This is a genomic window from Bradyrhizobium iriomotense (assembly GCF_018130765.1).
GTDB classification, from domain to species: Bacteria; Pseudomonadota; Alphaproteobacteria; order Rhizobiales; family Xanthobacteraceae; genus Bradyrhizobium; species Bradyrhizobium iriomotense_A.
The window spans coordinates 1-50,475 of the sequence record NZ_JAFCJZ010000037.1 but is presented as its reverse complement, the minus strand read 5'-3'; the positions used below and the strand labels follow the sequence as shown (position 1 = coordinate 50,475).

42 protein-coding genes are annotated in these 50,475 nt (G+C 65.1%); 18 read left to right on the top strand and 24 right to left on the bottom strand.

Features of this window, described 5'->3' with window-relative positions; translation table 11 throughout:
• Nucleotides 1-137: 137 nt before the first annotated feature.
• Complete coding sequence (locus tag JQ635_RS37415; protein WP_211414772.1) at nt 138-1,517, bottom strand: LLM class flavin-dependent oxidoreductase; 1,380 nt, start codon at nt 1,515-1,517, stop codon at nt 138-140.
• Nucleotides 1,518-1,771: 254 nt separating this feature from the next.
• Here JQ635_RS37415 and JQ635_RS37410 point away from each other — a divergent pair, with 254 nt between their 5' ends.
• The 6 genes from JQ635_RS37410 (at nt 1,772) to JQ635_RS37385 (ending at nt 7,555) form a co-directional block, all read left to right on the top strand.
• Complete coding sequence (locus JQ635_RS37410; RefSeq protein ID WP_211414771.1) at nt 1,772-3,157, top strand: M20 family metallopeptidase; 1,386 nt, start codon at nt 1,772-1,774, stop codon at nt 3,155-3,157.
• A gap of 100 nt (nt 3,158-3,257) precedes the next feature.
• Complete coding sequence (locus tag JQ635_RS37405; protein WP_211414770.1) at nt 3,258-4,169, top strand: amino acid ABC transporter substrate-binding protein; 912 nt, start codon at nt 3,258-3,260, stop codon at nt 4,167-4,169.
• A 161-nt stretch (nt 4,170-4,330) separates the two neighbouring features.
• On the top strand, nt 4,331-5,062 hold the full coding sequence (locus JQ635_RS37400; RefSeq protein ID WP_211414769.1) for an amino acid ABC transporter permease: 732 nt from the start codon (nt 4,331-4,333) through the stop codon (nt 5,060-5,062).
• 4 nt (nt 5,063-5,066) lie between these two features.
• On the top strand, nt 5,067-5,759 hold the full coding sequence (locus tag JQ635_RS37395; protein ID WP_211414768.1) for an amino acid ABC transporter permease: 693 nt from the start codon (nt 5,067-5,069) through the stop codon (nt 5,757-5,759).
• Nucleotides 5,760-5,771: 12 nt separating this feature from the next.
• The gene (locus JQ635_RS37390; RefSeq protein WP_018648485.1) at nt 5,772-6,503 is read left to right on the top strand and encodes an amino acid ABC transporter ATP-binding protein; all 732 of its coding nucleotides are present in this window, start codon (nt 5,772-5,774) and stop codon (nt 6,501-6,503) included.
• A gap of 191 nt (nt 6,504-6,694) precedes the next feature.
• Complete coding sequence (locus JQ635_RS37385; RefSeq protein ID WP_211414767.1) at nt 6,695-7,555, top strand: D-amino-acid transaminase; 861 nt, start codon at nt 6,695-6,697, stop codon at nt 7,553-7,555.
• A 139-nt stretch (nt 7,556-7,694) separates the two neighbouring features.
• On the opposite strand, the gene JQ635_RS37380 is transcribed toward JQ635_RS37385, so the two are convergent.
• From JQ635_RS37380 to JQ635_RS37370, 3 genes are all read right to left on the bottom strand, one after another.
• Nucleotides 7,695-8,156, bottom strand: a complete 462-nt coding sequence (locus JQ635_RS37380) for a carboxymuconolactone decarboxylase family protein (RefSeq protein WP_211414766.1) — start codon at nt 8,154-8,156, stop codon at nt 7,695-7,697.
• A 27-nt stretch (nt 8,157-8,183) separates the two neighbouring features.
• Nucleotides 8,184-9,800, bottom strand: a complete 1,617-nt coding sequence (locus JQ635_RS37375) for an MDR family MFS transporter (protein ID WP_211414765.1) — start codon at nt 9,798-9,800, stop codon at nt 8,184-8,186.
• Between the two features lie 118 nt (nt 9,801-9,918).
• On the bottom strand, nt 9,919-11,100 hold the full coding sequence (locus JQ635_RS37370; RefSeq protein WP_211414764.1) for an HlyD family secretion protein: 1,182 nt from the start codon (nt 11,098-11,100) through the stop codon (nt 9,919-9,921).
• 300 nt (nt 11,101-11,400) lie between these two features.
• Between JQ635_RS37370 and JQ635_RS37365 the strand changes: the two genes are divergently transcribed.
• Nucleotides 11,401-12,312 (top strand): LysR family transcriptional regulator, encoded by a 912-nt coding sequence (locus JQ635_RS37365; RefSeq protein ID WP_211414763.1) that lies wholly within the window; start codon nt 11,401-11,403, stop codon nt 12,310-12,312.
• Between the two features lie 114 nt (nt 12,313-12,426).
• Here the strand turns inward: JQ635_RS37365 and iaaH are convergent, their stop codons facing one another.
• Both iaaH and JQ635_RS37355 read right to left on the bottom strand, forming a co-directional pair.
• Nucleotides 12,427-13,845, bottom strand: a complete 1,419-nt coding sequence (gene iaaH / locus JQ635_RS37360; RefSeq protein WP_211414762.1) for an indoleacetamide hydrolase — start codon at nt 13,843-13,845, stop codon at nt 12,427-12,429.
• A gap of 78 nt (nt 13,846-13,923) precedes the next feature.
• On the bottom strand, nt 13,924-17,373 hold the full coding sequence (locus JQ635_RS37355; protein WP_211414761.1) for an indolepyruvate ferredoxin oxidoreductase family protein: 3,450 nt from the start codon (nt 17,371-17,373) through the stop codon (nt 13,924-13,926).
• Between the two features lie 152 nt (nt 17,374-17,525).
• Between JQ635_RS37355 and JQ635_RS37350 the strand changes: the two genes are divergently transcribed.
• Entirely contained in the window at nt 17,526-17,981 is a 456-nt protein-coding gene (locus tag JQ635_RS37350; protein ID WP_211414760.1) for an Lrp/AsnC family transcriptional regulator, read from the top strand.
• A gap of 118 nt (nt 17,982-18,099) precedes the next feature.
• Here the strand turns inward: JQ635_RS37350 and JQ635_RS37345 are convergent, their stop codons facing one another.
• Genes JQ635_RS37345 through JQ635_RS37335 form a run of 3 tightly spaced genes read right to left on the bottom strand, consistent with a single transcriptional unit; the run spans nt 18,100 to nt 21,342 of the window.
• A complete protein-coding gene (locus JQ635_RS37345; RefSeq protein WP_211414759.1) occupies nt 18,100-18,885 on the bottom strand; it encodes a fumarylacetoacetate hydrolase family protein in 786 nt (261 codons plus the stop codon).
• 15 nt (nt 18,886-18,900) lie between these two features.
• Nucleotides 18,901-20,268, bottom strand: a complete 1,368-nt coding sequence (locus tag JQ635_RS37340) for an LLM class flavin-dependent oxidoreductase (protein ID WP_211414758.1) — start codon at nt 20,266-20,268, stop codon at nt 18,901-18,903.
• 21 nt (nt 20,269-20,289) lie between these two features.
• Entirely contained in the window at nt 20,290-21,342 is a 1,053-nt protein-coding gene (locus JQ635_RS37335) for an Ldh family oxidoreductase (RefSeq protein ID WP_211414757.1), read from the bottom strand.
• Nucleotides 21,343-21,635: 293 nt separating this feature from the next.
• On the opposite strand from JQ635_RS37335, the gene JQ635_RS37330 reads away from it, so the two are divergent.
• Nucleotides 21,636-25,751: a bifunctional diguanylate cyclase/phosphodiesterase gene (locus tag JQ635_RS37330; protein WP_211414756.1), complete on the top strand. Its 4,116-nt coding sequence runs from the start codon at nt 21,636-21,638 to the stop codon at nt 25,749-25,751.
• Here the strand turns inward: JQ635_RS37330 and JQ635_RS37325 are convergent.
• The 5 genes from JQ635_RS37325 to JQ635_RS37305 form a co-directional block, all read right to left on the bottom strand.
• Nucleotides 25,725-26,066, bottom strand: coding sequence for a hypothetical protein (locus JQ635_RS37325; protein WP_211414755.1), 342 nt, complete (start codon nt 26,064-26,066; stop codon nt 25,725-25,727). The genes JQ635_RS37330 and JQ635_RS37325 overlap by 27 nt on opposite strands.
• Nucleotides 26,067-26,297: 231 nt before the next feature.
• Nucleotides 26,298-27,290, bottom strand: coding sequence for a UDP-glucose 4-epimerase GalE (gene galE, locus JQ635_RS37320; protein WP_211414754.1), 993 nt, complete (start codon nt 27,288-27,290; stop codon nt 26,298-26,300).
• 19 nt (nt 27,291-27,309) lie between these two features.
• A complete protein-coding gene (locus JQ635_RS37315; protein WP_211414753.1) occupies nt 27,310-28,116 on the bottom strand; it encodes a WecB/TagA/CpsF family glycosyltransferase in 807 nt (268 codons plus the stop codon).
• Nucleotides 28,109-30,481 (bottom strand): exopolysaccharide transport family protein, encoded by a 2,373-nt coding sequence (locus JQ635_RS37310; RefSeq protein WP_211414752.1) that lies wholly within the window; start codon nt 30,479-30,481, stop codon nt 28,109-28,111. Before JQ635_RS37310 ends, JQ635_RS37315 begins: the two co-directional genes overlap by 8 nt.
• 279 nt (nt 30,482-30,760) lie before the next feature.
• Nucleotides 30,761-31,561 (bottom strand): class I SAM-dependent methyltransferase, encoded by an 801-nt coding sequence (locus JQ635_RS37305; protein ID WP_211414751.1) that lies wholly within the window; start codon nt 31,559-31,561, stop codon nt 30,761-30,763.
• A 395-nt stretch (nt 31,562-31,956) separates the two neighbouring features.
• On the opposite strand from JQ635_RS37305, the gene JQ635_RS37300 reads away from it, so the two are divergent.
• The gene (locus JQ635_RS37300) at nt 31,957-32,985 is read left to right on the top strand and encodes a glycosyltransferase family 2 protein (protein WP_211414750.1); all 1,029 of its coding nucleotides are present in this window, start codon (nt 31,957-31,959) and stop codon (nt 32,983-32,985) included.
• 15 nt (nt 32,986-33,000) lie between these two features.
• Here the strand turns inward: JQ635_RS37300 and JQ635_RS37295 are convergent, their stop codons facing one another.
• Nucleotides 33,001-33,987, bottom strand: a complete 987-nt coding sequence (locus tag JQ635_RS37295) for a glycosyltransferase (RefSeq protein WP_211414749.1) — start codon at nt 33,985-33,987, stop codon at nt 33,001-33,003.
• A 284-nt stretch (nt 33,988-34,271) separates the two neighbouring features.
• Between JQ635_RS37295 and JQ635_RS37290 the strand changes: the two genes are divergently transcribed.
• Together JQ635_RS37290 and JQ635_RS37285 are read left to right on the top strand one after the other, a co-directional pair.
• Nucleotides 34,272-35,624, top strand: coding sequence for an O-antigen ligase family protein (locus tag JQ635_RS37290; protein WP_211414748.1), 1,353 nt, complete (start codon nt 34,272-34,274; stop codon nt 35,622-35,624).
• Between the two features lie 118 nt (nt 35,625-35,742).
• Nucleotides 35,743-36,888, top strand: a complete 1,146-nt coding sequence (locus JQ635_RS37285) for a GNAT family N-acetyltransferase (RefSeq protein ID WP_211414747.1) — start codon at nt 35,743-35,745, stop codon at nt 36,886-36,888.
• 21 nt (nt 36,889-36,909) lie between these two features.
• On the opposite strand, the gene JQ635_RS37280 is transcribed toward JQ635_RS37285, so the two are convergent.
• On the bottom strand, nt 36,910-37,449 hold the full coding sequence (locus tag JQ635_RS37280; protein ID WP_211414746.1) for an RBBP9/YdeN family alpha/beta hydrolase: 540 nt from the start codon (nt 37,447-37,449) through the stop codon (nt 36,910-36,912).
• A gap of 122 nt (nt 37,450-37,571) precedes the next feature.
• On the opposite strand from JQ635_RS37280, the gene JQ635_RS37275 reads away from it, so the two are divergent.
• The gene (locus JQ635_RS37275) at nt 37,572-38,048 is read left to right on the top strand and encodes an Lrp/AsnC family transcriptional regulator (RefSeq protein WP_211414745.1); all 477 of its coding nucleotides are present in this window, start codon (nt 37,572-37,574) and stop codon (nt 38,046-38,048) included.
• 115 nt (nt 38,049-38,163) lie between these two features.
• Nucleotides 38,164-39,048, top strand: coding sequence for a protein-L-isoaspartate O-methyltransferase family protein (locus JQ635_RS37270; RefSeq protein ID WP_211414744.1), 885 nt, complete (start codon nt 38,164-38,166; stop codon nt 39,046-39,048).
• A gap of 238 nt (nt 39,049-39,286) precedes the next feature.
• Here the strand turns inward: JQ635_RS37270 and wrbA are convergent, their stop codons facing one another.
• From wrbA to JQ635_RS37255, 3 genes are all read right to left on the bottom strand, one after another.
• Nucleotides 39,287-39,886, bottom strand: a complete 600-nt coding sequence (wrbA, locus tag JQ635_RS37265) for an NAD(P)H:quinone oxidoreductase (RefSeq protein ID WP_211414743.1) — start codon at nt 39,884-39,886, stop codon at nt 39,287-39,289.
• A 152-nt stretch (nt 39,887-40,038) separates the two neighbouring features.
• Nucleotides 40,039-40,737, bottom strand: coding sequence for a pirin family protein (locus JQ635_RS37260; protein ID WP_211414742.1), 699 nt, complete (start codon nt 40,735-40,737; stop codon nt 40,039-40,041).
• A 36-nt stretch (nt 40,738-40,773) separates the two neighbouring features.
• The gene (locus tag JQ635_RS37255; protein ID WP_211414741.1) at nt 40,774-41,526 is read right to left on the bottom strand and encodes an SDR family NAD(P)-dependent oxidoreductase; all 753 of its coding nucleotides are present in this window, start codon (nt 41,524-41,526) and stop codon (nt 40,774-40,776) included.
• 119 nt (nt 41,527-41,645) lie between these two features.
• On the opposite strand from JQ635_RS37255, the gene JQ635_RS37250 reads away from it, so the two are divergent.
• Both JQ635_RS37250 and JQ635_RS37245 read left to right on the top strand, forming a co-directional pair.
• Nucleotides 41,646-42,581 carry a LysR family transcriptional regulator gene (locus JQ635_RS37250; protein WP_211414740.1) on the top strand — a complete coding sequence of 312 codons (936 nt, stop codon included), beginning with the start codon at nt 41,646-41,648 and terminating at the stop codon, nt 42,579-42,581.
• Between the two features lie 131 nt (nt 42,582-42,712).
• Nucleotides 42,713-43,234, top strand: coding sequence for an REP-associated tyrosine transposase (locus JQ635_RS37245; protein ID WP_211414739.1), 522 nt, complete (start codon nt 42,713-42,715; stop codon nt 43,232-43,234).
• 155 nt (nt 43,235-43,389) lie between these two features.
• Here the strand turns inward: JQ635_RS37245 and JQ635_RS37240 are convergent, their stop codons facing one another.
• Nucleotides 43,390-43,647 (bottom strand): hypothetical protein, encoded by a 258-nt coding sequence (locus JQ635_RS37240; RefSeq protein WP_211414738.1) that lies wholly within the window; start codon nt 43,645-43,647, stop codon nt 43,390-43,392.
• Nucleotides 43,648-43,797: 150 nt separating this feature from the next.
• Here JQ635_RS37240 and JQ635_RS37235 point away from each other — a divergent pair, with 150 nt between their 5' ends.
• Nucleotides 43,798-44,784 (top strand): tripartite tricarboxylate transporter substrate binding protein, encoded by a 987-nt coding sequence (locus JQ635_RS37235; protein WP_211414737.1) that lies wholly within the window; start codon nt 43,798-43,800, stop codon nt 44,782-44,784.
• A 9-nt stretch (nt 44,785-44,793) separates the two neighbouring features.
• Here JQ635_RS37235 and JQ635_RS37230 read toward each other — a convergent pair whose 3' ends face one another.
• On the bottom strand, nt 44,794-47,412 hold the full coding sequence (locus JQ635_RS37230) for an autotransporter outer membrane beta-barrel domain-containing protein (RefSeq protein WP_211414736.1): 2,619 nt from the start codon (nt 47,410-47,412) through the stop codon (nt 44,794-44,796).
• Nucleotides 47,413-47,668: 256 nt separating this feature from the next.
• Here JQ635_RS37230 and JQ635_RS37225 point away from each other — a divergent pair, with 256 nt between their 5' ends.
• The gene (locus JQ635_RS37225; RefSeq protein ID WP_211414735.1) at nt 47,669-48,004 is read left to right on the top strand and encodes a hypothetical protein; all 336 of its coding nucleotides are present in this window, start codon (nt 47,669-47,671) and stop codon (nt 48,002-48,004) included.
• A gap of 56 nt (nt 48,005-48,060) precedes the next feature.
• Here the strand turns inward: JQ635_RS37225 and JQ635_RS37220 are convergent, their stop codons facing one another.
• From JQ635_RS37220 to JQ635_RS37210, 3 genes are all read right to left on the bottom strand, one after another.
• On the bottom strand, nt 48,061-48,894 hold the full coding sequence (locus tag JQ635_RS37220) for an adenylate/guanylate cyclase domain-containing protein (RefSeq protein ID WP_211414734.1): 834 nt from the start codon (nt 48,892-48,894) through the stop codon (nt 48,061-48,063).
• Between the two features lie 114 nt (nt 48,895-49,008).
• Nucleotides 49,009-49,476, bottom strand: coding sequence for a YbaK/EbsC family protein (locus tag JQ635_RS37215; protein ID WP_211414733.1), 468 nt, complete (start codon nt 49,474-49,476; stop codon nt 49,009-49,011).
• Between the two features lie 38 nt (nt 49,477-49,514).
• On the bottom strand, nt 49,515-50,246 hold the full coding sequence (locus JQ635_RS37210) for a haloacid dehalogenase type II (protein WP_211414732.1): 732 nt from the start codon (nt 50,244-50,246) through the stop codon (nt 49,515-49,517).
• Nucleotides 50,247-50,475 lie beyond the last annotated feature (229 nt).

The following is a 50,475-nucleotide window of genomic DNA, read 5'->3' as shown; positions in this document are numbered from 1 at the left end:
ACCCAAAGAATCCAGTTCCAACCGTCTGGCAACACCCCTCTACTGCCAAATGCGATTCCCCTACCCCGCAAGGGGGGGAGGGAACGCAGCGGTGTTTGTGGATGCAGTGCAGCTAATCGCCTGAATTAAGCGCGGTGCTACCCCTTCTTCCCCACCCGATATCCCGCCGCGGGATGCGGGGCACCCAACCGCGCACGTCTGCCGCCGAACAGCTTCTCCCGCAGCGTGCCCTTCGCGTACTCCGGCTTGTACCGCCCGCGCCGCGTTAGTTCCGGCACCAGCATGTCGGCGATGTCCTCGAAATCGCCGGGCGAGATCGCGAAGGCGACGTTGAGGCCGTCGACGTCGGTCTTCTCGAACCAGTCCTCGATCTTGTCCGCGACCATCTCGGGCGTGCCGACGACGACCGGGCCGGCACCGCCGATGCCGACATGTTCGATGACGTCGCGCACGGTCCAGATGCGATCGGGATCGGCGCGGGTGACGTTGTCCATCGCGCTGCGGCCCGCATCGTTCTGGACGTGGCGCACCTGCTGGTCGAGGTCGTAGCCGGAGAAGTCGACGCCGGTCCAGCCCGACATCAGCGCCAGCGCGCCTTCGGGGCTGATGTGGCGGCGATAGTCGGCGTATTTTTCCTTCGCCTCGGCTTCCGTCCGTCCGAGGATGATCGTCATCATCGAGAACATCAGGATCTCGGCCGGGTTGCGGCCGAGCGCGGCAGCCTCCTGGCGGATCGCGGAGACGCGCGGCGCGATCACCTTGGCCGATGGTCCCGACATGAACACGCATTCCGCGTGCTTGGCCGCGAATTGCCGGCCGCGCGGCGAGGTGCCGGCCTGGTACAGCACGGGCGTGCGCTGCGGCGACGGCTCGCTGAGGTGAATGGTGTTGTTGATGCGGTAATTCGCGCCCTCATGATTGACGCGATGAACTTTAGCGGGATCGGTGAAGATGCCGCGCTTGCGGTCGCGCAGCACGGCATCATCTTCCCAGCTGCCTTCCCAGAGCTTGTAGACCACCTCCATATATTCGTCGGCGATGTCGTAGCGGTCGTCATGCCCGGTCTGCTTCTCCTTGCCGGCGCCGCGCGCGGCGCTGTCGAGATAGCCGGTCACGACGTTCCAGCCGATCCGCCCCTCGGTGAGATGATCCAGCGTCGACATCCGTCGTGCGAACGGGTAGGGCGGCTCGAACGACAGGTTGCTGGTGACGCCGAAGCCAAGATCTTTCGTGACAGCGGCCATGGCCGACAGCAGCAGCAGCGGCTCGTTCGATGGCGTCTGTGCTGCATTGCGCAAGGCTGCGTCAGGGCTGTTGCCATAGACGTCGTAGACGCCGAGCACGTCGGCCAGGAACAACCCGTCGAAACGGCCGCGTTCCAGGGTCCTGGCCAGATCGATCCAGTAGGGCAGCCGGTTATATTCGGCGGTGCGGTCGCGCGGATGGGTCCACAGGCCCGGTGACTGGTGTGCGACGCAATTCATCGCAAAGGCGTTAAGCCTGATCTCTTTGGCCATGCTGGTCCCTCGGCGCCCTGTACTGAGCGCTCTTCGAATGATAGATGTGCGCCCCAATCTGGCGAAGTTCTTGCATATGTTGGGGTATTGGCAAGGTCAAAATCAGCGGTGCTGCCGCGCTTGGCAAGCCAATCTCAAGAGAGCAAGAACGAAATCCCAAGACGATCTAAAACAACCGTCCAAGTCCCCGCCACTTTCGACGGCCTATGTAGCCCGCTACGTTCGCCCGCGTCGAAACCTTGAAAACGGAAGCAATGACCAGAGCCGACGCCATCGCCCGCGCCCGCGACGATTTCAAATCCGGCGCGTTCCTCGCTGAACTCGACCGCCGCGTCGCCTACAAGACCGAGAGCCAGAATCCGTCGCGCGGCACCGAGCTGCGCGCCTATCTGGAACAGGAGATGCAGCCGGCTTTCGCCGCGCTCGACTTCACGAGCCGCATCGTCGAATCCCCGAGCGGCAAGGCGCCGTTCCTGTTCGCCGAGCATCACGAGAGCGGCTCGCTGCCGACCGTGCTGGTCTACGGCCATGGCGACGTCGTCGACGGCATGGAAGGCGAGTGGCGCGAGGGCCGCGATCCCTGGCGCACGACGGTTTCGGGGACGCGCCTCTATGGCCGCGGCACCGCCGACAACAAGGGCCAGCACAGCATCAACATGGCGGCGCTGCGCGCGGTGCGCGATGCCCGCGGCGGCAAGCTCGGTTTCAATGCCAAGTTCATCGTCGAGATGGGCGAGGAGATCGGCTCGCCCGATCTCGGCAAGGTCTGCGATCTCAATCGCGACGCGCTCAAGGCCGACCTGTTCATGGCCTCCGACGGCCCGCGCCTGTCCGCCGACCGTCCGACATTGTTTCTCGGCTGCCGCGGCGGCATCCGCATTCATCTCGACGTGAATCTGCGCGATGGCGGCCACCATTCCGGCAATTGGGGCGGCGTGCTGGCCAACCCCGCGACCATCCTGGTCAACGCGATCTCGACGCTGGTCGACGGTCACGGCCGCCTCCAGCTCGAGGCCCTGAAGCCGCCGCGTCTCACCAACCAGATCCGCAGCTATCTTGCGGACGTCGAGGTGGTGCCGACCGCGGACGAGCCGGCGCTCGCGGAGAACTGGGGCGAGGAGGGGCTGTCGGCGGCCGAACGGCTCTATGCCTGGAACACGCTGGAAGTGCTGGCGATGTCGTCGGGCAATATCGAGAAGCCGGCCAACGCCATTCCCGGCCATGCCAAGGCCGTGCTGCAACTGCGTTTCGTGGTCGGCACCAAAATCGACGGCCTGATCGACGCCGTCCGCGCGCATCTGGTCGGACGCGGCTTTCCGATGGTCGAGGTGCGGGCGGCCCAGAGCTTTGCTGCATCGCGCACCGATTTCGACAGTCCCTGGATCAAATGGGCCGCGGATTCGGTGCTGGCGACCACCGGCAAGGCGCCGGCGGTGCTGCCGAATTTCGGCGGCTCGCTGCCTAACGACGTGTTCTCCGAAATCCTGGGCCTGCCGACGATTTGGGTCCCGCACTCCTATCCCGGCTGCTCCCAGCATGCGCCCAATGAGCACATCCTGCTGCCTTTGACCGAAGAGGCCTTGACGGTGATGGCCGGGCTGTTCTGGGATCTCGGCCAATTGCCAAAGCCACTCGCCTGAGCCGTTAACCTGAGCCGGCCATCCAGCCGAAAGTCACATTCTATTCCAGGCCGATTTGTGCTTGCATCCGGCCGCATCATCCTGAAAGGGGAAGAAAAAAGTGAAACATTTCCGTCACATCGGCCTCGCGCTCGCCGCGACCTTTGCCGTCAGCCAGGCCGGGGCCCAGGAGCTGACCGGCACGCTGAAGAACATCAAGGACACCGGCGCCATCACGCTGGGCTTCCGCGACTCCTCGATCCCCTTCTCCTATCTGGACGACAACCAGAAGCCGGTCGGGTTCGCGATGGACATCTGCTACAAGATCGTCGATGCCGTGAAGAAGGAGCTCAAGCTCGACAAGCTCGAGGTCAAGCTCAACCCGGTGACCTCGGCGACGCGCATCCCGCTGATGGCCAATGGCACCATCGACCTCGAATGCGGTTCGACCACCAACAATGCCGAGCGCCAGAAGCAGGTCGCCTTCACCAACACCCACTTCCTGACCGCCAGCCGCTACGTGTTCAAGAAGTCGAGCGGCCTGAAGTCGATCGACGACCTCAAGGGCAAGACGGTGGTCTCGACCGCCGGCACCACCAACATCAAGCAGCTCACTGAAGCCAACGTAGCCAAGGGCCTCGGCGCCAACATCATTCCGGCCAAGGACCATGCTGAAGCCTTCCTGATGGTCGAGACCGACCGCGCGGTCGCCTTCGTCATGGACGACATCCTGCTCGCCAGCCTCGTCGCCGGCTCGAAGTCGCCGGATGACTATGCGATCTCCAAGGACGCGTTCTCCAAGCCCGAGCCCTACGGCATCATGCTGCGTAAGGACGACGCGCCGTTCAAGAAGGTGGTCGATGCGGCAACCGCTGCGATCTATACCTCCGGCGAGGGTGAGAAGATCTACGCCAAGTGGTTCACGACCAAGATCCCGCCGAAGGGTCTGAACCTGAACACGCCGATCTCGGCCGAGCTGAAGAACGAGTTCGCCAAGCCGACCGACTCGCCGAACCCGGACGATTATAAGTAAGATGCTGTTCGCCTCTCCCCGCGTGCGGGGAGAGGCCCACCCTAGCCCTCTCCCTGCAAGCGGGGAGAGGGAAGAAATTCCAGCCATTCTGGAGGGAGAGTGGCCGGACATTTGCATAGGCGCTCGGACAATCATGACGGGCGCGTTCGCGCGGGGGACACGTGAACTATCACTGGAACTGGGGAATTTTCTTCGAGCCGAACCCGATGGGGACCGGCACCTATCTCGACATGCTGCTGTCGGGACTGGTGCTGACCATCAAGACGGCGCTGCTCGCCTGGGTCATCGCGCTGATCTTCGGCTCGATCGTCGGCGTCATGCGCACGCTGCCGTCGCGGGGAGCCTACTGGTTCGGCTTCTGCTGGGTTGAATTCTTCCGCAACATGCCGCTGCTGGTGCAGCTCTTCCTGTGGTTCTTCGTGCTGCCGGAATTGCTGCCGAGGGCGGCCGGCCTGTGGCTGAAGCAATTGCCGAACGCGCCGTTCTGGACGGCGGCGATCGGCGTCGGCTTCTTCATGTCGGCGCGCGTTGCCGTGCAGTTGCAGGCGGGCATCGGTTCGCTGCCGCGCGGGCAGAAGATGGCCGCGACCGCGCTCGGGCTCACCACCGTGCAGGGCTACCGCTACGTGCTGCTGCCGATGGCGTTCCGCATCATCCTCCCGCCGCTGACCTCCGAGTTCCTCAACACCATCAAGAACACGGCGGTCGCCATCACCATCGGCCTGATCGAGCTGACCGGACAGGCGCGCTCGATGCAGGAGTTCTCGTTCCAGGTGTTCGAGGCCTTCACGGCCGCGACGCTGCTCTATCTCCTCGTCAACGCCATTGTCGTGACCGCGATGCGCTATCTCGAGCGCTACGTCGCGATCCCCGGCTACATCACGGGGAAATAGCGCCATGCTCGGGAGTTTCGATTTCGACGTCATCCGCAGGTCGCTCCCCTACCTATTCTACGAGGGCATGACCTTCACGCTGACGCTGACCGCGCTCGCCGCGCTCGGCGGCCTGGTCTTCGGCACGGCGATCGCGCTAATGCGGCTGTCCGGCTACAAGACCCTCGGGCGCATCGCCGGCCTCTATGTCGACTTCATGCGCTCGCTGCCGCTGGTGCTGGTCATCTTCTGGTTCTACTTCCTGGTGCCCTATATCGGGCAATGGGTGACCGGCGCCTCGCGCCCGATCAGCGTCGGCGCGTTCGCGTCCTCGCTCATCACCTTCATCATGTTCGAGGCGGCGTATTTCTCCGAGATCATGCGCGCCGGCATCCAGTCGATCTCGCGCGGCCAGCCGGCGGCGGCGAGCGCGCTCGGTCTGAGCTACGCCCAGACCATGCGCTACGTCGTGCTGCCGCAGGCGTTCCGCAACATGCTCCCCGTGCTGCTGACCCAGACCATCGTGCTGTTCCAGGACACCTCGCTGGTCTACGTGCTGTCGATCCCGGACTTCCTGGGCGCGGCCAGCAAGGTCGCGCAGCGCGACGGGCGCCTCGTTGAAATGTATCTGTTCGCCGCCGTCGTCTACTTCACCATTTCCTGTATCGCGTCCTTCGGCGTTCGCCGCCTGCAGTCGCGCATCGCCATCATTCGATAGAGCGCATCGGTCATGATCGAAATCAGCCACGTCAACAAATGGTACAGCCCGACCTTCCAGGTGCTGACCGACTGTACTACCAGCGTCACCAAGGGCGAGGTCGTCGTGGTTTGCGGCCCCTCGGGCTCGGGCAAGTCGACGCTGATCAAATGCGTCAACGCGCTGGAGCCGTTCCAGAGCGGCGACATCTCGGTCGACGGTACCAAGGTCAACGATCCCAAGACCAATCTGCCGAAGCTTCGCTCGCGCGTCGGCATGGTGTTCCAGCATTTCGAGCTGTTCCCGCACCTCAAGATCATCGACAATCTCTGCCTCGCGCAGGAGAAGGTGCTGGGCCGTGGGCATGACAAGTCGGTCACCAAGGGCATGCAACTCTTGGAGCGTGTCGGCCTGAAGGAGCAGGCGCAGAAGTTTCCGGCGCAGCTCTCGGGCGGCCAGCAGCAGCGCGTTGCGATTGCACGCGCGCTGGCGATGGATCCGATCGTCATGCTGTTCGACGAGCCGACCTCGGCGCTCGACCCCGAGATGGTCAGCGAGGTGCTCGACGTCATGGTCGACCTGGCCCGCGAAGGCATGACCATGATGGTCGTCACCCACGAGATGGGCTTCGCCCGCAAGGTCGCCAACCGCGTGATCTTCATGGACCGCGGCGAGATCGTCGAGGACGCCCCGAAGGACGACTTCTTCGGCAAACCCCGCAGCGACCGCGCGCAGAAGTTCTTGTCGAAGATTCTGTCGCACTAGCTCCTCTGTCATTCCGGGACGCGCCGGAGGCGCGGGCCCGGAATCCATCAAGCGGCAGTACGCGAGGTGAGATGGATTCCGGGCTCATTCGCTTTGCGAATGCCCCGGAATGACGGATCGAGGGTTTATCGGGCTCGCCAAATCTCCTATACCGATAGCCAAATCCCCCATCCCCTCCCAGGAGACCTGCCTTGGACCCGATCGCCTATGTCAACGGCTCATTCGTCCCGCTCTCGGAAGCCAAAATCTCGGTGCTCGATCGCGGCTTCCTGTTCGCCGACGGCATCTACGAGGTCTCGGCGGTGCTGGACGGCAAGCTGGTCGACAATGCCTCGCATCTGGCGCGGCTGGAGCGGTCGGTCGGCGAGATCAAGCTGAAGCTGCCCGAGACGATCGAGCGCATCACCGAGATTCAGAAAGAGCTGATCGCGCGTAACAAGGTCGTGAGCGGCCTCGTCTACCTCCAGGTCACGCGCGGCGCCGACAAGGGCCGCGACTTCCCGTTCCCCAAGGCCGACGTGAAGTCGAGCCTGGTGATGTTCACCTCCGAGAAGGACATCATCAACGCCCCGGTGGCAAAGACCGGCATCAACGTGATCACGGTGGCCGACATCCGCTGGGAGCGCCGCGACATCAAGAGCGTGGCGCTGCTCGCGCAAGTGCTGGCCAAGCAGGCCGCGGCCGAAGCCGGCGCGGGCGAGGCCTGGATGCTGCAGGATGGTTATGTGACCGAAGGCGGCTCGTCCACGGCGTTCATCCTGACCAAGGACGACGTCATCGTCACCCGCCAGAATTCCAACGCCATCCTGCCGGGCTGCACCCGCAAGGCGGTGATCGCGCTTGCCGAAGAGCGCCAGCTCCGCGTCGAGGAACGCTCCTTCACGGTCGCCGAAGCGCTCACCGCCAAGGAAGCGTTCATCACCAGCGCATCCTCGTTCGTGCAGCCGGTGGTCGTGCTCGACGGCAAGAAGATTGGTGATGGCAAGCCCGGCCCGATGGCGACGCGCCTGCGCGAGATCTACGTGGAGTTCGCCAAGGCGACGGCGGTTTAAGTCACACCCGCAGCTCTCGTAGGGTGGGCAAAGGCGCACTTGCGCCGTGCCCACGTCTTCTCTCGGATTCGCTGAAAGAACGGTGGGCACGCTTGCGCTTTGCCCACCCTACGAGACCGCTTGAGAGGACGCGCCGTCCTCACGCCACCGACGCCTTCACCTTCGCCGGATGCACCGCGCGGAACGCGATCGCGATCCTGTTCCAGGCGTTGATGGCGCCGATCAGCATGGTCAGGTTCACCGTGTCCGCGTCGGAGAATTGCGCGCGAACCTGTTCGTAGACGTCGTCGGGCGCATGGGTCTCCGAGATCAGCGTCACGGCTTCCGTCCAGGCCAGCGCGGCGCGCTCGCGGTCGGAATAGAGCGGGGATTCGCGCCAGGCATTGAGCAGGTAGATGCGCTGCTCGGTCTCGCCGCGCTTGCGTGCGTCCTCGGTGTGCATGTTGATGCAGAAGGCGCAGCCGTTGATCTGCGACGCGCGGATCTTGACCAGCTCGATCAGCGATTTTTCCAGGCCCGTCGACTGGATCTGCTCTTCGAGCGCCATCAGTGCTTTGATCGTATCGGGCGCGGCCTGGTAGTAGTTCATGCGGGGCTTCATGGTCGTTCTCCTTTTCTCCGGTTGGGATCAGTGGGCTCCGCCGGCCGAGACTTGGCCGGGCTTCTTCAGAAAGAATACGGCGATCAGAGCGACGATCAGCGCCATGCCGAGCAGATAGAAGGTATCGCTGAAGGCGAAGATATAGGCCTGCTTCTGCACGATATGGCCGATCGCAACATAGGCGCGATGCGACGCGTCCGCACGGTCGAGGATGCCGTGATTGACGAAATATTGCGTGAGTTGTTCCAGCCGCGTGCGCGTCGCCTGCTCGAACACCGAGACCGACTGCATCAGCACGTTGGAGTGATACTGCTCGCGCTTGGTCAGCACGGTCTGGAGCAGCGCGATGCCGACCGCGCCGCCGAGATTGCGCATCATGTTGAACAGGCCGGAAGCCGAGCCCGCATTCTCCGCTTCGATGCCTGACGTCGCCACCGCCGACAGCGGCGCCATGACGAGCGCCTGGCCGATCGCGCGGACGACGTTGGGCCACAACAGCTGGTCGGCGGCGTAGTCGTTGGTCATGTAAATGTTCATGAAGTTCGAGGCCGAGAACAGCACGAAGCCGATGCCGATGATGATCCGAGCGTCGAACCGCTGCATCAGGCGCGGCACCAGCGGGATCAGCACGAGCTGCGGCAGGCCGGTCCAGGCCAGCACCATGCCGATCTGTTCGGCATTGTAGCCCTGGATGCGTGCCAGATATTGCGGCAGGATGAATACCGAGCCGTACAGCGCGACGCCGAGCAGGAAATTGGCGAGCATGCCGAAGCCGAAATTGCGGCGGGCGAGCAGGCGCAGGTTCAGCAACGGCTTCTTCACCGTGAGCTCGATGACCAGGAAGGCGGTCAGCGCCACTGCGGCGATGATCGACAGCCTGACGATGAAGGGCGAGCCGAACCAGTCGTCCTTGTTGCCTTCCTCCAGTACGGTCTGCAGTGCCGACAGCCCGATCGCCATGGTGATGATGCCGGCCCAGTCGCCCTCGCGGAGCAGCGCGAGCTTCATGGGCTTTGCTTCGAGCGCGTACCAGAGCATGCCGACCATGATCGCGCCGGGCACGAGGTTGACGTAGAAGATGTACTGCCAGCCGAAATTCTCGGTGAGATAGCCGCCGATGGTCGGGCCGATCGCCGGTGCAAACGTCGCCGACAGCGCGAACAGCGCAAGTCCGACCGGCTGCTTGCCGCGCGGTAGCAGCGTGATGATCAGCGTGAAGGCCATCGGGATCAGCACGCCGCCGGTAAAGCCCTGCACCGCACGCAGCACGATCATCTGCGGCAGGTCCTGCGCGAGCGCGCACGCCGCGGAGAGAGCCAGGAACAGGATCGCATTGGTGAGGAGATAGATGCGGATCGAGAACACCTGCGCGAGCCAGCCGGACAGCGGGATCACCACGATTTCCGCGATCAGGTAGGACGTGGAGATCCAGCCGCCGTCGTCGATGCCGGCGCCGATCGCGCCCTGGATGTCGGCGAGCGAGGCGTTGACGATCTGGATGTTCAGCACCGCCATGAAGGCGCCGAGCGTGGCGCCGATCACCGCGATCCAGGTTTTTGCAGAAACCGCCGGCGTCGCTGGCGCAACAGGGGCAGGGATGCTGGCGGCGGACGCAGCGTTGACGGTCGGTTGGAGCGTGCTCATGGAAGCCTCGTCTCGGGTACGGAGACAGGATGCGTTAGGCGGGTGGTTTCGATAATCGAGGAAGTTCTGGAAGGATCATCCGGCAGGATTTGACAATCCCGCCGGTGCCTCCCCGGCTTCAGCCGCCGTTCGGGCGTATCGTATTGTCGGCGAGGCGCTTGGCCGTCTCTCGTTCGGCCAGCACCGTCGCCTTGGTGTCGACGGTCGGCACCGCCGACATGCCGGGCCGCAGCAAGCCAGCGAGGCTGTGATCGTCGAGCACGATCTTCACCGGCACGCGCTGCACGATCTTGGTGAAATTGCCCGTGGCATTGTCGGGCGGCAGCAGCGCGAATTCGAGTCCGCTGGCCGGCGACAGGCTGTCGACATGGCCGCGCAGGGTCTGGTTGCGAAAACTGTCGACGTGCAGCTCGACCGATTGGCCGGGGCGCACATGCGTCAGCTGCGTCTCCTTGAAGTTCGCGACGACATAGACCGCATCGAGCGGCACCACCGCCATCAACTGCGTGCCGGCCTGCACGAACTGGCCGACGCGCAGGCTGCGGGCGCCGACCGTGCCGTCCACCGGCGCGGTGATCTCGGTGTAGGACAGGTTCAACGCCGCCTGCTGCGCGACCGCGCGGGCGCGCTCGAGCTGCGCCGTGGCCTGGGCGCGTTGGGTGGTGAGCACGTCGACCTTGCGCTGCGCGGCCACGAGGCCCGATTTCGCGTGCTGCAATTGCGCGCTGCTGGCGCGCAGCGCCGCATCGGTCTGCTGTGCGCGCTGGATCGTGCCGGAGCCCGACTTCATGAGATCGTCGTAGCGGGCGCGCTCCTCCTGCGCGAATTTCAGATTGGCGTCCGCGGCCGCGACGTCGGCCGTGCTCTGCTCGATAACCGGTTGCTGCAGCTCGAGCTGGGCATCGATGTTGCGCACCGAGGCTTCGCCGGCGGCGACGTCGGCTCTGGCTTGGTCAAGCGCCGCCTTGAAGTCGCGGTCGTCGATCCTGGCGAGCAGCTGGCCAGCTTTGACCTTCTCGTTGTCGCCGATCAACACCTTGGCGATGTAGCCGGAGACTTTTGGCGCGATGATTGTGGAGTCCGCCTTCACATAGGCGTCGTCGGTGGTCTCGAGGTAGCGGCCGTAGGTCCAGTAATCGTGTCCGTAATAGACCATGGTTGCCGTGCCTGCGAGGAGCGCAAGCACCAGGGCCGCGCGCCGGAGCTTGGCCCGGGCCGGGACGGCTGGCGGCACCTTGGCGTAATCGCGAGTGATTTCAGTCGCTTGCTGGAAGGTCTCGGTGCGGGGCAGCTCGGACATTGCGGTCTCCTGTCGGCTCGCTGAGACTATCGGTCTTGCCGGCTCCGGTGATAATTGGCAAAATTCTGGAAGGATTATCCATTCGGGGTGGATAATCGGAGCCGCCGCCTGGTTCGTGATGTTCTACCCGGCCCGGGCCGCGGCTGCCCCAGAGCGATTGCCGTCTCTGTCGTGCGATTGCTGCTGAGGCGTGCGTCCCCGTGCAGGCGAAGCTGCAAGCGGGACGAGCTATGTGTGTGAACTGATGATCCCGGACGAACGTCTCGCGATTGTCGATCAGAAGCGGATAATCACGCAGCCATGGATCGATTGACCAGCCTCGAAGTGTTCAGCCGGGTGGTCGAGACCGGCGGCTTCTCCGCAGCAGCCCGCAAGCTCAACATGTCGACCACCATGGTGAGCAACCACGTTCAGGCGCTGGAAGACCGGCTCGGGGTGAGGCTGCTTCACCGCACCACGCGCAAGGTCAACCTCACCGAGATCGGCAAGGCCTATTACGACCGCTGCGTCCAGATCCTCGCCGACATCGAACAGGCCGACGACATCGCGGGCGAATTGCAGTCAGTGCCCCGCGGCACGCTGCGCATTCACGTCGCCACCCATATGGTGCCGTTCGTGACGCCGGTGGTGGCGAAACTGCTGTCGGCCTATCCGGAGCTCAAGATCGATCTGCGCATGGGCGAGGCCGATGTCGATCTCATCGAGGAAGGCTATGACGTTGCCCTGCGCATGACCCCGCCGCCGGATTCGAGCCTGATCGTGCGCAGCCTTGCCACCTGGCGGCACGTGCTGTGCTGTTCCCACGATTACATCGAGAAGCACGGCCGGGTGCAGAAGCTCGACGAGCTCACCACGCACAATTGCGGTCGTCACCTGAACTATCCGTTTGGCGACGAGTGGCACTTCCTTGACCGCAAGGGCGCGCCGGCTTCGGTGCGCATCTCCGGCAGCTTCGTCACCAACAGCGGGGAAGCGCTGCGGAAGGTCGCGCTGGAAGGGGCGGCCGTGTGCCTGATGGCAGGGTTTCTCATTCAGGACGACCTTGAAGCCGGCCGCCTCGTGCGCCTGTTACCGGAATATCGGACGGTCGAGCTGTCCATGAACGCGGTCTATCCGCATCGGCATCATCTGTCGGCGAAGGTCAGGACCTTCATCGACATGCTCGTGCACCACAGCGCCGAGCAGCAGAAGCTGATCAATCCGTATTCGTGACGCCCAGTGGTCGGTGCCGTAGGGTGGGCAAAGGCGCACCGCGCCGTGCCCACGATCTCCTTATGATAGTCACAGAAGGTGGGCACGCTTCGCTTTGCCCACCCTACGAGAGCGTCAGCGCGGTGGCGGCAATCTCCCGAACACGCTGTCGAGCGCCATGCCGATTGCGAGCAGCCGGCGATCACTTCCCGCGGGGCCATCCAGCTCAAGCCCGATCGGCAGTTTGCTCTTGGTACCAAGCGCAATCGGAATCTGGATTCCGGGAATGCCGGCATTGCTGCCGGGATCGGTGTTCTGGATGAAGAGGCCGAAATTTTTGAGCGTGCTGGACTCCGGATTGGAGGGGATGGCAACGCGCGGTGTGGTCGGGAAGGCAACGGCATCGAGCCGGTTGTCGGCAAAGGTCTTGGCGTACAGCGCCTGCAGGGCAGGGCGCGCAGTCTTGATCGCGGCGTCGTAGATCGGCTTGGCGTCAACCAGCGTGCCATCGGGTGCGGGCAGTTTGCGCGGAATCACCAAGCCATCATAGGTGCCTTTGACGTCGGCGCTGGCGATCTTCTCCGCCACTGCCTCGATGCTGAGGCCGGTGCCGGTGTGCTTGAGATAAGCGACCAGATCATCATAGGCCTCGTACAGCGCGATGGGAAAACTGACCTGGCCGTTGATTTCAGGCAGCTGCGGCATCTCTATCTCGACGACCGTGACGCCCTGCGCCTTCATTCTCGCGATGGCCGCCTGGAATGCGGCGTCGGTGTCGGCATCGAGATTGGTCAGCATCGTCTTCACGATGCCGATCCGCGCCTGCTTCAGATCGGCCGGCGCAACGGCATCGCCACCGGCAATGACGCGATCGAGCAGTGCGACGTCGGCGATGGTTGCAGCCATGGGCCCCGCGGTATCGCGGGTGTGCGAGATCGGCGCGATGCCAGCTTGCGGATAGCGGCCGACGGTCGGGCGCAGCGAGGCGCATCCATTCAAGGCGGCGGGGACCCGCACCGATCCGCCGGTGTCGGTGCCGAGCCCGCCCGCGACGATCCGCGCGCTGATCGCCGCGCCCGTGCCTGAGGAGGAGCCGCCGGCAATCAGGGCGTGATCATAGGCGTTGCGCACGCCGAACTCGGTGCCGGTATTGAACGCGGTGTTGTAGCCGGAGATGCCGAAGGCAAGCTCGTGCATGCTGGTCTTGCCGATGATGACCGCGCCGGCGGCACGCAGCTTTGCCACAACGGGTGCATCGGCCTTCGGAATGTAATGCTGCAGCGCCGGTGTTCCGGCGCTGCAGGGCAGCCCGGCCACCTCGATATTGTCCTTGATCACGATGGGCACGCCGCCGAGGAGTTTGCTCCTGTCGCCGTTTGCGTCGAACGCCGCGGCGGCCCTCAAGGCGCCGGCTTCGTCCAGAGTGACGAAGGCATTGAGCTCGGCATTGGCCTTGGCACGGGTCAGGGCTTCCCGGGTGAGCGCGGTGCTCGTGACCTTTCCGGCGCCGAGGGCGGCCGCGGCCTCGGTCAGTGTCAACTGGTCGAAATCCATGATGCGTCACCCGTCATTGCAAGGGCGCCGTCAGGGCGCTCCCTTGGGTTCAGAGGCTGAAGCCTCGGCGACGCCGCGTCAACCGTAGGCGTGCATTCTTGCCGGCGATGGTGTGTCGAGTTCAGCGAGCAGCCGCTCGACCTCGGGCTTCACCTTGGCGATTGCGGTGTCCTTCACCGGCCCATAGCCGCGAATATCCATCGGGCCTTTGGCAATCGCCACGAGATGTGCCAGATGCGCCGCGTCGAGCTTGCCGAGCATGCGTTCGATCAGGTCCTCATACCAGGCGATCAGTTCCCGCTCGGCGCGCCGTTCCGCGGTGTAGCCGAACGGATCGAACGGCGTTCCGCGCAACCCCTTCAATCGCGAGAGCACCGCGAGCGGCATCTGAATCCACTGGCCGAAGGCGCGCTTGCGCGGCCGGCCGCGGGCGTCGTGCTTGGACGACAGGAACGGTGGGGCAAGATGGTACTGGACACTGAAGCCGTCCTCGAACTCGCGCTTCAGCTCGTCGAGGAAGCCGCTTCTCATATGCAGGCGCGCCACCTCGTACTCGTCCTTGTAGGCCATCAGCTTGAACAGCGCGCGGGCGACGGCCTCGGTCAGCGCCTCGCTGTTCAGGCCGGCTTCGGCATTGCGGACCTTTGCGACGATCGTCCGGTAGCGCGCCGCGTAGGCCGCATTCTGATAGGCTGTTAGGAACTCGGCGCGCCGGGCAATGAGCTGGTCGAGCGTCTCGGCTTCCGACGCATCGTCCGCCTTCGGCAGAAAGTCCGGATCGGCCGCGGCAATCCGGCCCCAGGCAAAGGCCTGCTTGTTGCGTTCGACCGCGACGCCGTTGAGCTCGATCGCGCGCAGCAGCGCCTGCAGCGAGACGGGGATCAGGCCGTGCTGCCAGGAAAAGCCCAGCATGATGATATTGGCATAGACGGCATCGCCGAGCAGCCGTTCGGCCAGCGCATTGGCGTTGATGGTGTCGAGATTGCCGTCGCCGACGACCTGCCGGATCGCGCGCAGGCGGGCTGGCGAAGCAAGATCGGCGTCGCGGAAACGGACGACATCGCCGGTCGGCATCTCCGCAGTGTTGACAGCGGCACGCGTGCCCCGGCGATAGGTGCCGGACGCTTTTGGCGCGGAGCTGACGACGAGGTCGCAGCCGATCAGCGCATCGGCCGCGCCCTGGTCGATGCGGACCTGATGCAGCGCTTCGGGTGAGGCGGCGAGGCGGATATAGCTCAGCACCGGGCCGAATTTCTGCGCGAAGCCGGTGAAGTCCAGCACCGAGACGCCAAAGCGTTCGAGATGCGCGGCCATGCCGATCAGCGCGCCGACCGTGATCACGCCGGTGCCGCCGACGCCGGTCACCAGCAGGTCGCAGGGCCGGTCAAGCGTGGCGGGGGCGGGCAAAGGAAGCGTGGCGGCCCGGCCGGCCGCGTCGATCTGGCTCGCGCTTTTCTTCCGCCGCGTCGCGCCTTCGACGGTCACAAAGCTCGGGCAGAAGCCGTTGAGGCAGGAGAAATCCTTGTTGCAGGCCGACAGGTTGATCTGCCGCTTGCGGCCGAACGGCGTCTGCTTCGGCTCGACGCTGAGGCAGTTGGATTCGACCGAGCAGTCGCCGCAACCTTCGCAGACGAGATCGTTGATGTAGGCGAAGCGTTTTGGATCGGCCATCTGCCCGCGCTTGCGGCGGCGCCGCTTCTCGGTGGCGCAGGTCTGCTGGTAGATCAGGACAGACACCCCGGAAATGTCGCGCAGCTCCCGCTGCACGGCGTCCATCTCCTCGCGAGGGTGAATGGTCACGCCGCTGGGCAGGTCCGCCGGGCTGAAATGCGCGGGATCGTCTGACACCAGCGCGATGCGCTCCACGCCTTCGGCGCGGACGCTGTGTGCGATGGCATGCACGCTGATGGGGCCGTCGACTGGCTGGCCGCCGGTCATCGCGACAGCGTCGTTGAACAGGATCTTGTAGGTGATGTTGGCCTTGGCAGCGATCGCCTGCCGGATCGCCATCGAGCCCGAGTGATAATAGGTGCCTTCGCCGAGATTCTGAAAGACGTGCTTCTTGCCGGTAAATCGCGATGAAGCGGCCCAGTTCACGCCCTCGCCGCCCATCTGGATCAGCGACGAGGTCTCGCGGTCCATCCAGCTCGCCATGAAATGGCAGCCGATGCCGGCGAGCGCCTTCGATCCCTCCGGCACCTTCGTCGACGTGTTGTGCGGGCATCCCGAGCAGAAATAGGGCGTACGCGTTGCGCCCGGGACATTGATCGTGCGCGCGGCCTCCGGCATCAGGGCGGCGGCGCGTGCAGCGAGATTGAGGCCCGGAAACATCGGATCGAGCCGGCGCGCGAGCACGCCAGCCAGCGCGCGTGGCGACAATTCGCCGATCCAGGAGATCAGCCTTGCGCCGGTTTCATCATGCTTGCCGACCATGCGCTCGGGCTTTGTGCCGGGATAGTCGTAAAAATATTCCTTGAACTGGCTCTCGATGATGCCGCGCTTTTCCTCGACCACGAGGATCTCGCGCTTGCCCTTCACGAAATCCATGGCGTCATGCAACGCCAGCGGCCAGACCATGCCGACCTTGTAGACGTCGAGGCCGATGCTGCGGCAGGCGGCTTCATCGAGGCCCATCAGCCGCAACGCTTCCATCAAATCGAGATGCGCCTTGCCCGTCGTGACGATGCCGTAGGTGGCGCTGGGGATGTCGTAGATGTGGCGATCGATCGGGTTGGCCTTGGCAAAAGCGTAGACCGCGTGCTTCTTTGCCTCCAGCCGCTCCTCGATCTGCGGGCCCGGCAAATCGGGCCAGCGATAGTGCAGGCCGCCCGGCGGCGGCGTGAAGTCGGGCGTACGGAAGAGTCGCGGCGGGCGCAGCGCGACGGATGCGCCTGATTCCACGATCTCCGAGATCGCCTTGAAGCCGACCCACATGCCGGAAAAACGGCTCAGCGCGTAGCCATATTCGCCGAACGCCAGATATTCGCCGACATCGGCCGGGTGCAGCGTCGGCATGAACCAGCTCATGAAGGCGACGTCGGACTGGTGCGGCATCGACGACGACACGCAGCCGTGGTCGTCGCCGGCGACCACCAGCACGCCGCCATGTGGCGAGGAGCCATAGGCATTGCCGTGCTTGAGCGCATCGCCGGAGCGATCGACGCCGGGGCCCTTGCCGTACCAGAGGCCGAACACGCCATCGACCTCGCGGTCGGCTTGCGTCTCGACCTGCTGCGAGCCGAGCACCGCTGTCGCCGCGAGGTCCTCGTTCACTGCAGGAAGGAATTCGATGCGGTCTCGCTTGAGGCGTTCCTGGATGCGCCATAGTTCGAGATCGACGCCGCCGAGCGGCGAGCCGCGATAGCCGGAGATGAAGCCCGCGGTGTTGAGGCCGTTCGCGCGGTCGCGCCTCGCCTGGTCGAGCGCGATGCGGACGATGGCCTGCGTGCCCGTGAGGAAGACGCGGCCCTCCTCGCGATCGTAGCGGTCGGAGAGATCGTAACTGTCGAGTGACGGAATGGCGTCCATGGCGGACCTCGCGCGGCATCCTGCCTGTGATGGAAGGTTATGCCCGGGAGGCTGGTAGGTCTTACCTATTTATCCCGCGTAGATCACAAATTCGGTAGGATTTTGCACGGCGACATCAAATTTGGTAGATGTTCCCAACTTGGGAGGCTTCCATGATCGAAGAGCAGGACACGCGAATACTCGCCCATCTGCAGAAGGATGGTCGCGCCACCAATCAGCAACTCGCCGACGAGGTCGGCATGTCCACCTCGGCCTGCTGGCGCCGGGTGCGGGCGCTGGAGGAGAGCGGCGTCATCCAGGGCTATGCGGCGCTGGTCGCGCGCGAGCAGGCGGGGTTTACGATGTCGGCCATCCTCCACGTCTCATTGGAGCGGCACGATGCGAAGTTCGTCGACGAATTCGTGGCCAGGGTCACGACGCGCCGTGAGGTGCTGGAATGTTTCGCGACCACGGGCGATGCCGACTATCATTTGCGCGTCGTGGTGCAGGACATGGCAGCCTACAACCGCTTCCTCGACGAGTTCATGTTCCGCATTCCCGGCATCCGCCATGTCCGCAGCAACGTGGTGCTGAAGGAGATCAAGACGAGCGTGGCGCTGCCGTTTTGATTTCGCGGGAAGTGCCGTAGGGTGGGCAAAGCGAAGCGTGCCCACCATCGCTAGCAAAATCGCGGAGGAGCGGTGGGCACGGCGCAAGAGCGCCTTTGCCCACCCTACGGCACCTTTGTCACCGCTGCTCCCGCACAAACCTGTTGCGCAACGTCCCGACGCCCGTGAGCTCGATCTCCACGACATCGCCGTGCTTGATGTCGGGCGAAGCGCCGTCGGTGCCCATCCATATCACGTCGCCGGGCCATAGCGTGAAATACTTGGTCAGCTCGACCAGGAACGGCACCACGCCGAAGATCATGTCGCGGGTCGCGAAGCGGTTGGTCTCCTTGCCGTTGACCCGGACAACGGTCTCCATCCTGGCGAGATTCGCCTCGGTCTCGATCCACGGGCCCATCGGCTTGAACGTGTCGGCGTTCTTCGAGCGCCACAGGCTGCGGTCGGCCTTCTGCCAGCTGCGTTCGCTGACGTCGTTGCCGATGGTGTAGCCGAACACGCAATCCATCGCGTTCTCTTTATTGAGGTGCTTCACCTTCTTGCCGATGACGACGACGAGCTCGCCTTCATAGTGGATCTTGTCGGTCGCAAAGGACGGGATCACGACGTCCTCGTCATGCGCGATCAGCGCATTCTGCGCGCGATAGCCGATCTCGGGACGGTCGGGCACGGCCGGCACCTCGCCGCGCTTGTCGGCGGCTTCCTTCAGGTGCTTCAGATAGTTCAGGCCGACACAATAGAAGGTGCGCGGGATCAGCGGCAGCTCGATCTTGACCTCGCTGAGCGGATGCGTGCGCGAGGTTCGTTGCCATTCGCCAAAGGGATCGCCGTCGACCGCGATGATCTGATCGCCCTCGATGATCCCCCAGGATGTCCTGTCCGCGGCGGTGAATTTCAGCCAGCGCATAGCGTGTCCTCGTCGTTATTCCGCGGCATCGCGCGGCTGCACCTTCCAGGCCCCGGCGGCCGGCCGCTTCAGCCCGAGATTTTCGCGCAACGTCTTGCCGTGATAGTCCTTCTGGAACAGCCCGCGGCGCTGCAGCTCCGGCACGACGTGTTGCACAAAGTCTGCGTAGGAGCCGGGCACATAGGTCGCGGCGATGACAAAGCCGTCGCAGCCGCGCTCGACGAACATTTCCTCTAACTTGTCGGCGATCTCCCTGGGGCCGCCGACCATGGCGTCCTGCACCTGACCACGGCCGGAGAAGGTGACGAAGTCGCGCGCGCTCGGATTGCTCTTGCCTGAATTCTTCAGCACGCCGTCGCGGATGCCCAAAATGCCCTGCATGCTCTTGAGCTCTTCCGTGGTCAGGGGCTCGTCGAGATCCTTGGAGGCGAAATCGTAATTGAGCGCTTCGGCGAGCAGCGACAATGCGTCGATCTGCAGCGGCAGCTTGTTGATCAGCGCCATCTTGTCCTCGGCTTCCGTCTTGGTCGCGGCGCAGACCGGCGTCGTCAAATTGCAGAGGAACATCTGGTCGGGATCACGGCCGGCTTTCGCGGCTTCGTTGCGCACGGCCGCATAGCCTTCCTTGGCCGCGGCGAGGTTGCGCGCGGCGGTGAAGATCACCTCGCCCCAGCGGCCGGCAAAGCGCTGGCCGCGGCCGGAGGCGCCTGCCTGGATGATCACAGGATGGCCCTGTTGCGAGCGCGGTACCGTGAACGGGCCGCGCGATTTGAAGGACGCACCCTTGTGGTCGAGTCGCTTCACCTTGGTCGGATCGGCAAAGCGGCCGCTCTTTTTGTCCATAATGAGTGCGCCGTCCTCCCAGGTATCCCAATGGCCGAGCACGACCTCCATGAACTCGTCGGCGCGGTCGTAGCGGGAATCATGTTCGGGATGGGAGTCGCGCCCCATGTTGAGCGCCTCGCCGTCGTTCAGCGACGTCACGACGTTCCACCCCGCGCGTCCGCCCGACATCAAATCGAGCGTCGCGAAACGGCGGGCGACGTCGAACGGTTCGTAGTAGGTGGTCGAGCAGGTCGCCCCTAAGCCGAGCTTGTCGGTCACCATGCCCATCGTGGTCAACACGATCAGCGGGTCCATCTTCACGCAGCGGATACCGTATTCGACGGTGTGGGCGTGGTCGTTGCCGTAGCGGTCCGGCATCGCCAGGCGATCATCGAAGAAGGCCATGTGGAATTTGCCGGCTTCGAGGATTTTTGCGATCTCCTGGTAATAATCGGCCGACATCGAATCGTCGCGCGAGTCCGGATGTCGCCACGAGCTCGGCAAGTTGGTGCAGTTTTGCGCCTGGAGGAAGCCGACCAGTACCATCTGCCGATTCATGCTGCTGTTCTCCTGATAGCGTCAGGCCAGATTGAGGACCGTGTCGAGCCGGTAGTCGCGCGCCAGCGCGCGCAGCTTGTCCCAGGTCGCATCCTCGATCTCGATGCCGTCGCGCAGGCGCTGCTGCTCGCGCAGGCCCTCGATCTCGCCGGGATAGTAGACGCCCTTGCTGCCCTCGGACGGCGGCGTCGATTTCAGGTAATGCGCGAATTCGGCGACCTCGCGCTTGAACTCCTGCAGCGGGCGGAAGGCGGCGACATTGAACACCGCCATGAAGCAGCCGTCATTGTGCCGCCCCGTGGGCTCGACGCCGAAGCCGAGGCCGGTGAGCAGGCCGCACAGCACCTCGACCATGGCAGCGAGGCCGCTGCCCTTGTAGCCCTCAGTGCCGCCGAGCGGCAGCAGCGCGCCGCCCTTGCGATATTGGGTCGGGTCGGTGGTGTGTCGCCCCTCGGCATCGATGATCCAACCGGTCGGGATCTCTTCGCCGCGCGCGACCGCGAGCTGAATCTTGCCGGCCGCGACCGCCGAGGTCGCCATGTCCAGATAGAACGGCGCCTCGAGGTCGGACGGCACCGCGATCGAGATCGGGTTGGTGCCGAGCCGCGCTTCCTTGCCGCCGAACGGTGCCACATGTTTTGGCGAGCGGCCGGAATCCGCCGTCGCAATCCCGATCATGCCTTCCCGCATCGCCATCAATGGGTAGGCGGCGAGGCGGCCGACATGGCTTTGCCGGAACACGGTGCAGGCGGCGACGTTCGCCGTCTTCGCCTTCTCGATCGTGAGGGCCATCGCTTTGGCGTTGACGTGGAAGCCGAAGCCCCAATGGCCGTCGATCACGGTCGTGGTCGGCGATTCCTGGACGATGGTCCATTTGGCGCCGGGAACGATGTGCCCCGCCTTGATGCGGTCGATATAGGTGGGAACGGCGATCACGCCGTGGGAATCGTGGCCGGCGAGGTTGGCGTTGACGCAGCCGGTCGCGACGGCGTCGGCCTCTTCCTCGGAAGCTCCGGCCGCCTGGAGCAGCGCGGCGCTGATGCGCGTGAGGCGGTCGGCCCTGACGATCGGCATGGCGTTTCCCCGACGTGTGCCGTTAACGGGCTGCTTGTTGGGGACCATCGTCTCAAAGCGCGAGAGCGATATCAATCTCCCGTAAACCAACACAGGGCTGCAAATTCGTAAACGGAACACGCCTTTGGTCGAAGATTCGTCCCGCACGGTGGTATTTTCGAGAGTTTAGCGTCGCTCGTTCGCAGCTCGTTCACTTTGATCGAGGGTTTGCGACAGGCAATAACGACCACTTAGGCGATGGCCGTTCATAAAGGCACCGGGAGAAATAGGCAGAAATGCCTGGGAGCTGAGACGTGCCGACGACACTCGCGCGCACCTTTGCGGCGCTGAGCGCCATCAATGAAGCGATCCTCTACGCGAGATCGCCGGACGAGCTGTACCAGAAGGTCTGCGACGCCGGGTTTTCGAGCGGGGACTTTTTGGCCGTGGCCGTGTTCCTGGTGGGCCCCGATGGCCGGCGGCTGCGCTTTGCGGCCGGCTGCGGCGACGATATCCCGCGGCTGAGCTCGATCGAGATCACGACGGACGCCGGCACGCCGGAAGGATCAGGTGTCGGCGGCGAGGCATTTCGCGATCAGAAGCTGTGCATCAGCAACGATTATCTGAACGATCCGCGCTCGCTGGCGTGGCGCGAGGGAGCCACCAAGGCGCACATCGGTGCGGCGGCGGCGTTGCCGCTGCTCTGCAACGGCAAGAGCGTCGGCGTGTTGTACGTGACGCGGAGCGAGGCAAACTCGCTGAACGAGCAGATGGTGTCGCTGTTCGAGCGCATGTCGGCGAACATTTCCTACGCGCTGGACAATTTTTCGCGCGAGACGGCGCGGCAGACCAGCGAACGGGCGACACGGCGGCTCAACCGCATGTTCGGCGCTATCAGCGCCACCAACGAAGCGATCCTGCGGGCCAAGACTGAGCAGGAGCTGTACCAGCTCGTGTGCGACGCCTCCGTGCACAGCGGCAAGTCGCTGGCGACCATCGTGCTGCTCCGCGAGCCGGATTCGCACTGGATGAAGCCTGTCGCCGCCACCGGGCAGAATTTGGAGCTCGTCACCCAGGCGCGTTATTCGGTCGACCCGGACAATCCCTACGGCAAGGGCATCTCCGGCGAGGTGTTCCGGACACAGAAAGCCATCGTTGAGGACGATCTCGCCAGCCGGACCAAAGGCTCGCCCTGGGAGCAGGCCAACGTCAACACCGGCGTCGCCGCCTGCGTGGTCGCGCCGCTGACCAAGCGCGGCGAAAGCGTCGGCGTGCTCCTGTTCTTCATCAGCCGCTCCTGGGCCAAGGACGAGGAGATCGTCGCGCTGCTGCTGCGCATGGCGGAGAACGTCTCGTTCGCGATCGAGAATTTCGGCCGCGAGGCCGAGAAGGCCAGGATCGCGGCGGAAGAAGAACGCCTGGCGCGCATGTATGCGGCACTCAGCGCCACCAACGAGGCGATCCTGCGCGCACGGTCGCGGTCCGAGCTGTTCGACCTTGTCTGCGAGGCGACGGCGAAAGGCGCCAAGTTCACCTCGGCCAGCATCGCTCTGGTCGACCAGAGCGCCGAGCTGCTGCGCGTGGTCGCCAGCTACGGACCGAATGCCGACCAGGTTCGGAGCTTCAAGTTCTCGACCTCCGAGCAGGTGGCGGAAGGACGCGGGCTGACTGGCACCGCGTTCCGCACGCGCCAGCCTGCCGTCAGCAACGACGTGCTCGCCGACGACCGCATCGCGCCCTGGCAGGACAGCGCCCGCCGCAGCGGCATCGCGTCCTCCGCGGCGCTGCCGCTGTTCAACGGCGACCGGGTCGAGGGCGTATTCCTGTTCAACTCCCCGGAGTGCGGCGCCTTCACGCCCGAACTCGTCGAGCTGCTGCGCAAGCTCCAGGCCAACGTCTCCTTTGCGCTGGAGAATTTCGACCGCGCCGAGGCGAAGGCCAAGGCCGAGATGCAGCGCAATCGTCTGAGAGGCATGCTCGAGGCGCTGAGCGCGACCAATGAGGCGATCATGCGGGTGAAGACCCGTGCCGAATTGTTCGAGGTCGTCTGCGAGGCGGCGGTGCTCGGTGGCACCTTCTCCTCCGCAACCATCGCCATGGTGGATGCGACGAGACACTATCTCGACATTGCCATGACCAAGGGCGAAAGCTGCGGCCTGATCAAGGAATGGCGCTTCTCGACCTCGGCCGATGACCCGGAGGGACGCGGGCTCTCCGGCACCTCCTTCCGTACGCGCGCGCCTTGCGTCGCCAACGAGCTACTCACCGACATCCGCACCACGCACTGGCACCAGATCGCGCGCATGCAAGGCACGAAATCGGGGGCCTGCTTCCCGTTGCTCAGCAACGGCGGCGAGGCTGTCGGCGTGTTGCTGTTCCTGTCGCCGGACGAGGGCGCGTTCACGCAGGATCTCATTCAACTGCTGGGGCGGCTTGCCGAGAACGTCTCGTTCGCGCTCGACAATTTCGACCGTGCCGAGGAAAAGGCCCGCACCGAAGCGCAGAAGGAACGCCTGACGCGCATGTTCGCGGCGCTGAGCGCCACCAACGAGGCGATCATGCGGGCCAAGTCGCGCGCCGAGCTGTTCGACCTCGTCTGCCTCGCCGCGTCGAACGGCGCGAAATTCACCTCGACGACGATCGCGCTGGCAATGGAAGGCAGCGACCAGCTCGAGATCGTGGCGGCGGCCGGACCGTCTGCGAACACCACGCGCAACATCCGTCTTTCCATCGACCCCGAGCGTCCCGAGGGGCGCGGCATGAGCGGCACGGCGTTCCGCACGCGCCAGCCCTGCATCAGCAACGACTACCTCAACGACGATCGCGTCCGTGCCTTCCACGCCGTCGTGCGCGGCGACGGCGCGCGGTCGGGCGCGGCGTTTCCGCTCATCGCGCACGACCGTGCCGTGGGCGTCATGATCTACATGTCGACCGAGCCCGAAGCCTTCACGGAAGAGTTCGTCGAACTGCTGCAACGTCTGGCCGACAACGTCTCCTTCGCGATGGAGAATTTCGATCGGGCCGACGAGAAGAACCAGGCGGACGAGCGGATCGAGTATCTCGCCTCGCACGACAGTCTGACCGACCTGCCGAACCGCGAGACCTTCAACGGGCTGCTGCGCGCGGCGATCGACACCGCACAGCGCCACGATCACCGTTTTGCGGTGCTGTTCATCGATCTCGACCGTTTCAAGGTCATCAACGATTCGCTGGGGCACGAGGCCGGCGACCTGCTGCTGCTCGAAGTGGCGAACCGGCTGCGCGGCGCGCTGCGGGCCAGCGACGTGGTGGCGCGGCTCGGCGGCGACGAGTTCGTCGTCATCCTCGACCAGTGCGGCGAGATCGACGACGTCCAGCGCATCGCGACCGGGCTGCTCGCCGCGCTCGCCGAGCCCATGGAGCTCGCCGGCCACGAGTGCCACACCACGGCCTCGATCGGCATCGCGATGTATCCGGCCAACGGCTCCGACGCGCAGACGCTGACCAAGAACGCCGACATGGCGATGTATCTCGCCAAGGAGGATGGCAAGAACGGCTACCGCTTCTTCTCCAAGGAAGTGAAGACCCAGTCCATCGAGCGGCTGTCGCTGGAAAGCGCGCTGCGCCGGGCGCTGGAGCGCGAGCAGTTCTCGCTGAACTACCAGCCCAAGGTGGACATGGAAACCGGCCAGATCACCGGTGTGGAAGCGCTACTGCGCTGGACCCATCCCGATCTCGGCAACGTCTCGCCCGCACAGTTCATTCCGCTCGCGGAGGAAACCGGGCTGATCGTGCCGATCGGCCGCTGGGTGCTGAACGAGGCCTGCGCGCAGGCCATGGCCTGGCAGCGCCGCGGATTGCTGCCGCTGTCGATGGCGGTCAACCTGTCGCCGCGGCAGTTTGCCGACGAGCATCTGCTGCAGGACGTCGACGAGGCGCTGGCGGCCTCCGGCATGTCGCCGGTGCTGCTCCAGCTCGAGGTCACCGAGAGCATGATGATGCGCAATGTCGGACGCGCGCTCAAGGTGCTCGACGCCATCCAGAGCCGCGGCATCCGCCTTGCGATCGACGATTTCGGCACCGGCTATTCGTCGATGTCGCTGATGAAGCACTTCCCGATCGACACCATCAAGATCGACCGGTCCTTCGTGCGTGACCTGCCGCAGGATTCGGAGGACCAGGCGATCGCGCAGGCGATCATCAGCATGGGCAAGGCGCTCGGCATGACCGTCGTCGCCGAAGGCGTCGAGAACGCCGAGCAGGAGGCGTTCCTGCGCAGCCACGGCTGCGACGAGATGCAGGGCTTCCTGATCTCCAAGCCGCTGCCGGCGAAGCAGATGGCCGAATTGCTGCGGCCGATGGTCCTGCCGGTTGCACCGCCGCTCCAGCCCGAGCCGGATCCGGTTGCCACCGCGGCTGCGGCGCTACGGCTGAAACGCGCTGTCGTCTGACGGCTGCGGGTGCAGCTCGCGGACGTCATGATCGGCGCCCTCGGCGATGCTCGGAAAATCCTGCGGCCCCGTCAGCGACGTCTGCTCGACGAACAGCGCCAGAATCGTGCGCGCGCCGTCGGCGAAGCTCGTACCCTCGTGCAAGCCGAGCTCGGCGCACCATGTGCTGCTCATCGGCTCCTGATCGTCGACCACCGCCATCGCGGGCCCCCACCACCAGGCAGGCGCGGGCGAGCGCTCGTCCTCGGGCACGACGTGCCAGCGGACGAACTCATCCATCACACGCTCGAACTCCAGGCGTGCAGCCTGATGCATGCGGTCGATACTCCTTTGAATCCGCGCCCGATGACAGGCCGTCACGCAGATTCGATTGTGGTCCTGACATCAGGAAAAATCGGCTCGCGCAACAGGCGGGAGCCATGCATCCCGACCTCATCGTCGGTGATGCCCAAAAATGCGGCCGTCGGCGATACGCCAACGGCGGCAGCGAGCCTCCATTCTAGCCGCTTGGAGGCACGGCAGGCAAGGCACGGATGTTACGGTTGCTTAACGTGCCCAGAGCGGATGGGCCTTCTGGTGCCAGGCCCAGGCGGTGCGGATGACCGTGGGCAGGTCGGAGTGACGCGGCACGAAGTTCAGAACTTTTCGCGCGGCCGAGGGATCGGCGACCAGGTAAGTGGGATCGCCGGCGCGGCGCGGCTTGACGGTGTGCGGCACCTCGCGCCCGGTCTCCTGCCTGATGGCGTCGAGGATCTGGCGCACCGAGAAGCCCGCGCCGGTGCCGAGGTTGAAGCTGCCGCCGGCATGGCCCTGTTCCAGAAGCCTCAGTGCCGCGACATGCGCGGCGGCAAGGTCGGTGACATGGATGTAGTCGCGGATCGCGGTGCCATCGGGCGTGTCGTAATCGTCGCCGAACACGGCGAAGTCGACATGGCCCTGCAGCGCCATCATGGCGCGCGGAATGAGATGGGTCTCGTTGTCGCGCAGCTCGCCGATGCCGCCGGCGGGATCGGCACCGCTGGCGTTGAAATAGCGCAGGCAGAATGCACCGAAGCCGTAGGCCGAGCGATAATCGGCGAGCATGCGCTCGATCATCCATTTCGATGCGCCGTAGGGGTTGATCGGCGCGCAGGGGAAGTCTTCCGGCAGCTCCTTGGAATCGGCATTGCCGTAAACGGCGCCGGTCGAGGAGAACACGATGCGACGGCAGCCGGCGTTGCGCATCGCCTGCAACAGCGACAACGTGCCCTGCACGTTGTTGATGTAATATTTCTGCGGGTCGGTCATGGATTCGCCGACGAGGCTGGCGGCCGCGAAATGCATCACCGCCGTGACCTTGTGTTCGGCGAAGGCGCGCGCCAGCGCCGCGCCGTCGAGCAGATCGCCCGTCACGAGCGGACCGGCGACGAAACTGCGGTGACCTGTCGAGAGATTGTCATAAACGACGGGCTGATAGCCGGCGGCGGTCAGTGCGCGGCAGGCATGCGAGCCAATATAGCCTGCGCCTCCTGTGACGAGGACAGTCGGTCGATCGGTCATGTTGAATGCTGCTCTTCTCTCAGCGATTGAAGGGCCGTTTGCGGCTGAAGAGAAGATAGAGCGCGCGGGGGTTGGTGGTCAAATAGCGCCAGAACAGGCGGCGTGGCTCGAGCCATGTGCGCCAGGCCCATTCGAGTCCGAATTTCTGCATCCATTGCGGCGCGCGGGACCGGCTGCCCGACAAGAAGTTGAACAGGCCGCCGGATGTCTTGATGACGCCGACATTGGTGAGCAGCGGCGTGAATTCCTCGACGAATGCCTGCTCGCTGGGCACGCCGAGCGCGACCCAGAGGTAATCGGGGGCGAGCGCGTTGATCTCCTCGACTTTCGCGCGCAGGGCTTCGCCGCGCAGATAGCCGTGGCTGTGCCCGACGATCTTCAGGTTCGGATAGAGATTGCGGACGTTGGCGACCGCCGCGGCGTTCTCGGCCTCGTTGGCGCCGAACATGTAGAAGGTGCGGCCGACCGCTTCGGCCTTGCGCGCGACGATGTGGAACAGGTCCGTGGTCGCGACGCGCTCGGGCAGCGGGAACCAGGATTGCAGTTTCGAGGCCGCCACCAGCGGCTGGCCGTCGGCATTGATGAGATCGGCGCCGCGGAACAGGCGGTCGGTCTCGGGCTCGGTCGCGCAGCGCGCCAGCACCTCGCCATTGGCCGAGGTCAGATGCAGCGGACGGCCGATGCGATTGCCGGGATCGGTCGCCGCGATCATGAAATCGGCGGTCGCTTCCATGTCCAGCGCGGCCATGCGAAGGCCGCCGACGGTGGTCCGTGGCACGTCGGCGGTCGCGGCCCGACCGTCCAGGTTGACGCGGCGCTCAAGCATATTGTCTGCCTCGCTGGCGCGCTTGGGTTGAGGGGGTGAGCTCGTCGAGCACGACGCCGACGAGCTTGCGCTCGGCGCGGCCGAGCGTGCTCAGGATCTCTTCCAGGCTGTCATTGATGTCCATGCTGGTCGGCAGCACCGCCACCAGCGCATCGACCTCATCGAGCAGCTTGCGGGGGCCGGCCGCGAGCGGCATTGCGGGGCCGTCGAGGATCACGAGGTCATAGCCGCCGGCGGAGCGCGCCTGCGCGATCGCCTTGCGGATGGCCTCGGTCGCCTTGCCGGAATCGCCTTCGGCGGCGGGCAGCACCGAGATGCCGTTCACCGTCTTGATCTCGCGCGCGGCCTTGCTGCCGTTCGAGAGCCAACCGAGCCTGCTCGGCTCGCTCTTGCCGTTACGGTTGACCTTGTTCGAGAGCGAATGCGCCAGATGATCGGCGTCGATCATCAGCACGCGGGCGCCGTCGCGCGCGGCTGCGAGCGCGAAATTCAGCGCGGTCACGCTGCGTCCGGTGGACTCGCCGGTCCCAAGCAGCGCGACGACCGGCAGCGCCTTGCCGCCGGCGCGCCGGGTCACCGCCGCGCGCATGTCGCGCCAGGCATTGAGCAGGCTCGTCAGGGGGAAGCCGGGACGCAGGGTCGGCCAGCCCAGCCGTGTCAGGTCGACGCCGCCGCCGGTGGCGAGAATGGCGCCGAGCGTGTGGATGACGTCGGCTTCCTGGAGGCGCGCGATCAGCGGCTTTTCGATCAGGGGTTTGTCGGCCATGGAAGGTTGCAGCGGTGGCGCGGCCACTTCCGGCGGAGCCTGCGCGACCTCCGGCGCTCGCGAGACCTGCTGCGGCTGTGCGGTTTCTGGAGTTCGCGCCACCTGCGGCGCTCGCGCAGCATCCGGGGCCGGCGTGCGCTGGGGACGGGCCGGCGTCGGCGCTGGTGCGGTCGCGCCGGCGAACAGCAGCTCGGCTGCGGCGAACCAGCCCGATGCAGCGATGGCACCGAAGATGAAGCCGATCATGGCGAACAGGCTCATGGCCGGCGGGAACGAACGCCGCTGCGGCACGGTGGCCTCGCCGATGACGCGGGCGGCCGACGTGTTCAGCGTCTCCTGCTCCTCGGTCTCGCGCGAGCGCTTGAGGAAGGATTGGTAGACGTCGCGGCTGGCATCGGCCTCGCGCTCGAGCTCGCGCAGGCGCACGGCGGCCTGGCTGAGCTGCACGCTCTGCCGCTTCTGCGCTTCCAGGGCCCGGTTCAGCGATGCCTCGTAGTCGCGAGCCCGCGTCAGATCGTTCTTGGCCGACTGGGCGAAGCGATCGATCTCCTCGCTGATGGTGCGCTTGAGATCCTCGACCTGCTTCTCGGTCTGGCGCAGCGCCGGATGGCGCGGGCCGAGCTCGCCGGCCTGCTCCGCATATTTCTTGCGGGCCTCGGCATATTGTGCGCGCAGATTGGCGATGGTCGGCGATTGCAGCGCTTCGGGAATCGCGCCGGCATCGGCCGCTGTGCGACGGCTCGCCTCGATCTGGTCGAGCCGGGCCTGCGCATCCATCGTCGCCGCGCGGGCTGCGGAAAGCCGCTGGTTGCTGGCGGAGAGCTGCTGGTCAGAGATCAGCGAGTCCTGGGTGCCGACGAAATTGTTCTGCGCCTTGTAGGTCGCAAGCGCGGTTTCGGCATTGCGCAGCCGCTCGCGCAGCTCCTTCAGGCGGCCGGAGAGGTCGCTGGTGGCGCGGCGTGCCGCCGAGGCCTGCGAGTTGCGGGACTCCGTGAGGTAGGCGTTGGTCAGCGTGTTGGCGAGCATCGCCGCCTTCGCCGGATCGGTCGACCACACCTCGATGTCGACGATGAAGCTCTTCTCGGTCTTGCGAATGGTGATGTGTCGGTTCAGCGCGTCGAGCGCTGCAAGCTGCACTTCCTTCGTTTCCGCCGCGGAGGGGGCGCGGGGCTGGAGGCCGACGAGGCCGAGCAGCGACGACATCAGGCTCTTGCCGTCGCCGCCGCCGAATTCGGGATCCTTGTCGAGACCCGCCTGCTGGATCACCTGGAGCAGTACGCTGTTGGAGGTGATCAGGCGCGCCTGGCTCTCCACGACCATGGACATGCCGGAGACATCCTGCGCGCGGGGCGTGAGCTCGCGATCGACGAGCTGGAGTTCGCGCGGGTCGACATAGAGCTGGGCGGTGGCGGTGTAGCGGGGCGTCAGGCTCTTGCCGACCGTGACCGCGAGCGTCGCGCCGAGCAGGGCGGCGGCCGCAATTGCGATCTTGCGCCGCCAAAGCAGGTTGACCAGCTCCAGCACGTTGAAGCCGGCCTGGGGCCGCTGCTGCGGGGCCTCCGGTCGGGCCCGATCGATCGGCTGGTTATAGTCCAGCATGGTCCCCAGCTTTCATTCCAACGGCCGCGGGCTGAGGGGTTACTCTTCGCTTTACGCCACGCACCCGGGATATAGGTGCCCAATCAACGCAACAGGGAAAATTAACCATACTCATTGAGGGACTATTCACCGAAATGGCAAACAAAGCGTTTAAGCGCATGCCGCCGTTTGACGCGTTGCAGTGACGCCGAGGTCCCCTAGAGATTAACGGTTCGTTACCGCGCGCAACGAGGCCGCAAGACTGCGCGTTGCCCGCGATGCACTGCGCGCGCATGGTCGTCAGCTTTTCCGCAGGATCACGTGATAATCGCCGCGGCGGACGTCGGTGCCGCGCGGGAGCACGGCGTTGAGCACGGTGGCGCCGGCATCGACGAGCGCCGCGAACAGCGGCTTGCGCCGGCGCATCTCGGGATAGCGCGGACTCTCGACCTCGCGGCGATAGATCATCTCGAGGCCATTGGCGGCCGCGAATGCTTCGAGCCGCGGCAGCGTCACCAGGGGATGGAAGAAGGTGGGGAAGGGCGGCTCGCCAGGCAGGCCGGCATCCTTGATGCCGCGGATGTGCCGGTAGAACCAGACGTGGAACCAGTGCGGCGAATATTTGGTGACGACGCCGGACAGCGAGCGCGGATTGGGCGCGCCGATCAGGATCATCCCGCCGCGCTTGAGCGCATCGCGGAAGTTCAGGAGTGCCGCGTCGACATGGGGCAGGTGTTCGATCACGTTGTAGCAGATCACGAGATCGAAGGTTTCGCGCCCAAAGCTGTAGGTCTGCACGTCGCCGAGGATGGCCTCGTCGGCGTAGGTGTTGTTGCGGACCTGGTCCTCGTCGATATCGACGACGGTGACCTTGCTGCGGCTCAGCAATTCCGGAGGAAGGACGCTGCACGAGCCGCCGCCGGCTTCATAGATGGCGAGCCGGCCCTGCGGCAGCTCGCGACGCAGCAATTCGTGAACGGCGAGCAGGCTGTCGCGGGCTTCGCCGGGGACCAGATCATGCAGCGCCTGAACGGGAGCAACCGAAGTGGGGATGTTGATCGCCGTGGCTGTCGTGAAATCGATCGTGGCTGGCTTGTTCATTTTCTCTGACCGCGCTTGTTCTATTCAAATTTACAGGAAAAAACTCGCATGCCCGAAGAGCAAATCCGATGCCGCGCCGTTTCACCGGTCGTGGTGCTTACGGTCGGGTTAATGCGGATGGGCGTTAACTACGGCATTGTCCATGTTGGCCCGCTCGCAGCGTAGTGGACTGCGAATTGCACTATCATGCTCGCGAGGATTTGCAGGAGAAACGCGCGAAAGCGGTTAAGTGCATGTATGCGAGCCGATCGGCGACTTGTTGCCATCCTCCGCTTCGAGGCCGGTCGTTCATTTTGGGACGCATCTGTCCCGCGGTGATGTGCCGTCACAGAACAACGCTGATCCGCGCGGTTGATGCAGGGCTTTTTCAATAAATCTCGGACATCTAGAACGTCATGACGCTGATCCCGACAGACCTTTCCGCCAACCGGATATCGGATGCCGTGCGCGATCCCAATCGGGAGATCGCGGCGAGCTCCCGCGTCATCGACCTGTCGGTCGGCATCGTCGTCTGCATCCCCTGCTTCCGCCGCCCGCAGCATCTGCGGCTGACGCTGGACTCGCTCGTGAACCAGCGTACCCCGCGTTCGTTTGCCGTCGTGATGGTCGAGAACGACGCGGCAAAGCGCGAGAGCGCGCCGGTCGCCGCTGAATATCTCGCCGACGGCAGGCTGCAGGGCATCTGCCTCGTCGAGCAGCGGCAGGGCAATTGCCAGGCGATCAACGCCGCGTTCGAGACGGCCCAGGCGCTGTTTCCCGCCGCGACCCGCTTCCTGATGATCGACGACGACGAGATCGCATCAAGCGACTGGCTCGAGTTGATGGTCCGCACCGCGGAGGCGACCGGCGCCGAAATCGTCGGCGGCCCGGTGTTGCCGGTCTTCGACGACGACAGCAAGCCGTGGCTTGCGCGTCATCCCGCCTTCTGCCCGGCCTATGATTACAGCGGCGCAGTGCCGCTGATCTATGGCTGCGGCAATTGCCTGATCACGCGTGCGGCGTTCGAGCGGTTCGACAAGCCTGCGTTCGATCTGCGCTTCAACTTTCTCGGCGGCGGCGATTGCGATTTCTTCGTGCGGTGCCGCGACGCCGGCATGCTGTTTCATTGGACGGCGGAGGCGGTCATCACCGAGACCGTGCCGCAGAGCCGCACCAGCTTCAGTTGGATCGCCAAGCGGGGCCTGCGCATCGGCGCGATCAATTATCGCGTGCAGTACAAGGCCGCGCAGAGCGTGGCGGCGCGGGTGCGTGTGTTTGCGCAGATGCTCGGCCGCCTGCCGCTGTCGCTGCTGCGTACGGCGCGTCTGCTGGCGACGTCGAAGGCGGTCGTCGCCATGCACCCGATGATGGTGGCGTTCGGTTCTGCGCTCGCGGCCTTCGGCTTCGACCCGAAGCCCTACGAGGCCTCGAAGATCGTATCCTGACGCTGCAGGGAAGAGTTAGATGCCGAAGCGGGCGAGAGCTGTCCTGGCCGCGGCGCGCGGCAGCGCCTTGAGCGAGCGCCGGCCAACCATCGCGAGATAGCCAAGGGCGTCGCGATATCTGCCGAAGCGAACCGCTTGCATCGCCGAATAGGTGACGAGATGAATCTCCGCGGCAAGGCGCAGCCCGGCTGCCGTGCCTTCGGGCAATCTCGCCAGGATCAGACCGTCGTCGAAGACACGCGCGATCGCGGGAAAGAAATCCTTCGGCGTCCGCACCGCCGCATTCATGGTGTTGGCGGTGTGCAGGCGGTAGTCGAGCAGCAGCTTCGGTGCGAACTCGAACTCGCCGATTGCGGCAAGGCGGCACCAGCAATGCCAGTCCTCGCAATATCTGAGCGCTGTGTCGAAGCCCCCGATGGCGCGGAAGGCCTCGGCACGGGCGAGCGCGATACCGCCATTGACAATGAAATTACCGGCCGCAAGTCGCGCCAGCACGTCGCCGGAGGGCTTGCGGCGTCCCTTCAGCAGGTCGCGCCGGCCGATCTGCCGTCCCTCGCTGTCGATCGTGTTGTAGTCGCCGTATACGAGGACCGCGCGCGGAGCATCGCGCGCCGTTGCGAGCAGTGCCGCCACCGCGCCGGCGCGCAGGCGGTCGTCGGCATCGAGGAAGAGCAACCACTCGCCGCTCGCATGCTGTGCGCCGAGATTGCGCGCCGCCGACACGCCGGCGGAGTCGTTGCTCATCAGGCGCAGCCGCGGGTCGCGAACGGCGCGGACGATCGCGATGGTGTCGTCGGTCGAGCCGTCGTCCACGACGATCACTTCGCTCACCTCGCCCTGCGCCAGCGCGCTGGCGAGGGTTTCGCCGACATAGGCCGCAACGTTCTTGGCGGGAATGACGACGGACACCGAAATGGTCGAGCCGACCTGCAGCGGCAGACGCGCCGGCGTCGCGACGCGAGAGGAGGCCGGCAATTCGAGAACGTCTTCTGCGGTGATCAAGCGGCGGCTCGTTCTTAATGATCTATTAACCGGGGCGCATCTGGCGCGCTGGCAGGACCAGCGATCGAAAACTCGCGGCGGATGATACTCGCATTGTCGGCAAATCATTGCGGGCGAGATCTGCGCGCCGCCGGTTTCGTCAAGTAACGTTAAGTCGACGGCATTGAGCTTGCGGAAAGATGGAGGGGTGCGCCAGCGCCGCTCGGCCGCACTGGTTGACGGACGGTTAACGGGGATGAGGTAGGAGCTGAGGCTTCCGCCGGCTTCACCACCTGCCTTGAGCCATGGATCGCAGCGCCGCTGACACCACTGACGTCGAGGCCCCATCGCTCGGCCATATCCTGCGCGACGGCCTTGCCGGGCTGAATGCCATGCGGGCGGCGCGCTGTCTCGTCGCGATTGCGGCCCTGCTTCTCATCCTGGTGACGCTCGATCCATTTCCCGATTTGCGCAGCGAGGACGCGGCCACCGTCGTCGGCGGGCGGATGGCGCTCACCTACGTTGCCTGGGGTCTTCTGGCCGCGGTCGCGGTACTGCTCGTCGCGGTCACGGATGCCCCCGCGCTGAAGAGCCTTGTGACACCGCTGCATGTGTGTCTCGTCGGCTGGCTGTTGATCAACATCGTCTTCTCCGAGAGCCGCGGCGTTTCGATCCAGCGTTTCGTGCTCGCGGCCAGCGTGACGGCGCTCGCCGTGCTGCTGCCGCTCTTGCCGCCGACGCAGCGCAGCTTCAATTTATGTCTCGGCGCCGCCGCACTCGCGCTGCTCGCGCTGTGCTATCTCGGCGTTGTCCTCGCCCCGCAATATTCGATCCACACCGCGCTCGACGTCACCGAGCCACAGCTCGCCGGCGACTGGCGCGGCAGCTTTGGTCACAAGAACGTGGCTTCGCCGGTGATGACCATCCTGGTCTATGTCGGCATCTACCTGTGCGCCGTCGGATCGTTCGTGATGGGGCCGGCGATCGCCGCGCTCGCCGGCATCTTCCTGATCTTCACTGGCGGCAAGACCTCTTCCGTGCTGTGCCTTGCGATCTATGCGCTGGCATCGCTGGTTTACGTCACGCGCAGCCTGTGGCTGAAGCGGCTCATCTGCTTCGTGCCGCTGATCGTGATGAACCTGCTGACGGTCGGCAGCGTGCTCAGCCCGTCGCTCGGGGCGATGACGCGGATGCTTCCGCTCGATCCCACCTTCACCGGCCGTTCCGCCATCTGGGAGTTCGCGCTAGCGGCCGTCGCCGAAAAGCCGATCGTCGGCCACGGCTATGCGGCTTTTTGGGACGACGTTTCCGCGCGGCAGACCGCCCAGGGCGCCGAATGGGCGACGTCGGCGGCGCACAGCCACAACTCCTATCTCGACCTCGCGGTCACCATCGGCCTCCCGGGGCTGGCGCTGGTGATCCTCGTCTTCGTGCTCGCGCCGCTCGGCAATTTCCAGTCCGCCCAGGCTCACAACCGGAGCAGCGCACTGGCAAAGCTGTTCCTGACCGTCTGGCTGTTCGGCCTGTACTACGGCGCCACCGAGACCTTCCTGCTCGAACGGCAGAATCCAATCTGGTTCATGTTCGCGCTCGCGGTGGCGGGCCTGCACTTCCTCGCAAGGTTCCAGTGCGTTGACCGGACGGAACACCAACGCTGACAGCTTGTCGCAGTCGCGGCGCTGTGGTTGCACCGGCTTAACGATAAGCCGCGACGTCGCTTGTGGTCTGCGGCAAAACATAATCTATGGAAACATTCAGCAGTCATATGTCCCGGGGATGACGTTTCTCAGCGTCGAGCAGCCAGATGGTCTTGTGTCCAGCGCGTCGGGAATCGCGGTCGATTTCCTGCGTGACTGGCGGCAGGCTGCGGCACGCCTGAGTGCCGGCCATCGCACCGCTTTCCAGCATGGTTACTGGCTCGGCGCCTGGTACGAGGCGTTTCGCGGCGTTGCGCCGCTGATCGCCGTGATCTCCGATGCCGCGACCGGCAAGGACATCGCGGTCGTGCCGATGATCAGCCATGTCAGGCGCGGCATCCGCATCGTCGAATTCGCCGATTTCGGCGTCTCCGACAACAACGCGCCAATCCTGGCGCGCGATGTGGCGCTGGATGCGGCGGCGATGGATGCGATCGGCAAGGCGCTGGTCGAGGCATTGCGCGCCTTGCCCGACCGCTTCGACCTGCTGCGCCTGAAGAAGATGCCGGCGCAGGTCGCCGGTAAGCCGAACCCGCTGGTGTCGCTCGGCCGTCCCGGATCCTGCTCGGTCAACGGCAACCTCGTGCTCGTCGGCGACGACTATGCCGATTATCGGGCGTCGATCAAGCGCATGCAGATGCCGCGCTGCTGGCGCGTCTTCAGCCGTCATGCCGGTGCGCGGTTCGAGATCGCCACGCATGTCGCGCGAGCGCACGAACTGCTGGACGTGATGGATGTCCAGCAGCAGGCGCGGATGCGCAAGCTCGGGTCGCGCTTCGTCCTCAACGACGACACCCATGCCCGGTTCTATCGCGAGGTGGCGCGCCAGGGTATCGCGGAGGGGTATGCCGTCATCTCGGCGCTGGTGTGCGACGAGGCCGTCGTCGCCACCACGCTCGGCGTTAGATACGGTGCGACCTATTTCCTGCTGCGCATCAGCCACGCAGGCGATTCCTGGTCGAGCTGCTCCCCCGGACTGCTCGTGACCGAACGCACCATGGCGACGCTGCATGCACAGGGGGTGCGCCGCTTCGATCTCAGCGTCGGCAATCAGGATTACAAGCGCCGGCTGGGCGCTGAACAGGTGCCGCTGACCGACGCGACCGTCGCGCTGTCCTGGCGCGGGCTGCCTTTTGCCTGGCGCGACCACGCCGCGCAGGGCCTGCGCCGTCACCCCAGGCTCGCCGCCTTTGCCGCGCGGGCGATGGGCAAGGGCGCGCGCTGACGGGCGCCGTCTGTTTCGCTGTCACCTCGGAAGGCCCGCGCGAAAGGCATCCAGCAATGCGCGTCCTTGCGGCCAGTCACTGATCCCGCTCGCGGCATTGATGTGGCCGAGTGCGCCCGGCACGATCAAGCCGGACTGCCAGGCCCGCGCCAGCCGCTGCGTCACGTCGAGCGCTCCATAGGGATCATTCGTGCTCGCGATGATTAGCGAGGGAAAGCGCAGCGCGCGGTCGGGGACCGGCTTGAACATCATGGCCTCCGCGGGAAAATTGCCGCCATCCGGATCGGGCACGGCGACCAGAAAGGCGCCCGCAATCGCGGACGGGAAGCGCGCGGCCCAGTGCGCCACCAGCAGGCAGGCGAGGCTGTGGGCGATCAGGACAGGCGGCTTCGCGCAGCGCGCGACCGCGCGCTCGAGGGCTTGCTCCCAGTCGTCGAGGTCCGGCTGATCCCAGCTCGCCGGCTGGAATCGCGTGAAGCGCAGCTCAGCGCGCTCCCACAGCGTTTGCCAATGGGCGTCTCCGGAGCCGCCGAGGCCGGGCAATGTGATGATGTCGTGCATGAACGTCCCGTGATATCTGAGGTGAGTTCGTAGTGTGGCCGACCGCGGTCCTGCATCACATGGCAAGTCATCGGCGAAATCGACCATCTGCCGATGATCTCAAGGTGGAATGGAGAATTGAGTTGGATCGTTTCGGGAGCATCGATGCCAAGGATTTGAAGATCCTCGAGGCGCTGCAAGCCAATGCGCGTGTGCCGCTGTCCGAGCTCGGCCGTTCCGTCGGACTGTCCCAGCCGGCCGTCTCCGAACGCGTCAAGCGGCTCGAGGAAGCAGGCATCATCGAAGGCTACGGCGCCCGCATCAACCCGCGCGCGCTCGGGCTCGGCCTGATGGCGCTGGTGCGCCTGCGCACCTCGCACGAGCACATCAAGACCTGCCTCAAACGGTTCAGCGAGATTCCTCACATCATCGAGGTCCATCGCGTGACGGGCGACGACTGCTTCGTGCTCAAGGTGCTCGTTCCGGCGCCGGAGGACCTCGAGACGATTGTCGATCGCATTGCCGGTTTCGGCACTGTTACAACCTCGCTGGTGCTGCGAAGCGAACCCGCGCGGCCGATCGGCAAAGACCTCGTCAGGAAGAAAACCGAACGTAGCTGAAGCGTGGCCTGCACGATCAGCTCGTCATCGCACCGTCACAAAGCCCGCGATTGCGCAAGCCTTCCGATTATCGCGCGCGTTGTGTTATCGTCGCCTCCGTTCCCCCGGAGGCGACATGGAAGATCGTTCGGCAAAATATCGCGCATTCTATGCGCAACTGATCTGCGCGGCGGCGAAAGCCGCGGATCCCCGTATTGAAGAGGCATTTCGGACCGTCAGGCGCGAGCCTTTCGTCGGGCCCGGGCCGTGGTCGATCGCTTTCGGCGGCCATCCCTATGTCGTGACACCCGATGACGATCCTGCCTTCATCTACCAGAACGCGCTGTTGGCGCTCGACCCGGCGCGCGGCCTCAACATCGGAATGCCCGGTGCGCACGCCTATTGGCTCAGCGGCTGCGCTGTCAGGGAAGGCGAGACCGTGCTCCAGATCGGCGCGGGCAGCGGCTACTACACCGCGATCCTCGCGCATCTCGCCGGCCCCCGCGGCCACGTCCACGCCTATGAGATCGACGAACGTCTGGCGGGACTTGCGCGCGACAATCTTAGGGATATCGCCCATGCGGATGTGAGCGATCGTTCGGGCATCGCCTCCGATCTGCCGGCTGCAGACGTGATCTATGTCTGCGCGGGCGCGGCGCAGCCGGCAACGGAATGGCTCGAGGCGCTGCGGCCCGGCGGACGGCTGGTGTTTCCGCTCGCGCCCGAAGGTGTGCACGGTGGCATGTTGATGATCACGCGCCCGGATGACGGGGCGATCTGGCCGGCGAAATTCCTGGGCCGCGCGCAGTTCATCGGCTGTGCGGGATTGCAGGACGCGGATGCCGGCCGGCGACTGGCCGAGGCGTTCGCAAAGGGATGGGAGAGCGTGCAGTCGCTGCGGAGAGAGGGCGCTCCCGATGAGACGTGCTGGTTTGCCGGTGAGGGCTGGTGGTTGTCGACGGCGCCGGCGCCCATGCCGACGGAGCAAGTTCAGCCTCACGCCGACATCACGCAGGCCTAGCGGTGATCGCGTCTCACGATCCCGTGCACCCGGCGCAGTGAAACCGGCCGCGCGAGGCGCGGAACAGGCTGCGGCAATACCATCGCCGCGCCAACGCTTGCGCGGGCCTGCGGATCATCTGCGCGATCAACAAGAGTTCGAAAGCCATTCGTATCGCTTCAGGTCAAATATCCCGCCCACGCATATGGGGCGGCATTCCCGGAGGAGAATGCCGCCCCTGTCGTATCAGCCATGCAGCTCAGCCACGAAGTTTCCTGGCAGTCTCCGCGATCTGCCGGCCCTGATAGCGTGCGCCGGCGAGCTCGTTGGCGCTGGGCTGGCGGCCGCCGTCGCCGCCGGTGATCGTGGTGGCGCCGTAGGGCGCACCGCCCGTGACCTCGTCGAGCTTCATCTGACCGGCAAAGCCGTAGTTCATGCCGACCACGACCATGCCGAAATGCAGCAAGTTGGTGATGATCGAGAACAACGTCGTCTCCTGGCCGCCATGCTGGGTCGCACTGGCGGTGAAGGCGCCGCCGACCTTGCCGTGCAGCGCGCCCTTGGCCCAGAGGCCGCCGGCCTGGTCCAAAAAGTTCGCCATCTGCGAGGACATGCGGCCGAAGCGGGTGCCGGTGCCGACGATGATCGCGTCGTAATTGGCGAGGTCCTCGATCTTCGCAACGGGCGCTGCCTGGTCGAGCTTGTAGTAGGAGGCCTTCGCGACCTCGGCCGGCACCAGCTCGGGCACGCGCTTGATGTCGACGGTGACGCCGGCTTCGCGCGCGCCCTCGGCGACGGCATTGGCCATCGCCTCGATATGGCCATAGGCGGAATAATAGAGGACGAGAACTTTGGTCATGTGTGGTTTCCGTTGATGATGAAATGAGTCGTTCTGTTCGGTGTCGTTGCCGGGCTTGACCCGGCAACCCATCGATCTTCGAAAGCTTTCATGCGAAGGCGATGGATGCCCGGCTCAAGGCCGGGCATGACGAGTTGGTGTGTGGATGCGCTCTAAGCCGCGTCGACGAGCACGAGTTCGGAGTCTTCGAGCGCCGTGATCTTCAGTCGGTCCTCGTCGCGGATCGCCGCGCCGTCGCGGGCGTTGACGCGCACGCCGTTGACCTCGACGGCACCCGCCGCGGGCACGAGATAGAGGTGACGCGAGGTCTGCGGCTCGTACTCGGCGCTCTCGCCCGCCTTCAGCGTGGTGGCGAGCACCCGCGCATCGGCGCGGATCGGCAGTGCGTCGGTGTCGTCCTCGAAGCCGCTCGCGATGGTGACGAGCTTGCCGGAGCGGTCGGCCTTGGGGAACGGCTTCGAGCCCCAGGTCGGCTGTCCGCCGCGCGCCACAGGCTCGATCCAGATCTGGAAGATCCGCGTCCTGGTCGGCTCGAGATTGTACTCGGAGTGGCGGATGCCGCTGCCGGCGCTCATCACCTGCACGTCGCCCGCTTCAGTGCGGCCTTCGTTGCCGAGGCTATCCTGGTGCGTGATCGCGCCTTCCCGCACATAGGTGATGATCTCCATGTTGGCGTGGGGATGGGCGGGAAATCCGGTGTTCGGCGCGATCTCGTCGTCGTTCCACACCCGCAAGGCGCCATGACCCATATTGTTCGGGTCATAATGGCCTGCGAAAGAGAAATGATGCTTGGCCTTGAGCCAGCCGTGGTCGGCGCCGCCGAGCTTTGCGAAAGGTCTGAGTTCGATCATTGAAGTGGGTCCTGATTGGAGGGGAGGGGTTTGGCGTTACGCGCCAAACCCGCCGTCGACATTGAGCACCGTGCCGGTGACGAAGGAGGCTTGCGGGCTTGCGAGGAAGACCACGCCGGCGGCGACCTCCTCGGGGCGGCCGAAGCGCTGCAGCGCGTGCTGCTTGCGCTGGGCTTCCGCGAAGTCGCGGTCGTCATCCGGATTCATGTCGGTGTTGATCGAGCCGGGCTGCACCACGTTGACGGTGATGCCGCGCGGACCGAGGTCGCGCGCCGCGCCCTTGGTGTAGCCGACGACGGCCGCCTTGGTGGCGACGTAGTCGGCAAGGCCCGGGAACGAGGCGCGGTCTGCGAGCATCGAGCCGACCGTGACGATGCGGCCGCCTTCACTCATCAGCTGCGAGGCGGCGCGGATCGCCGCGATCACGCCATGCACGTTGACCTGGTCCTGGCGGGCGAGCGCGTCGGTGTCGGCCTTGGCGTCGTCGGTGGCGCCGCCGGCGGCAACGCCGGCATTGTTGACGAGGATGTCGAGATGGCCGAATTCCCTGGCGACGTCGTTGACGAGCTGCGTCACGTCCTTGGCCGAGGCCTGGTCGGCCTTGAACGCACGCGCCCTGACGCCCTTCGCCTTCAGCTCCGCGACGACGGCCTCCGCCTTGTCGGGCGATGCGACGTAGCTGATGGCGACATCGGCGCCTTCATCGGCGAGTGCGCGGGCAGAGGCCGCGCCGATGCCGCGCGAGCCGCCGGTGACGAGGGCAACCTTGCCTGAGAGCTTCTTGGTCATTGGATTTCTCCATTTCCTGAATGTCTGATGGCCCTTGGATAAGCCTCCGCCTGTGGTATAGAAATAGAAACTGTTGAAACGCATTGTTTCCTTAAACATCCCAACTGGACCGGCTCCCCATGGCAAAACTCCCCGATTTCGAGGCGCTCGCGATCTTCGCAAAAGTCGTGGAATTACGGTCGTTTGCGGGGGCCGCGAGCGAGCTCGCGATGTCCAAGGCGACGGTCTCGAAGGCCGTGACCCGGCTGGAGGAGCGGCTCGGCGCCCGCCTGTTCAACCGCACCTCGCGCCGGCTCGCACTGACCGATGCCGGCCACAAGCTTGCCGACCGGGCGACGCGTCTGCTTGCCGACGGCGAGGCGGCGGAGAACGAGGCGCTGGCGCAATCGGTCGCGCCGCGCGGCCTGGTGCGGCTCGCCGTGCCCATGACATTCGGCATCAAGGCGGTGGCGCCGCTGCTGCCGGAGTTTTTCGAGGCCTATCCGGAAGTCTCGGTCGATCTGCATCTGAGCGATGCGACCGTGGACCTGATCGGCGAGGGCTTTGACATGGCGGTGCGGATCGCGCGCCTGCCGGACTCCTCGCTGATCGCGCGGCGGCTCTTCACCATGCCGCGCTTCACCGTGGCCGCGCCGTCTTATCTCAAGCGTCACGGCCGCCCGACGCATCCGATGCACTTGGCCGAGCACAGATGCTTCAGCTACGCCTACATGTCGACGCCCAACATCTGGCACTACACCAATTCCGCCGGCGAGCAGGCCAGCGTGCGTCCGGGCGGCCCGCTCCGCGTCAACAATGGCGAAGCCGTGATGCCGTCATTGATCGCAGGTCTCGGCATCGCCGAGCTACCGGAATTCATCGTCGGCGAGGCGATCTCCTCCGGCGCCGTCGAAGTGATCCTGAAGGACTGGAAGCAGGCCGAAGGCGCCGTGCATCTCGTGACCCCGCCCGGCGGCCCGCGTCCCGCACGCGTGGAAGCGCTCGGTGATTTTCTCGCGGCGAAGCTGCCCGGCACATGCAAGCGGCGGCCGAAGAAGGGTGGCAAAGCCGGATAGATCCATTTGGTGGGCACGGCGCTTCGCGCCTTTGCCCACCCTACAAGATCTCGCTAGTCTATCGTCCGCACAAGCTGCCGTAGGGTGGGCAAAGCGAAGCGTGCCCACGTCTTTGCCTGAGGGGATACCAAGTGTCTCGATATCGGCGCGCACAGGGCAGAATGTTTTTCTTCACCGTTGTGCTCGCTGATCGGTCGAGCACGCTGCTCGTCGATCAAGCTGATCGCCTGAGACGAATCTACCGAACCGTCTTTGAGCGCCAGCCATTCGAGACGGTCGCGATTTGTATCTTACCAGATCACCTCCATGCGATTTGGACGTTGCCGGAGGGCGACATCGACTTCTCATCGCGTTGGAGTGTGATCAAAGGCGGATTTTCGCGTGGCTTGGAGGCGGGGCCGCCTTCAATGAGCAAATTGAAGAAGCGCGAGAAGGGCATCTGGCAGCGCCGCTATTGGGAGCACGCCATTCGCGATGACGCGGATTTGGAGCGGCACGTTGACTACATTCACTTCAATCCCGTGAAGCACGGTCACGTCACCCGGGTGCGCGATTGGCCGCTCAGCAGCTTTCATCGCTATGTGGAGCAGGGGACCCTTCCGTTGGATTGGGGAGGGGATATGCGAGACATCCCGGGGCATTTCGGAGAGTGATCGTGGGCACGGCGCTTCGCGCCTTTGCCCACCCTACGGCATCTCGCTAGTCTATCGATCGCGCAAGCTCTCGTGGGGTGGGCAAAGCGACTTGTCCGCCGTAGCTCGAAGAGCGAAGGCGGAAGCGTGCCCACGCGTTCTGCCCGAGGGCCCGACTACGACACCGTCACGCCGTTGATCGCGACAATGCGCAGGCTCGGCTTCAGCGTGCCCTCCAGCCGCGTCTTCAACTCCTGGACACGCGGGTCGGTCGAGTGGGCCGCGCAGACCGCGTATTGATGGACGGATTGCGCCAGGGCCCGCCGCGCTTCCGGTGTTCGCGTCACGTTCGGCTCCGAAAGCCGCAAGACGATCGCGGCGAGATTGACCAGCATCTCGTCCAGGGCCACGTCGATAGTCGCAAGATTGTGCATCACTCCCTCCCGGGGAAGGGCAACCCGCGGGTCCGCCGATGCGTTCCAGGCCCGGTCGGACATGGTTAAGGCTTGGTAAACGACTTGTTCTTGCCGGTCGCCACGCTAGGCTGGCCGGAGAAACAAAGAAAATCGGGGGGAGGCACCACCATGGATCGACGCGATCTCCTGCGCGCGGCTGCGGCATTGCCGTTGCTGCGGGCTGCCTGGCCGGACAAGGCCTTCGCGCAGGCCTATCCGGCGCGCAACATCACCATGATCGTGCCGTTCCCGGCCGGCGGCCAGGCCGATCTCGCAGCGCGCCCGGTGGCGATGGCGCTGGAGCGGATCCTCGGCAAGCCCGTCATCGTCGACAACCGCGCCGGCGGCGGCGGTGGATCGGTCGGCAATGCCGCCGCGGCGCGCGCCGAGCCCGACGGCTACACGCTGCTGATGACGCTGTCCTCGCTCGCGGTGCTCCCCGAGGCCGACCGGCTGTTCGATCGTCCCGTTGCCTACGAGGTGTCGCAGTTCATGCCGATCGCGCGCGTGCTGGCCGATCCGACGCTGCTCGCGGTGCCGGCGTCGGCGCCGTGGAAGACGGCGCAGGATTTCATCGAGGATGCGAAGAAGCGACCGGGCCAGATCACCTATGGCTCCTCCGGGCCGTATGGCACGCTGCATGTGGCGATGGAGATGTTTGCAAACAGCGCGGGCATCAAGCTGCTGCACGTGCCGTTCCGCGGCGCCGGCCCCGCGCTCACCGCGTTGCTCAGCGGCACCGTGCAGGCGATCGCCGCAGCTCCAGGGACGCTGAAGCCGCAGGTCGACGACGGCAAGCTGCGCGTGCTCGGCAATTGCGGCGCAAGGCGCATCGCCAGCTTCCCGGATGTGCCGACCTTCCAGGAGCTCGGCTACAAGGACGTCGAGATGTACATCTGGGCCGGCCTCTTTGCGCAGAGCTCTCTTCCCGCGCCGATCGCGACGCGCCTGCGCGAGGCGATGGCGCAGGTGATGACGAGCCCCGACGTGCTCAAGATCTTCGAGACATCGGGCAGTCTTGTCGCCTATCAGGACGCGCCGGCGTTCTCCGAATTCGTGGCGACTGACAGCGCGCGCCTGATCGCGGCGGTGAAGAAGATCGGCAAGGTGGAGTAGGAACGAGGTTCAGAATTCGGTGCGGACCAGGCCGCGCAATGTGTGCCGGTCATAACCCGGCGCGAACGCGCCCTCCCAGGACGCCCTGAACGACGTCGCGGTCGTGAGATCCCAGCGGATCTCCGCGCCGGTGAGCGCCACCGTGCGCGCGCGTTCGACGCCGGTGATCGCGAACGGAATGCCAGGCGCGCCTTCGAGGGCTGCCGTCGTGGTCGCGGCGCTGCCGGTGAACTCATGGCGCACAGCAAAGGTCGCGCCGAACTGCGCGGCATGGCCGTTCGGCATCGTCACGCGATGATTGGCGCGCAGGCCCACCGTGCTATAGCCGACGTCGAAGCTGCCGGCCCGCACCAGTTGATTGACGCCGGGCGCACCGGATTCGGACAGGCTGCCCTGGCGGACCGCGTACCAGTCGGCCTTGGCGAATGGCTCGGCCGTAAAGCCCCATCCGGTCGCGAACGGACGCGCGATGCCGAGCGAGACGGCGAAGGTGTTCGCCCGCGAGGAGGCGGTTGCAGTCTCTCCGAGGAACGAGATCGTGCGCGAGGAATCGAGTGCCGCGAAGGAATAGCTGATGGCGGATGCGAGATTGAAGCCCCCGCTCTCGCCGCGCGCGTAGAAGCCCGCATGGCCGGCATTCGCGTCGATGCGGTCGGCGCGGCCTGCCATGCGCAACTGGCCGGTCGATGCGCCGACCGCAAGGCCGGCGGTGAAGCCGGGCATGTGCCAGAGGTCGGCACCGAGCGCCGCGCCGCCGACGGCTGTGCTCGTCCCGAAGGCAATGTCGCTCGCCGCTACCTTGTCCCAATTGCCGTAACCGCCGAACCAGACACTCTGCACCGGCGCAGCGCGGCGGCGGCTCAGCGCTTTGCCGATCGGGTCCGGCGGCTCCTCGGCATAGGACGAGGCCAACATGCGTACGGCTTCGCCGCGCGACTGCGTGCCGGCGTTCCACATGAAGCTCTGGAACATGTCGGCCTGGTCCGCCGTGAAGCGGCGTCCGTCGGCGTGGACTTGCCCGGCGAGATCGTCGAGGCCGGCCTTGATACCCGGCGTGTTGAGTGCGGCGAGCGTGTTGATCGCGGTGCCGAGCGCTCCCGATGCGCCGCCAGCCTGCGCCTGGTCCAGCGCGCCGGCCACTGCGGCCTGGTTCGGCGTCAGGCCCGACAGCGTGCCGAAGCCGCCGATCTGCTGCAGAATGAAATAGACGTTGTTGGCATCGTAGCTGAGCTGCCCCGAGACCAGCGGGCTGCCCGAGGTCGTGAGCGTCGCGAATGTGCCGCTGACGCCGCCGGCCGCCGTGAGGATCGTATATTGGGTGTTGGCGAGAAAGCCCGTGCCGAGCGGCACGATCTGCACCGTGCCGCTATTCAGCGTGGCCGTGCCGGTTGCCGCGATCTTGTCCGACTGGCCGGCTGCATTGATCTCGACCTGGAAGGTCGAGCCGGCATTGAAGATGACGTTGCCGCTGACGTTGAGGGTCCCGATCGAATTGCCGGGCGCGACCATGCCGCCATTGTTGACGACGATGCCGCCGACTGTGCCGCTGCCGCCGAGATAGCCGCCGTTCACGGTGACCACCGACGGCAACGTGCCGTTCACGATCAGGCCGCCGGCATCGACCGTCGTTGTGCCGTTGAAGGCCGTGGTGCCGGTCAACGTCCAGACGGAGGTCCCGGTTTTCGTCAACTGCTCGAATTCGTCATATTGCAGGCCGGCTCCGAGCGTTCCGAGGTCGAACGAGGCGCTGCCGGCGCTGCCGAGGTTCAGCGTGTCGGTGCCGGTCCCGCCGCGAACATTCCCTGTTATCGTCGAGCCTGGGGCGAGGCCGAGCACGTCATCGCCGCCGGACAGGTCGATTGCTCCGCTGCCGCCGCCCGAGATGGTTCCGGCATTGAGGACAGTGTCGGTGCCGGAAGAGCCCTGGATGGCGATGAAGAAGCCGCCGGAGATCGTACCGCCATTGATGAGGGTGTTGCCGCCGGCAATGAACTGCACGCCGGTATGGCCACCGCCGATCGATCCGCCCTGATAGACGAGGACGACATTGCCGTTCGACGTCCCGCTGATCCGCAGTCCCGTCGTGTTTCCTCCGGTCCCGACGGCCGTCCCGCGAATGTTGACGAGATTGTCGTTCGAATTGTCGATGACGATGGCCGCTTCGGCGTTGCCCGTCCCCTCCGCGATCCCGCCGGCCGCGATCGTCACATTGTTGTGGTTCGATCCGTTGGAAAGCAGAACGGCTCCACTGTAGGTCGAAGCCGTCGCTTGATCGTTGACGGTGACATGCGAAGCGATGGTGCCGTCGAAAACGATCGCGGGTATGCCGGCGCCCGGCACGAGCGATGTCAACGTTCCGTCGCCGACATTCACGGTGACGTTGCTGCCGCCCGTGGCGTTGATGTGATCGGTGTTGCCGAGGCCGGTGCAGGTGGCGACATCGCCCGAATTGAGCGCGCCGATCGTGCCGGTGCCGGCCACCGTGCAGGCCGCGAGCGCCGGCCCGGGGACCAGGACCCGCAGTGCGGCAAGCACCAGCGGCGCGAGTGCCGTGGTGACGAGCAGCCTGTTGCGCAGGATGGCGGCCGTTGTGGCGTTTTGCGCACAGGCCGGTATTGCAGTCGGCATCGACAATTCCCTCATTGCAGCACGATTGCTAGCGGGGATGCCGCGATGCTTCTTGGCGCTATGCGAAATGCGCTATGGCCAAAGGCGCAAGATGCCGGTTTGCCCCTGCCGTGTTGCAGCGAAGCCACGGGCGGCCGCCAGCTGGACCATCGAGGTCGCTGGGTCCTGCCGCACTTTCACATTTTGTTGTTGGCCCAGAACCCGTCCCCGCCTCATTGATTGATGAGAATTCGAGGGAATCGAGAAGGATCTGGACATGCGAGCAGAGCGGATTGCGCTGGGTGTGGCGCTCACGATCGGCGGCATCGTCGCGCAGAGCGCTGCCTCCGCCCAGGAATATCGCGGAACCATGGAACAGCAGATGGCCTGCACACCGGATGTCTGGCGCCTGTGCAGCGATCAGATTCCTGACGTGAGCCGCATTACGGCCTGTTTGCAGCAGAACACGCCGCTGCTCTCGAGCGGCTGCCGTGCCGTGTTCCAGTCCAACAATCAGATGCAGCCGCGGCAACCGGTCCCGCGCGGCCGTGCCGTACCGCAACCGCGCTACGATGCTCCGCCGCCTCCACCGCGGCCTTACGACGACGACTGAAGCATGATCCGGAAAAGCGCGCAGCAGCAGGCGCGACGATGCGGTCACCGCTTCGTTCAGCGCTCCCCCTTGCTGTCCGACTGAGGTCGATGTCGGAGCGCGATCCGCAGGACAACTGCGAAGAGCAGTGCTGCAACTGGCCAGTGGAACCAGATCTTGTGCATGCCGGTGAAGATATTGATCAGAATCAGAAAGGCCGACACTGTGAGGGCCGCTGCAACCGGGCGGGGCAGCCTTGCCAGCCCATCCGAGACGACATGCATCCACGAGGATGGCTCGCGCCTGTCGCCAATCCGCAGGTGACCGGCTTCCTCACGGCGAGTTGGGCTTTCGTCGACCGCGAAGCTCCGTCCCTGGCCGGTCCGGCCGCTCATGGTCACCCGATAACTGGTCATGGGCGCAACGTTCTTCATTGGTCGCTGGCCGAGACAGTCGAAGCCAACGGATAATTTGTTGTGCACCTGATCGTAGACGGAGCTTGAGATCACGACCCCGCCGGGGTCGGCGAGTTCTTGCAGTCGTGACGCGATATTGACCCCGTCGCCATAGATGTCGGAACCGTCCACCATCACGTCTCCGAGGTTGATGCCGATGCGAAACCGCATCGGGGGTGCGTGAGGTGGGTCCGCATCCTGGTTGGAAATTTCCTGCTGAATCTCGACCGCACATTGCACGGCCTCGACGACGCTGGCGAACTCGGCGATGACCGCGTCGCCCCAGGTATTCACGATGCGGCCGTCATGACGTTCCACCAATCCCGCAATGGCAGTGCGGTAGCGGCGGAGCGTCTCCAGCGTTCCCGTCTCGTCTGCTTCCATGAGGCGAGAATAGCCGTGCACATCGGCGCACAGGACGGTGGTCAGTCGTCGTTTCACCTTGTCGTCGGTCATGGCCCCTATGGTAGCCTCCCTGACCGGCAAATGCATCAGGCAGTCGGGGCCATGGCAGGCGTCAAATGCGCTCGATCTGCGGGCCTCGGTCGATGACCACGCGCCGTAGCCGCCTTACGGCCGGTGCTCGCAGACGTCGACCCATTCAGCCGCGGTCAGCTCGGCCATGCGGTCGGGCGTGATGCGCACGGCGCTGTGGGTCGAGCCCGCAGCCGGCACCACCACGTCGAACGCCTTCAGCGACACGTCGCAATAGACCGGCAGCGGCGCCTTCAGTCCGAATGGACAGACGCCGCCGACCTCGTGACCGGTGATCTCGGCGACCTCTTCCAGCCCCAGCATCTTCGGTTTGCCGCCGAACTGCGTCTTCACCTTCTTGTTGTCCATGCGCGAGGTGCCGGCGGCGACGATCAGGATCACGCGCTCGCCGATTCGCAGCGACAGTGTCTTGGCGATCCGCCCGGGCTCGACGCCATAGGCCTCGGCCGCCAGCGCCACGGTCGCGGAGCTGATCGGGGATTCGATGACGGAGATGTCGGGGGCTTTCTCGGCGAAGAAGGCGCGAACGGATTGCAGGCTCATTCCAGTCTCACGGGCGGGCGGCGATCTCTGGATGACCCCTAGATGAGACCTTGCAGCTCGGAGAGCGCGCGGACGCGGTGGTCCGGCGCAAAGCCAAGCTCGTCCATCTGGGTGCGGATCGCCTTGAACATGGTCAGCGGTGCCACGAGTTCGTTCTCGACGCAAGCCAGCGCCATGGCTTCCGGCGTCACTCGTTCGATCCAGGCGACGTTGAGGCCGAAGGATTTTGCGCCGGCGACGTCCCAGGGATTGGAGGACACGAACAGCACCTCATCCGGCTTGGTGCCGAGCACCTCGCCGATCAGCTCATAGGCCGCCGGGCTCGGCTTGAAGATCTTCTTTGCATCGACGCTGATGGTGGCATCGAGCAGGCGGTCGAGCCCCGAGTTGCGCACCAGCGCGCTCAGCATGTCCGGACTGCCATTGGAGAGGATGGCGAGCTTTCGCGGCCTCAAGGCTGCAAGCGTGCTTGTTGCATCCGGATAGAGATCGAGATGCAGATATTTTTCGATGACCCGCTCGAATGCCTCGCTGTCATAGGCGAGCCCGAGCACACGCAGCGTATAGGCGAGCGAGTCGCGCGTGACCGCGTCAAAATCCTGGTAGCGCTGCATCAGCGAGTGCAGCCAGGTGTATTCGAGCTGCTTGATGCGCCACACCTGCGTGATGATCTCGCCATAGCCCGGAAACGCATCCTCGGTGACGTCAGCGACCGACTGGATGTCGTAGAGCGTTCCGTAGGCGTCGAAGACGACGGCTTTGATGGGCATTGGCTGTCCTTCCGGGCCGTTGTGGTTCGCAAGAACTCCGATTGGGGAGCGCACATGATCGTCAGCTTACCAAAACACAGCGCAAGTGTGCCACTACAAGCGTGACCGGCGGCTTGTGACCCGATTGAGTCCTCTTGACAGTCGAGCGATGTAGAACGCGGTCCGTCGGCTGAGCGATCAAAGGCCCATGTACGCCCAAGACGGAGTACCACCATTTTTCCATCGCGAT

Coding starts and splice junctions, on each gene's coding strand:
- JQ635_RS37310 (WP_211414752.1), bottom strand. CDS start 30,481: ATGCTGGACTATAACCAGCCGATCGATCGGGCCCGACCGGAGGCCCCG.
- JQ635_RS37335 (WP_211414757.1), bottom strand. CDS start 21,342: ATGCCGATCGTCAGGGCCGACCGCCTCACGCGCATCAGCGCCGCGCTG.
- JQ635_RS37240 (WP_211414738.1), bottom strand. CDS start 43,647: ATGCACAATCTTGCGACTATCGACGTGGCCCTGGACGAGATGCTGGTC.
- JQ635_RS37255 (WP_211414741.1), bottom strand. CDS start 41,526: ATGACCAAGAAGCTCTCAGGCAAGGTTGCCCTCGTCACCGGCGGCTCG.
- wrbA (WP_211414743.1), bottom strand. CDS start 39,886: ATGACCAAAGTTCTCGTCCTCTATTATTCCGCCTATGGCCATATCGAG.
- JQ635_RS37270 (WP_211414744.1), top strand. CDS start 38,164: ATGGAAGATCGTTCGGCAAAATATCGCGCATTCTATGCGCAACTGATC.
- JQ635_RS37280 (WP_211414746.1), bottom strand. CDS start 37,449: ATGCACGACATCATCACATTGCCCGGCCTCGGCGGCTCCGGAGACGCC.
- JQ635_RS37410 (WP_211414771.1), top strand. CDS start 1,772: ATGACCAGAGCCGACGCCATCGCCCGCGCCCGCGACGATTTCAAATCC.
- JQ635_RS37390 (WP_018648485.1), top strand. CDS start 5,772: ATGATCGAAATCAGCCACGTCAACAAATGGTACAGCCCGACCTTCCAG.
- JQ635_RS37380 (WP_211414766.1), bottom strand. CDS start 8,156: ATGAAGCCCCGCATGAACTACTACCAGGCCGCGCCCGATACGATCAAA.
- JQ635_RS37225 (WP_211414735.1), top strand. CDS start 47,669: ATGCGAGCAGAGCGGATTGCGCTGGGTGTGGCGCTCACGATCGGCGGC.
- JQ635_RS37350 (WP_211414760.1), top strand. CDS start 17,526: ATGATCGAAGAGCAGGACACGCGAATACTCGCCCATCTGCAGAAGGAT.
- JQ635_RS37230 (WP_211414736.1), bottom strand. CDS start 47,412: ATGCCGACTGCAATACCGGCCTGTGCGCAAAACGCCACAACGGCCGCC.
- JQ635_RS37370 (WP_211414764.1), bottom strand. CDS start 11,100: ATGTCCGAGCTGCCCCGCACCGAGACCTTCCAGCAAGCGACTGAAATC.
- JQ635_RS37340 (WP_211414758.1), bottom strand. CDS start 20,268: ATGAATCGGCAGATGGTACTGGTCGGCTTCCTCCAGGCGCAAAACTGC.
- JQ635_RS37260 (WP_211414742.1), bottom strand. CDS start 40,737: ATGATCGAACTCAGACCTTTCGCAAAGCTCGGCGGCGCCGACCACGGC.
- JQ635_RS37210 (WP_211414732.1), bottom strand. CDS start 50,246: ATGCCCATCAAAGCCGTCGTCTTCGACGCCTACGGAACGCTCTACGAC.
- JQ635_RS37285 (WP_211414747.1), top strand. CDS start 35,743: ATGACGTTTCTCAGCGTCGAGCAGCCAGATGGTCTTGTGTCCAGCGCG.
- JQ635_RS37305 (WP_211414751.1), bottom strand. CDS start 31,561: ATGAACAAGCCAGCCACGATCGATTTCACGACAGCCACGGCGATCAAC.
- JQ635_RS37250 (WP_211414740.1), top strand. CDS start 41,646: ATGGCAAAACTCCCCGATTTCGAGGCGCTCGCGATCTTCGCAAAAGTC.
- JQ635_RS37365 (WP_211414763.1), top strand. CDS start 11,401: ATGGATCGATTGACCAGCCTCGAAGTGTTCAGCCGGGTGGTCGAGACC.
- JQ635_RS37300 (WP_211414750.1), top strand. CDS start 31,957: ATGACGCTGATCCCGACAGACCTTTCCGCCAACCGGATATCGGATGCC.
- JQ635_RS37355 (WP_211414761.1), bottom strand. CDS start 17,373: ATGGACGCCATTCCGTCACTCGACAGTTACGATCTCTCCGACCGCTAC.
- galE (WP_211414754.1), bottom strand. CDS start 27,290: ATGACCGATCGACCGACTGTCCTCGTCACAGGAGGCGCAGGCTATATT.
- JQ635_RS37215 (WP_211414733.1), bottom strand. CDS start 49,476: ATGAGCCTGCAATCCGTTCGCGCCTTCTTCGCCGAGAAAGCCCCCGAC.
- JQ635_RS37375 (WP_211414765.1), bottom strand. CDS start 9,800: ATGAGCACGCTCCAACCGACCGTCAACGCTGCGTCCGCCGCCAGCATC.
- JQ635_RS37235 (WP_211414737.1), top strand. CDS start 43,798: ATGGATCGACGCGATCTCCTGCGCGCGGCTGCGGCATTGCCGTTGCTG.
- JQ635_RS37220 (WP_211414734.1), bottom strand. CDS start 48,894: ATGACCGACGACAAGGTGAAACGACGACTGACCACCGTCCTGTGCGCC.
- JQ635_RS37290 (WP_211414748.1), top strand. CDS start 34,272: ATGGATCGCAGCGCCGCTGACACCACTGACGTCGAGGCCCCATCGCTC.
- JQ635_RS37325 (WP_211414755.1), bottom strand. CDS start 26,066: ATGCATCAGGCTGCACGCCTGGAGTTCGAGCGTGTGATGGATGAGTTC.
- JQ635_RS37395 (WP_211414768.1), top strand. CDS start 5,067: ATGCTCGGGAGTTTCGATTTCGACGTCATCCGCAGGTCGCTCCCCTAC.
- JQ635_RS37345 (WP_211414759.1), bottom strand. CDS start 18,885: ATGCGCTGGCTGAAATTCACCGCCGCGGACAGGACATCCTGGGGGATC.
- iaaH (WP_211414762.1), bottom strand. CDS start 13,845: ATGGATTTCGACCAGTTGACACTGACCGAGGCCGCGGCCGCCCTCGGC.
- JQ635_RS37415 (WP_211414772.1), bottom strand. CDS start 1,517: ATGGCCAAAGAGATCAGGCTTAACGCCTTTGCGATGAATTGCGTCGCA.
- JQ635_RS37315 (WP_211414753.1), bottom strand. CDS start 28,116: ATGCTTGAGCGCCGCGTCAACCTGGACGGTCGGGCCGCGACCGCCGAC.